This is a genomic window from Sorangium sp. So ce281 (assembly GCF_051527395.1).
Lineage (GTDB): Bacteria > Myxococcota_A > Polyangia > Polyangiales > Polyangiaceae > Sorangium > Sorangium cellulosum_B.
This window is the reverse complement of record NZ_CP150322.1, coordinates 7842201-7899871: the sequence shown is the minus strand read 5'-3', so window position 1 is coordinate 7899871 and position 57671 is coordinate 7842201. Positions and strand designations below refer to the sequence as shown.

Sequence of the window (57671 nt, the reverse complement as noted above, 5' to 3'; positions counted from 1 at the left end):
CTTCTTCGCGCTCATCGGCGTCGAGCTCTGGCTCTGTCGCCGCCGCGGGCGCCGCGGCTACCGCTTCTCCGACGCGCTCGCCAACCTCGCGTGCGGGGTCGGGGAGCAGGTCATCGTCTCCGTCGTGAGCGGCGGAGTCCTCGTCTATCTCTTCCTGTTCGAGCGCGCCGCGCTCGCGCGGCTGCCGGAGGGCGCCTTGTGGAGCTGGGCGGCCTGCTTCGTCGCGGTCGACTTCTGCTACTACTGGGCGCACCGCGCGAGCCATCGGGTGAACTTCATGTGGGCCGCGCACGCGGTCCACCACCAGAGCGAGGACTACAACCTCTCGGTCGCGCTGCGCCAGAGCTGGCTCCAGCGGGCCTTGTCCTGGCCGTTCTTCTGGCCGCTCGCCGTGCTCGGCTTCCCCACGGGGATGGTCGTCACGACGTATACGCTGAACATCCTCTATCAGTTCTGGATTCACACGCAGCTCGTCGGCCGCATGGGGCCGCTGGAGTGGGCGCTGAACACGCCATCTCATCACCGCGTGCACCACGGCGTCGACTCCGCGTATCTCGACAGGAACCACGGCGGCGTGCTCATCGTCTGGGATCGGCTGTTCGGCACCTTCTGCGCCGAGGGGGCGCCCCCGCGGTACGGCGTCGTCCAGCCGCTGGCCAGCTTCAGCGCGCTGCGCGCCAACGTCGACCCGTGGCGGAGGCTCGCGCGGATGGCGGCGGCGGAGCCGCGCCTCTCCGGCAAGCTGCTCGTCTGGTTCCGGCCGCCGGAGTGGCGGTCCACCGCGACTTCGCCCGACGAGGGCCCGCTGCGCACCGACCCGGATTACGTCCTTCACGACGTGGCGCGCCCCCGCCGGGCGCGCGCGCTCGCCGCGGCGCTCTTCCTCGCGGCGCTGCTCGGCGCGATCGCGTACCTCCACGCGTCGCCGGGTATGGCCGCGGGCCCGCTGTGGGCGGGGGCGGTCGTCCTCCTCGCGGCGCTCGCGGCGGTCGGAGCGCTGCTCGACGGGCCGAGCCTGCCGGCGCCGGGCGCGGCGGCGCTAGACGCCTCGTCGTCCCGTTCCCGTGGAGCCCCCCTCGTCGACCCACGCGCGCGCTAGCTCGAGCGTGCGTGCGTTCTCCTCGACGCGCTGGAGGAACTGCTCGCGCCGCGCGGCGTCGTCGAGCTGGGCGGCGACGTCGAGGAGCCTCGTCCGGGCGTGCGCGATGGCGGTCCGGGCCGCCGGGAGGTCGCCCGCCGCGAACAGCGCCTCGGCGTGGACCACGCGGGCGAACGCCGAGCCCTCCTCGACCATGCCCAGCCGGTCGAGCAACGCGACCGCCGCGCGCGCCTCGGCGAGCGACTCGGAGGCCTCGCCGCGCGCGAGCAGGACGGCCGCCAGCGTCGCCCGCGCCAGCACGACGAGCGGACCTATCCTCTCCAGCTGCGCCACGGCGCGCCGGGCCTCGGCCTCGGCGCCGGCGAGATCGCCCGCGCGCATCAGGCAGCCGGCGAGGTAGGTGCGCGACGCGCCCGCGAGCCGGCGATCCCCCTGCGCCTCCAGGAACGCGATGGCCTTCATCAGGGCCTCGCGCGCCTCGTCGAGCGCGCCCAGGCGGCAGAGGGGCGCGCCGAGGGTGCTCCACGCGACCGCCATGCAGCCGTCGAGGCCCATGCGCTCGGCGTCCGCGAGCGCGGCGCGGAGGATGGCCTCCGCCTCGGCGTACGCGCCGAGCTGGTGCTCCTGGAAGCCGAGATCGAGCCGGCCGAAGCAGGCCAGGCGCAGGTTCCCCGCGCGCTCGTGGGAGGCGACCGAGCGCGCGAACAGCGCCCGGCCCGAGCCGTGTCGGCCCGCGTACAGCTCGCGCCAGGCGCGCTCGCGGAGGACGACCCCGCTCACGGCCGGGTCGTCGCAGAAGCGCTCGGCCGCGGCGTCGATGAGCGCCTGGAGCGGCGTGGCGTGCGCGTAGAGGCCGCTGATCGTCAGGTAGAGCGCCGTCCCCGCGGACGCCGCCAGGAGCGGGCCCGTCGCGCCCTCTCCGGTCCAGGCGTCCGCGAGATCGCCGCTGAGGCTGGCGAGGCGGTCGTGCTGCCCCAGCCGGGCCAGCACGACCGCGGCCTCGCGCACGGCGGCGTACCAGGGCGCGCTGCGCCGGGGCAGCTCCTCCACCGCCATCGTCGCCCAGCGCGCGGCCTCGACGAGCTCGCCGCGCCAGTGGTGCGCCTCGGCCCGGTGCAGGAGGACCTCGCCGCGCGCCTCGCCGCTGATGCCGAGCTCGATGGCGCGCCCGGTCCACGAGAGCACCACGACGAGGTCGTTCGCGGCGAGCGCCTGCGCCGCGGCCTGATGATAGAACGCGGCGGCGCGCAGCGGCTCGCCGCCCCGATCGAAGTGCTCCGCGATCACCGCGGCCGAGGGCTCGGCCGCGCGCTGGAGCCACTCGCCGGCGAGCCGGTGGCCGAGCGCGCGATCCTGGTCGGTGAGCATCCCGTAAGCCGCCTCGCGCACGAGCGCGTGGCGGAAGACGAGCTCCCGCTCTCCCTCGAACCTCGCCTCGTCGCGCGCGCCGATCCATTCCAGCCGCTCGAGGCGATCGAGGTGATCCGCGAGCCCGGAGACGCCGCCGGGGCCGCCGAGCAGCGCCTCCACCGCGCCCCGCCAGAACACCCGCCCGAAGATGCTCGCCGCGCGCAGCACCTGCCGCGCCGCGCTGTCGAGGCGCTCCAGCCGGGATTGCACCATCGCCAGCACGGTCTCCGGAAGCGCGCCCTGGCTCCCCTCGGACGTCGCCCGGATGAGCTCCTCCAGATAAAACGCGTTGCCGTCGGCCTGCGCCACGAGCTGCGCCACGGTCTCGGCGCTCACCCCGTCGCCGAGGACGTGCCGCACGAGCCGCGCGCCCGCCCGGGAGCTCAGCTCCTTGAGCCGGAGCTCCTGGAGATCCCTGTGGGCCCAGAGCCCTGGGAACAGCGTGTACACCTCGGGGCGCGCCAGGGCGAGCACCAGGAGGGGCTGGTCCACGAGCCGGCGCAGGGCGTCGTTGATGAACTGGACCGTGGGCAGGTCGCCCCAGTGCAGGTCCTCCAGCACGAGGAGGAGCGGCTGCGCGGCGCACGCGGCGGAGGCGAAATCGAGCCAGGCCCTGCGCATCTGATCGCCCATCAGCGGGGCGTCCTTGCGGGCGGCGCGGAGGGGCGCGCTGTCCTCGTCGGGGAACGGCGTGCCCAGGAGCTCGCCGAGGAACTCCGCCACGCGCTGCGCGTCGGCCGCGCGGACGCGCTCGGTCACCCGCGCGAGCAGCTTCTCCCGGCGCGCCTCGATCGGCTCTCGGTCGCGGATCCCGCACGCGCCCTGGAGGGCTTGCCGCAGCATCCCGAACGGGGTGCCCTTGCGGAGCGGGTCGCCGCGGCCGATCCAGACCGCGACGGGCTCGTCGCGCTGCCGGACGCGGCGGATGATCTCGTAGGCGAGGCGCGACTTGCCCAGCCCCGCCGGCGCGGTGACGAGCACGGCGCGCGCCCGCGACTCCTCGATGCACCCGGCGAGGAGGGCCTCGAGGGTGGCCACCTCCCAGTCGCGCCCGACGCAGGCCGTGGGCTTGCCGAGGAGCATGCGCGCGCCGCGGGCGAGCGGCTCTTCTCCCCGGAGCCACAGGCCCGCCTCGGTCTCGACGACCTCGAAGCGGGCGTCGAGCAGCGCGGCGGTCACCTCGTCGATGGCGATGGGCGTCCCGCGTCCCGCCGCCGGCGCGCCCGGGAGCGCCGCCGTGGGCTGCGCCAGCATCCGGACGGCGCGGTCGATCACGTCGCCGACGGGCCGGCCGCCCGTGACCTCCACGCGGCCGGTCGTGAGGACCACCGGCCGGTCCCCGCCGGCGGCGCGGAGCAGGAGCGCGCAGCGGGCCGCCTGCGCGGCCTGATCCGTCGCCACGCCGGTTCCCAGGAGGATCACCAGGATCGACCCGTCCGCCATGAGCTCCAGGCACGCGCCGAGCGCCTCGATCTCCCGGCGCAGCTCCGGCGACACGACAGCGACCACCGCCTCGGGGTCGGCCCGGCCCGGGGAAGCGGCGGGCCGCGGCCCGGGCCCCATCAGCGCCACCGAGAGCACCCGCCGCTCCTTGTGGGTCAGCGAGGACTGGCGGCGCCGATTCGAAGGCGGCGGCTCCAACGGCGCGCGCGCCAGCGGGGAGACGCCCATGGCCTCGAGCGCCGCGGCGATCTCCGCGCCGTCGCGGGGGCGGTCGTCCGGGTTCTTGGCGAGCATCCGGGCGCAGAGCACGTCGAGGGCGGGGGGGACGCCGGGGCAGAGGGAGCTTATCCGCGGCACCTCGTCGAGGAGGATCTTCGCGAGGACGGCCATCAGGTGAGCCCCGCAGAAGGCCGGCTGGCCGGTGAGGCACTCGAACAGCACGCAGCCGAGCGCGAAGACGTCGGCGCGCGTGTCGACGTCCTGCCCGCTCCGGGCCTGCTCTGGCGCCATGTACGCCGGGGTGCCGACGAAGGCGCCCGTCCGCGTGAGCCGCATGGCCTCGGGGACCCCGGCGATGCCGAAGTCGAGCAGCTTCACGCGCGCGGCGTCGCCGTCCACCAGGAACAGGTTGCTCGGCTTGAGATCGCGGTGAACGATGCCGCGCGCGTGGACCGCCGCGAGCGCGGCGGCGGCGCCCACCGCGAGCGAGATCGCCTCGTCCACGGTGAGCACCCGGCGCTGGAGCCGCTGCTCGAGATCCTCGCCGTCGAGCCACTCCATGGCGAGCCACGGCGCGCCCGAGGCGCCGAGCCCGTGCGCGACGTAGCGCACGATACCTGGGCAGGAGAGCTCTGCGAGCACCCTGGACTCGCGAGAGAGGCGCGATTCATCGCCGGATTTCTGTTCGTCGAGGCACACTTTGACGGCCACGACCTCGCCCGAGCGCCGATCGACCGCCTGGAAGACCGCCCCCATGCCGCCGGCGCACGCCCGGCCCACGATCTCAAAGCGGCCTCCGAGCACTTCCCCTGGTTGCATCCCCTCGAGTATCGGCGTCCTCGGCCGTGAAAGTCCACGGCGAGCGCCGGGGCTGGCCGCCGAGGCCGACATGGGGGCAGGTGCGGAGCGTCGCCCCCGTGTCCGTGGCCAGCTTCACCGCCGTCCGTCCAGCAGGGGCGAGGAGCCATTGGGCGATTTCTTATGACGGATTCTGCGTCCTCTCTCCCCTCAAGGCCTGTCTCGGTTCCCCGAGACCGGTGTTCTGATCCTCCGCAAGCGGCTCAGATCAAGTGACGACTTCTCTGACATGAGGGGACGACGTGTGCCGGCGCGCGCTGGCGTGTCACGCGGCGCTTGGCTCTGCAGCATCGCCCCGCCGGGGGCGAAGCCGGGTCGACGTGGACGAGCGTCCGCAGGCTGTCGAGTATGTACAAGGAGGCCCCCTCGACGGGTGCGTGAGCTGTTGATTGGGTGTCGCTTTCCAAGGAGAGCGGAAGACGTGGTTCTAAAGAATGCTCTCCCACCGTAAGCGGCAGGCCTCCGCTGACCGTCGGCTGCCCGAAGCGCCTTGAACGACGCGGGCCCGCCCCGGGCAGCGGTCACCTCGACGAGCGTGCCCCTCTGCCCCTCGTTGGGCGACGGGCAACGCCCCGTGCCAGATGGACAGGACCGACGCCGCCCCGCCGCCGGCGATACCAGCTCGCGCCCCGAGCGGTTTCCGCCATGACGATGTCAACCGGTCACAAGGCTGCTCCGTCGCTGCCGGCGAGGCGCCGCCCCGTCAGGTGCACGCGGGTGCACGGTGCGTGCCAGCAAGCCGCGCTGCAGCGGCCAGAGGGGCTAGCGGGGCCAGAGCGGCTAGAGCCAGACGTGGAGCACGAGGGAGGCAGCGGGAATCCCAAACTATTCAAAAAAATCGAACATCAACTTGCCACCGAACCCCGACTTGCTATATCTTACATGAAGTATGATGCGCCTAGCTCTCGCATATTCTTCATCTTTGTAGCAGAGCCACTGCATTCGAGGCGCGCTTCTTCTGTCTCTGTGTCACCTGCTTGGCTGGTAAAAAGCCACGAAGAATCTCTGCTCAAGGCCGCTGTACATCCTCGCTGAATTGCTCTCGACGAACCGTCGAGATGGCGCGGGCCAATGGGTTCGCTGAAGTGGTTGGTGTTGTCATCGTCACGGTATGGCGATTCGTCCGGAGCGACGGGCGCCATCACATGGCCTTGAACGAGCGGAGCGCGACGATCCCATGCCTCGTCGCGCTCCGGTCCGCTGTACTCGTGGGATTCGGGATCGAGGCTCCGAATCGGCACCCGACGGCGGAGGTTCATCCGGCATAGGGTTTCTGAAGTGAGAGGGAGCAGTCCATCGTGAACAAGAACATTCTATCTGGCGCTGCCTTGGTAGCAGCCATTTTCGTTGGTGTTGCCGCAGGGGCTCCCAGCACCACCTATGGTGCGACCGCCTCCGTCGGCGTTCCCGCCATCGACGTATCTGAGCTCACGATCGCGAAGGTGCAGTGGGCGTACCTGATGCGCCGTTACACGGCGGAGGCGCTGACGAACGCCTATCTCTCGAGGATCGCGCAGTACGAGTCGTCCTACAACGCGTTCACCTCGTTGAACCCGAACGCCGTCGCGCAGGCGCGCGAGATCGACAGGAAGCGGAGGAACGGCGTGGCCCTCGGCCCCCTGGCCGGGATCCCCGTTGTCATCAAGGAGTCCATGGATCACGTCGGCTTGCCGTCGACGGCGGGCTGGGCTCCGCTCAGCTCGCAGGTCGCCGGCGGTGTCGATCTGCTCCCCATCAAGAACTCCGTCGTCGTCGATCGGTTGATCGCCGCCGGGGCCATCATCCTCGGGAAGACGAACATCCCGGCCTTCAGCGACGACGGCACCCGGGCGAACAGCAGCTGGGCGGGGCCCACCTACAACGCCGTGGACCCGACCCTGGTGCCCGGGGCGAGCAGCAGCGGCACAGCCACGGCGGTGGCCGGCAACTTCGCCGTGCTTGGCCTCGCGGAGGAGACGGGGGGATCCATCCAGAACCCTGCGGCCGCGCAGAGCCTCGTCGGCATCAAGCCGACGTTCGCCCTCGTCCCCACGGCTGGCGTCGTGCCCCTGGCCTCCAGCACGAGGGACGTGGTGGGCCCCATCGCGCGGACTGTCCGCGACGCCGCCATGGTGATGGATATCCTCGCGGGCTACTCCCCGGAGGACCCCAAGACGAGCCTGTCCAATGGACACCTGCCCGTGGGGGGCTACACGAGCCAGCTGAGCAAGACCGCCCTCTGCGGAAAGCGAATCGGCCTGTACGGCTCAGGGTGGCGCAACGGCGGCCTGTCTCCCGAGACGCAAGCGCTGTACGAGCAAGCGATCGAGGAGCTGGAGGATCAAGGCGCGATCGTCGTCGAGGATCCCTTCGTCGGGAGCGGCTTCGCCGATCTGGCCTTGCCCGATGAGCCCTATGACATGCGCGGGACGGAGTCTGTGGCCTACGACTTCCAGCGTTACCTCAAGGGGGTCAAGGTCGGCGGGACCATCGTCGGCTCGATCGACGGATTGGCGGCCTTCACGGGGATATCTCCGTTCGATCCCGTCGGCGGGCCGCTGTCCTGGTACGTCGACAAGCTCCCCGTGCTGGCCGCCTCGCTGCTCGTCCCCGAGGTCGCGCCCGATCTGTCTGGCTTCTGGGCCCTGCGGGACCAGTACGTGAACGTCTTCGATTCCGTGATGGCGACGCACGATCTGGACGGCCTCGCGTTTCCGCAGACCTATGACACGCTGCCGGAGCTCTGTGGCTCGGACACCTATCCCGCGACGACGGAGTCCGCGATCAACATCGCGGGCTTGCCCGGGGTGGTCGTGCCCGCTGGTCAATACAGCGACGGGGCTCCCTTCAGCCTGATCTTCGTCGGCCCTCACTGGAGCGAGGCTGAGCTGCTGGGGTTCGCCTACGATTACGAGCAGGCGACTCAACACAGGATCGAAGCTCAGCTGACCACGTGGTGAGCTCGCGCCTCGCACCTCCGGCGCTGCCCGAGGTGCGAGGGACGAGCGTGTGCGGCGCGGCCCTCACGGGCCGCAGCCGGCGCGCTCGTACCCGAGAGCGAGAGCGTTGAGCCCGCAGGCCGTGGGGTGAACGGGGCCCGGCGGGCGGCAGAGGTCGGCCGGGCTTCGACGCCGCCAGGCGCGAGGCGCGCGCGGGCGCTCAGCCCTCATCGTGGTGACGATGCCCTCCGGAGACGCCCGGAAGCTGGCGGCACAACCGGAGGACGGTGCCAGCGCGTCAAGGCGCACGCTGGCACACCCGCGGCACAGATCGCGTGTTGCACCGTCGTTTTGCCGTGGTTTTGGTCTGCCATCAGGTTGGCGCTGGTCGTGCAGTGGTGGACGCCATGACGACGAAGAACGCTTCCATGCTGTTGGTCCTGGCGCCCCTCCTGCTGGCCGCCTGCGACGTGAGCTTCATCGAGGGCGCGATGAACGACGGCGGCGCGAACGACCCCGCCGATCCGCCGCGCGAGAGCGGCGCGAACGACCCCGCCGATCCGCCGCGCGAGAGCGGCTCGAACGACCCCGCCGATCCGTCGGTCGGGAGCGGCTCGATCGACACTGCGGGCAGCGGCAGCTCCGGGGGCGCCGCTGCGCCAGGTGATGCGTTGCCGGCTGTCGCCTTGACGCGCGCTCAGATGGAGGTGCTCTGGGACCGGTACTGGGAGAGCCAGGGTGACGTCGGCGGCAGCAGCGGGTCGGGCGGCGGCGGCGGCCCGGCGCTCGATCCCAACGACCTCTTTCTTCGTGCATCGGATCTCGGTGTCTCGTGCGGCTCCCCGACCACGCATCTCACCTGCGGCGGGCACTGGGCGCTGAGCATCGTGCTGCCCAGCGCCTACCAGCAGGTCGGCGTCTACGATCTCGAGGATCCCGCGCTCGTCAGCTATAGCCACATGAGCGAGACGGGCGAGCCCTACTCGCCGCGGCCGGACGACTGCCCGTGGGGCGGTGGGTCGTTTGGACCGGGCACGCTCGAGATCCTCTCCATCGACGAGGCCGAAGTGCGCTTCCGTCTCGGCGTGGGCTCGCTCTGGGAAACGGATCCGAGCGGCGAGTACACCGCTCCGCGCTGCCCCTGAGGCGCAGGCGTCCTGGGGGGCGGGCTCGGCGATGGTCGCTTCGCTGAGCTCGCCGTCGGTGCTCGGAGCACATTGGAGCTGGCAGGATCGAGCGCTTGGCGCCGGCGGGCGTAGCCAGGCACGCGCGCGGAGCGCCGAAGGTGTCGAGAAGGGCCTGGTTCCGGAGCGGGTTACCACGGCTCTCGCGACACGGTGTCGATCCGCCTGTCGACGGGCTGCCATCCTGGCAAGCCGCCCTCCTGGCCAGGGTGGGTGAAAGCGCGGCTCTCCGCCGCGCTCTCCGGGCACGGAACGTGAAGCGCGTGCTCGCATGGCCATCGAGACGATACCCATCGATCGCGAGGACCGCCTCGCCGGCGTCCTCCTTGGGACGGCGGTCGGCGACGCGCTCGGCTTGCCCAGAGAGGGCCTGTCGCGCCGCCGCGCCGCCCGCCTCTTCGGCGCGTCGCCGCTCGAGCACCGCTTCGTGCTCGGCCGCGGGATGATCAGCGACGACGCCGAGCACGCGTGCATGACGGCCCAGGCGCTCCTGGCCGCGCCGGGGGACGCGGCGCGGTTCGCGCGCGCGCTCGCGTGGCAGCTCCGCGGCTGGCTCGCCGCGCTGCCGGCGGGCGTCGGGTACGCCACCTTGCGGGCGATCCTCAAGCTGTGGCTCGGGTTCTCTCCGGAGCGGAGCGGCGTCTTCTCCGCGGGCAACGGCGCCGCGATGCGCGCGCCGATCCTGGGCGCGGCCCTCGCGCTCACGCCTTCGCGCATCGATTCCATGGTGCGCGCGTCCACGCGCCTCACGCACACCGATCCACGCGCCGAGGAGGGGGCGCGGATCATCGCGCTCGCGGCCGCATATGCCGCGGTGCGCACGCCGGAGCAGGTGAATCCGGCCGAGCTGCTCGCGCTGCTCCGCGGGCGCGTCGCGGACGAGGAGCTCCGCCGCAGGCTCGACCGCGCGGCGGAGCTCCTCGGCCGGCGTGCCTCGGCGGAGGACTTCGCCGCGGCGATCGGGCTCCAGGAGGGGGTAAGCGGGTTCATCGTCGACACGGCTCCAGCGGCCCTGTTCTGCTGGCTCGCGCACCCGGGCGATTTCCGGCGCGCGGTGGAGGACGTCATCCTGCTCGGCGGCGACGCCGACAGCACCGGCGCGATCGTCGGTGGCCTCGCGGGCGCGGCGCTGGGGGCGCGCGGGATCCCCGGAGCCTGGCTGGATGGGATTGCCGACTTCCCGCGATCGATCCCGTGGATGCGGCGGCTCGGCGCGCGGCTCGCGCGGGTGTTCCGCGGCGAAGACGGGGGCGCCGCGGCGGGCGAGCGCGCTTCGGGCGGGGAAGGGCCTCTCGGCCTCTTCTGGCCGGCATTGCCGGTGCGGAACCTGCTCTTCCTGGCGCTGGCGCTGGGGCACGGGTTCCGGAGGATGCTGCCGCCTTATTGACGTGGCCCGCGGCCATGATCGGATTGCGCGCTCGATCAGTATCCGATCAGGGATGCGCTCGGGCGGATTGAAGCTCTGCCAGCAGGCGCCCTCTTTGGGATGCTTCGGGGTATAGTCGGCGCGTGACGACGCGCCGCAAACGCAGCAAGCCGCCGCCCGTGTCCCCGCCGGGGGCAGGCTCCTCCGGTGAAACCCGGCTCGTCCTCGAGAACGTGCGCTGCTTCGTGCGTGGCGAGGTGCCGCTCGGGGCGCAGGTCACCGTCATCATCGGGCAGAACGGCTCCGGCAAGACGAGCATCGTCGAGGCGCTCGCATCGCTCGCGCCCGGCGACGGCGAGGGGCTCGACCGCTTTCCGCTCCGACGTGGAGCGGACCGCGGCTCGATCGTGCTGCACGGAGCCGGCGCCGAGCCGCTCGCGCGCTGGGCCGACGGTGCAAGCCGTTCCGGGCGCGAGCGGCTCCCGCGAGGGAATCACGTCTTCGCGTACGGCCAGTACCGCGCCCTGCGTCCGCCCGCGAGGCCGCGCCAGGCGACCGGCCCCGCGCTCCTCGGTCCGGAGTGGGAGCAGGCGCTCCTCCGGCCGCTCCCGTCTCACCTCGAGGACGCGCTGCGCCGGCCGGCCACGCGCACGCTGATCGATTTCGACGAGTACCTCTTCCGCGACCTCTCGGCGTACGTCGCGCTCCTGGAGGAGCGGGGCGAGTACGACCCCGCCGCGCGGGCGGTCTGGGAGCGGCTCCGCGCATGGCTTGTGGGGCTCGACAGGCGCATCGAGGGCGTGGAGATCGTCGAGCAGGAAGGGCGCCGCGTGGCGGCATTCCGTCGCTCGGGTGTCACGCTCTCGATCACCGAGCTCTCGGATGGCTACCGCGCGATGCTCTCGGTCGTCCTCGACCTCGCGATCCGCTACGCGCAAATCTTCGCCGCGCTCGACGATCCCCTCGGCGGCGAGGCCATGGTGGCCATCGACGAGGTCGATCTCAACCTCCACCCGCGCTGGCAGCGACGGATCATCGAGCAGCTCACCAGCCTGTTCCCGGGCACGCGCTTCGTGCTGACCACGCACTCGCCCGCGGTGGTGCAGGCCGCCATCGACGACAGGGAGCGCAAGATGGCCATCCTGGTGCTGGACGAGAAGCCGGGGGAGGGGACGACGGTGCGACCCTTGACGGAGGGGGATCTCCAGCGGCTCGACGGCGCCGAGGTCGACTCCGTGATGGTCGATGACGCCGTCTTCGATGTGCCCTCGCGCCTCTCGCCGACGTACGAGGCCCTGGAAGTGGAGGCCGCCGTGCTCCGGCAGAAGATCGAGGGCGGCACGGCGACGGCGCGCGACCGGCAGGCGTTGCTGAAGAAGCTCGACGAGCTCCAGGGTGTGCTCGCGCGGGAGGAGGAGCGGGAGGGCAAGGGGCCGCTGCTCTCCGAGATCGCGCGGACGCAGATCGCGCTGCTCAGGCGGCTGGATGCACAGCTTTCCGCGAAAGGAGGGGGACGGCGTGATCCGGCTCCGGCGAAGAGGCGTAAAGCCGCCCGCTGACTGGCAAGGCACGGTGGACGCGGCGCTCCCGGACGCGGCGGCGTTCTGGAAGAAGGCGAGGGCCTTCGAGAAGCTCGCCGGGCAAGGGGCGAAGCGGAAGAAGGGGTTCACCAGCTACGCGCCGGAGGTGCTGCCGGCGGACGAGAAGGGGAAGCCGGATTTCCCGCCCGTCTGGCGCACCGATGCGCGGGTCCGGCGGGCGAACGCCGGGATGTCGCAGGGCTTCTGCGCCTACTGCCAGTCTCCTGTCAGCTCGAACCACCCCGGGACCAGCGGGGAGGACAGGCCGCCGGGGCAGGTCGAGCACTTCCGGCCCAAGGCGCGTTTTCCCGCGCAGGCTTACGAGTGGAAAAACTACTTCATGGCGTGCATGGCGTGCAACGGCGCGAAGCACGACAAGTGGCCGGCTTGTGGGTATGTCCGGCCTGACGAGGGCAGGCCGGGAAGCCGCTTCGTGTTCGCGGAGAACGGCGAGATCGCGGCCCGTGAAGGCGATGAGCAGGCGAGGTGCACGGTCGAGGACTTCGGCCTGACGCGTCACTGGCTCACGCAGCATCGGGGGACGGCGATCCAGTGCCATCTCGACTTCGTGAGGAGGCTAATGGGGCGTCCTGGCATCGAGCTCCAGGACATGCTGATCACGCGGCCGGTGGCGTTCTCCGAGGCGATCAACCAGAACGTGCGGCGCGTCTGGGCCAGCGGGCGGCGAAGGCGGAAGAATTTTTCGCGTGTGCGGCCTCGGCGCGCGCGATGAGCATGCTGAGTGTGTCGCGCTCCTGGGTCGTCTTCGCGATATCCATGAATCCTCGCAGATACCGAATGGCGCTCGGATCGGCCGAGGGAATGGCGTCGAAGAATACGGAAAGCGCTGTCTCCGAGACTTCGATGATGTTGATCATGAAGAAGACGGCGCACTCGGCAAGAGTGCGAGATCTGTTGAACATCTTGGCGAAGCTGGCGAACGGGCGCTCGGTTCGGCTGGGGTCTTTCAGAAACGCCAGGATTGCCCTGGTTGCTGGCTCATATTGAATGTGGGCCAGCAACATAATGATGGACGCCTTCCCCTCCGTCGTCGCCTTGTCAAGCGAGCGAAGGAGCACCGGTCCAGCCACTTCGCCGAGGTGGTAAAGCGTCTGAAACTCTATCGGGCTCGCTGGCGGAACCAGCCGTGCCACGCGTTTCTCGATCTCCCGCCGCAGCCCCTGCCTGACCTCAATGGCGGTCTCGGCACATTGCGCTGCGAGCATCGTCCCTTCAGCCACGTCGTCGCGATCCTTATCGAGCAGGCCGCGGATGATCCGACCCGCGTGCTCCCCTGGAAAACCGGCCGAAAGGACGATGACCTCGTGCCACCACTTGTCCTTGTATTTGCGTAGTAGCTCATCATAAGCTTGGGCGTTCACCAGCTCCATCGCGGCGAGGTACTCCTGGAACGTCAGGTGCGAGAACGCGAACGACCCCGGCGCCCGCTCCACGAGCACGCCGTTGCGGTCGCGGATCTCGGCCACGATCGCGGTGGCCTCTTCTTCCGGGCGGCCGAGATCCGGCAGGTGCGCCGCGAGCCGCTTCACGACCTCCTCCGCGGGCAGCTCCGCCACGCGCGCCCTGTGCATGGAGAGCGCGAGCCGGGCGAGCAGCGCGCGCTTCGCGTGGGCGTCCAGCTTGCCGATGGCAGCTCCCTCCGCGAACTTGGCCCGATCCCACTCGTAGAGAAGGACGTTGGTGATCGCCTCGTAGAGGGCGACCCGGCGCTCCGGGATCCGCTGCCCGAGGAAGCGGTGAACGACACAGATGACGGAGCAGAGGAGGGGAGTCTGCGCGAGCTTCTCGATCGCCCGGCTCGCCCGCACCCTCTCCTTGAGATCCTCCGCGGCGGCGCGCGCGTCCATCTCGGCCTGTCCGCGCGGCTTGTTAAGGCTCAGCTCGGCGGCCAGACACCACCGGTCGATGAAGACGCCGACCTCGTCACGCGTCATCGGCAAGAGGCGTGCTCGCGCGAAGCCCCTGGGCGCACTCTCGTCCTTACCAGGCGCGGCGGCTGGCCTCGTCGTGACGACCACCGAGTTCCCCGGATACGCGTCGAGCGTTGTCGTGAGGGCCGGGAGCACCTTCCCCGCCACCTGCGCGCGGGCTTCATCCAGGCCATCGACGAGGAGCAGCGCTCGACCGCGCTCGAGCGCTGCTTTCACGAACCATGGCTCCGTGCCAGCGGCGCCAGCGATCCCCTCCGGGCCCGCCTCGGCCTCCTGAAGCGCTCGAACCGGAACGAGGAAGGGAATCGGCGCCGGACCGGGGCTCGGGGTGGAAATGGCCAGCTCGCCCCGGGCGGCGCGCGTGGCCATGTACGCGAGGAGCGTCGATTTGCCGCTGCCAGGCTCCCCGACGATCAGGAGCTGCGGGTGGTTCGCGAGTGCGTCCGTCGCGAGCACCCGCGGCCGCTCCAGCACGCGCAGCATGGCGCCGGCCGCCTTGGCTGTCACCGTGATCGCTTCGCCCTTTGCTCCCTTGCCACCCGTTTTTTTCGGCTGCGCCGAGCGCAGCGCCTCAGGCGGCTCCTCGACGTGTAGCGGCACATAGGCGATCTCGAGATCCTGCGTGACGCGCGCGCTGAGCTGTAGCCCGCGGATCTCGATCTGCCCGCATCTCGCCTCGACTTCCCGCCGGTAGGCCCGCTCCGCCGCCGCGAAGCGCGCCTCCTCGTCGCCCCGGGCCGCCGCGTCGAGCACGGCGCGTTCCTCGGCGCACCGGATCTCGAACGCATCCGCCTCCGGAAACGCATCCTCGAAGCCCTTCTGCCCCCACCGCTCCACGAGCGCGCGCAGCTCGCCGCGCAGCCCCTCCGGGACCGGATATGGCCCGCGCGCAGCGAGCGCATCGAGCAGCCGCCGCCTTGCCCGCCCTCGCCGGTTCTTGAGGACCACCTCGGGCAGCCCGTCGCTCGCCGGATCGCTCTCCGGCAGCTCGCCGAAGATCCTGTCGAGCAACGCCTCCGGCGATTCCGCTGCCGCAGCTTTCACCTTGGCCTGGCGCTTCGCCCCGGCGGCGGCCTTACCTCGCCCCGTCCCAGTCTTCGCCTGTCGCACGGCCGCCGTCACGAGCCGGCATCCTAGAGATCGCCCTCCCCACCGTCCAGCCGCCGAGCACCGCGCCCCTTCCGGGCCGCGCCTCCCCGGCTACGCCACGCGCCCGGAACGGCTTCCTCACGCCACCCGGTCCTCCGCCCATGGCATGCTGCCTCCCACGGGCCACCCCATGCAGTTCGTCACGTACGCCCCGCCTCCCCCCCTCGGCCGCTTCGTCAGCCTGCTCTGGCACTACGCCGCCCCCGAGCTCCCCGACCTGCTCGAGCGCGTGCTCCCCAGCGGCGCCATGAGCCTCCTCATCAACCTCGCCGAGGACGAGCTGCGCTGGTACGACGGCGCTGCCGAGCACGGCGCTGCCGAGGGCGGCGCCGCTCTCTGCCACCGCCTCTCCGGCATCGCCGTCTGCGGCGCGCACGCCGAGCACTTCGCGATCGACACGGCGGAGCAGCGCGCGATCGTGGGCGCGGAGCTCTCCCCGGGCGGCGCGGCGCCGTTCTTCGGCCTGGACGCCGCGGCGCTCGGCGGCGCCCACGTCTCGCTCGACGCGCTGTGGGGCCGCGAGGCCGCCCTCGTCCGCGAGCGCGTGCTCGAGGCGAAGACCCCCGAGGAGAGGCTCCGCGCGCTCGAGTCCGCCCTCGCGTCGCGGCTCCTCCGGCCCCGCGCGCCGCTCGAGCGCGATCCCTCGGTCGATTTCGCGCTCGCCGCGTTCGCGGACCCGTCCCGCGCGTGGACCGTGGCCGACGTGACAGGGCGGCTCGGGATGAGCTCGAAGCGGTTCATCCGGAGCTTCACCGAGCGGGTCGGCCTCACCCCGAAGCGTTATTGCCGTGTGCGGCGCTTCCAGCAGGCGGTCTCCGCGATCGAGCGCGGCGAGCGCGTCTCCTGGGCGGGCGTCGCGGCCGCGTGTGGCTATTACGACCAGGCGCACTTCATCCACGACTTCCGCGCGTTCGCCGGCCTCACGCCCACCGAGTACGTGACCAGGCGCCGCGAGCGGAACCATGTCCCGCTCGACGGCTGACCACCGGCGATGGCTGCGATGGCTGAGCCGGCGCTGGCCGAGCCGGCTCGGCAGGCCGGCATGTTTTTACAATACCCGCTCCGGTCGCGTGGGCATCCTTCGCGCATGACCCTGCGACCGCACCCCATCGCCCCGCCCCCGTACCACGCCGTCGTGCCGCACATCGTCGTCGCCGGCGCGCCCGACGCCATCGCGTTCTACAAGAAGGCGTTCGGCGCCACCGAGAAGCTGCGCCTCGCCGACCCGAAGCTCGGCGGCGCCATCGTCTGCGCCGAGCTCGTGATCGGCGACTCCGTCATCAGCATCGCCGACGAGGCCCCCCAGTGGAACGCGCGCGGCCCGAAGGCGCTCGGCGGCTCACCGATCGTCCTCACGCTGAACGTCGAGGACCCCGACGCGGTCGCCGCGCGCGCCGTCGAGGCGGGGGCCAAGATCATCTACCCGATCGCAGACCAGTTCTACGGCCGGCGAGAGGGCAGGGTCGAGGACCCGTTCGGGCACCAGTGGATCCTGTCGGCCGTCATCGAGGACGTCTCGGTCGAGGAGATGCAGGTGCGCATGGCGAGGTGGTGGGAGGAGCAGGGCCCGAGCGGCGCCTGACCCGCTCCGCGTCGGCCGCGCCGCCGCCCGCGGGCGCCGGCGCGGCCGCAAGCTCACCGAACCCATCGCTTCCTGGCGCGGAGCGCGGACACGGCGGCCCTCGCCGGCTCCGGCTCGTGCGGCAGATCGTGCGGCGTGGCGCCGCACGTGACGCAGGCCTCCAGCCTCGTGGATCTCGGCGCGTGCGACGACTCCGGCGCCATCCCGGCGTCGGGCCAGCCGCACGACACGAGCTCGCTCCCGGCGTCCGTCGGCGTGAGCGAGTCCGCCATCGAGTGGACCGAGCGCTTCATCTCGGTGAGGCGCGCCAGCTGAAGGACGAGCGCCGTGAGCCGGGCCGGATTGAACGGCTTGAGCAGGACGTGGTGATACACGGCCTCCTTCGAGCGCGTGTACTCCTCGGCGCCGGTGATGAGGAGACAGCTCGTGAACACGGGCATGTTCGCCACCCTCCGGAGCAGCTCGTCCCCTTTCATCCCGGGCATCACGACGTCGGAGCAGACCAGGTGAAACTCCCTGGTCTCGAGCAATACGAGCGCCTGCTCCGCCGACGTACATTCCACGACGTCGACGTCCCCGGAGAGGACTGCGGAAATGGACCTCAGCGCCCTCTCGTCGTCGTCGACGACGAGGACGCAATACTTTCGTCGGGAAGACGAGATCGTGGCGTCCCTGTGCTGACCCTGCGAAGAGGTGCGATGGGCTCTTGCGATCGATGACACGGTGCTGCCTCCCTGCGACGATCGCGGGCCCGCATCTCCTGCCGCTGTGCCGCGGAAGTGCGCGAGCGCGCTTGCGTGGTGTCGATGGCCTGCACGGCGGCACCCCCCGGCGCCGACGGCCTCTTCCATCGAGGTGTACACGACGATGTTTGTTCGAGTCAACCGCGCAACATGCCCTCTCGACAGGCCAACACGAAGATCTCGAGTTCCGTTCGACCTGCTTGGATGGTGCCGCGGAGGCACTCGGGACGTCGAAGATGCAACGCGAACGGCCCAGCTCAGCGCGGCTGCGGGCGCGCGCCTCGGCTCACGGTCGCGATACACGGCGGAAACAACTGCGACTTGTTCGAATCTTCACATGGTTAGTGTGTGAGGTGCGGTGCTCGCGGTGCCCTTCTTCTCTTCTTCGCACGGCCGGCACTTACGGGCTGATCGGGGCTTCCCTGTTTCTGTCGGGACTTCCCCTGTCCCAGCTGCCCTGTCCGTGTGGAGCTGGTGTTTTCGTGCTCTGCAGCTTGCGTCGGCCGGTGCGAGCGCCCGCGTCGGACCGCGGGGCGAACTGCGGCAGCGACGGGCAGGTGCCTCCAACACGACGGTTGAGCCCGCCGAGCGCTGGCTCGTGAAACGGCTCCTGCTCGAGGCGGGCGAGGTCTGCGGCGATTCCCGCTGTGCTGGCGCCCTCTCCCCTTCTTGGCCCAGGGGAGCGCCGACTACGACCCTTTCTTCCGCGTCCTCCACGCGCGGCCGCGAACACGGCGGCCGCGCGCGGCTCCGGGACGCGCGGGTCTTCGCGTTTTGCGCGGCCATCGCCGGCGAGATCGTCCCCGCGAGGGCGACGCGCGCCTCGCGGTCGAGCGTGCCCCCGCAGACAGCGCCCTGGCGCCGGCGCCGATCGCCCGCGTCGCTGGCGGCGGGGCGCTCGGAGGGCCCTGCCTCCACGGGAGCTCGCGCCGACGGCCGGCGCTCTCCGCCGCGCCGCCGCGGCCGGGCCGCGTTCCCGCCACGCAGCCCGATCCCGTGCGCGCTCTCGCGCACCTCTGGCCCGCGTGAGGGTAGACTCGGCGCAATGTTCTGGTTCGATGCCGTCCTGCTCGGGGTCCTCGAGGGGCTGACCGAGTTCCTTCCCGTCTCGTCCACCGGTCATCTCATCCTGCTCGGCGCGTGGCTCGGCCACCAGAGCGAGGCGGCGAAGACGCTCGATATCGTGATCCAGCTCGGCGCGGTGCTCGCCGTCGTCGTCTATTTCCGCGAGCGCCTCTCGACCACCGTGCGCGGCATGGTCCGGCGGGATCCGGACAGCCTCCGCCTCGCGCTCGCCCTCGCGTTCGCGTTTCTCCCCGCCGCCGTGATCGGCCTGCTCTTCCACAAGGCCATCAAGGCGCACCTGTTCGGGCCGGGGCCCGTCGCGGTCGCGCTCATCGTCGGCGGCTTCCTGATGATCGGCGTCGAGTCGGTCCGCCGCCGCCGGCCGGATCAGGGCGCCCCGCGCGTCGAGGACGTCACGCTCCAGCGCGCGCTCGCGATCGGCTTCGCGCAGTGCTTCTCGCTCTGGCCCGGCGCGTCGCGCTCGATGACCACCATCGTCGGCGGGCAGCTCTCCGGCCTCAGCACCGCCGCGGCCGCCGAGTTCTCGTTCCTCCTCGCCATCCCCACGCTCGGCGCCGCGACCGTCTTCGATCTCGTCAAGAACGGTCGCGCCTTGCTCGACGCCCCCGGCGGGATCGTGGCGCTCGTGGTCGGGCTCGCCGTCTCGTTCGCCGTCGCCCTGCTCGTGATCGCGGTCTTCCTGCGTTACCTGAAGCGTTATGGCCTCGCGCCGTTCGGTTGGTACCGCGTCGCGCTCGGCGCCCTCGTCCTCTGGCTCTGGATCGCCAGCCGCTCCGCCCCCGCCGAGGCCGGCGCCGCCGCGGCCTCACCCGCGCCGCGGGGGGACGTCGCGGCCGCAGCGGACGCCCTCGCCCGCACCGGCGATCACCCGAGCCGCCCGTAAGCATGCAGCCAGCTGGCGCGGCGCGGCGAGCAGGAGGCCGCGTGGAGCTGGCGCGCGCGAGGCGCGAGGCGCGAGGCGCGCGGTGACCCCGACCGCGGTGGCCGCGGTGACCTCGACCGCGGTGGCCGCGGTGACCTCGACCGCGGTGGCCGCGGTGACCTCGACCGCGGTGGCCGCGGTGGCCCCGACCACGGACGGCCCGCTTGCGAAAGACGGCGGATCGGGCTAGGATGCTTCTTCTCACGAACGTCCCTGGCCCTCGATACGACGCTTTCCTGTTTCCCTCTCGTGAGGGAGCCTGCAGCTCGCTCGGACGACTGGACGACGCACCGTGTGACCGCGCGGGAGTTCCGCGCGGCACGTCTCCGTTCGATCCGTTACGGCTTCGTCGGATGGCAGGCCGAGAGCGCCGCAGCGGCGCACCAGAAAGCCGTAAAAAAAGCAGGATGGCATGGGAAATCGTCTCTACGTAGGAAACCTTTCGTTCAGCACCACCCGCGAGACCCTCGAGTCCGCGTTCGCCGCGGCCGGCGAGGTCCGTGAGATCGCGATGCCGACCGACCGCGAGACGGGGCAGCCGCGCGGCTTCGCGTTCGTGACCATGGGCTCGGCCCAGGCCGCGAACAGCGCGATCTCGCAGCTGAACGGCGCGGTCCTCGATGGCCGTGCGCTCAAGGTCAACGAAGCGCAGGAGCGCCCGGCGCGCGGCTTCGGCGGCGGCGGTGGCGGCTTCGGCGGCGGCGGCGGTGGTGGTGGCTTCGGCGGCGGCGGTGGCGGCTTCGGCGGCGGCGGTGGTGGTGGCCGCGGCGGTCGCGGCGGCTCCGGCGGCCGCGGCGGTCGCGGCGACCGTTACTGACTGATCGCGGGCGCGGCGCGGCGCGGCGCGGCTCGTGCGCCGCGCCTGCGCCTTCAGGACGCACCACGAGGTGCCGAAAGACGCGCCGTCCGGAGGCGCGCTGAAAGGCCTGGCTCCCTATGCAGCAGAAACAGGCAGCAATGAAGCGGCAAAAAGAGCGCGCCCGGCAGGAAAAGCAGCGCGAGAAAGACGCGAACCGCCTCGCGCGCCGCAAGGAAAAGGGCCCTGGTGATGGCGGGGCACCGGGCGAGGATCCGGACATCGCAGGGATCGTCCCGGGGCCACAGCCTCCCATCACCGAGTGAAGCGTTGAGAGTGAAGCGCTGAGCGCGAGCCGAGGTGCGGACTGCGCCTGGGACGCCGCTCGCGACGTACGCCGTCCCGGACGATAAGCGCCCGCCCTACGCCTCGGGGCTACGGTACGTGGCCGTGGCGACGTAGCGGAGGATCCGCGAGCAGCACTCGCCCCCGCAGCTCCCTCGACAGGCGCATTCCCCCTCGAACCGCGCCGTGCGCGAAGCGAGGCCGCTCAGGATCTCCTGCGTCACGTCGTAGCCGCCGTTGTCACAGGAAGAGTACGAGCACGGCATTTCGAACAGCGCATGCGCATGCTCGACAACGACGCGGCGGATGTACTGCGTGTCATTCGTGGACGCATTGGGCCGGCTCTCTCGAATTTCCAGGTTCAGGCTCGTGAGCTCCGGCACCTTCTGAAGGAGCTTGCCGGCCGCCTGCTCCCGCCTCTCGCGGAGGAGCATGCGCTCTTCCCGCTCGATATTCCGGCGACGATTCGCTGAGTACATCGATCACCTCTGTCCTGCCGCGGAGGAATATAACAATCCCTCTGACCCCTGGTTCAGTATAGCGCAGGCGACCGTGCGGCGCATGCACAATCTGGGCTCTCCACGCTGTCGACGCTCTGCATTCGCGGCCTCAACCACGGAGAAAGAGCATGACGGAAGACCGCCTGGATCAGGATCTGGCAATCCGGGAGCTCGTCGAGCGAGCGGGAGCGTACGCGCACGACCAGCGTAGGCGCACGACCGGAGAGAGGACCTTCGTGAGAGGCAATGAGCACCCGCCGCCGGTTCTCCGGGCGAGCGGTTCCATCGCCGGAAAGAAGCCTTAGATTGCTCCCGATATGCACGAAGAAGCCCTGCGCGACCGGCCGCGGTCGCCTTCAGAGGAGGCTCCACACCAGCAGGAGCAGCGGCGTGCGCGCGCCGCGGCGCTCGCGGCGTGCGCGCCTGTGCCCGCCCGCGTCGGCAACGCCCTCGCCGGGACCGCCGGGTGGACGGACCCGACCCTGGTGAAGAGCCATCGATTCTACCCGAAGGGCGTGTCGAGCCCGGCGCAACGGCTGAAGTTCTACGCGTCCCAGTTCCCCGTGGTCGAGGTCAACTCGAGCTATTACGCCCTCCCGAGGCCGGGGACGGTGGCGCAGTGGGTCGAGCGGACTCCGCCTGATTTCGTGTTCAACATGAAGGCGTTCGCGCCGCTCACCCAGCACCCCGTGGAGCCCGTCCGCCTCCCCCGGGACGTCCAGGGCGCGCTGCCTGCCTCGCTCTTCGACCGGCGGCGCCTCTACCCGGCAGACCTGCCGGCCGAGGTCAGAGACGCGCTCTGGGAACGCTTCCGGATAGCGCTCGATCCGCTGCGCCAGGTGGGCAAGCTGGGGTATGTGCTCTTCCAGTTCCCTCCGTGGTTCACGGCGACGCGCGGCAACGTGCGTGTCATCGAGGAGTGCCGGAGGCGCATGGACGGGCTCCCGTTCGCCGTCGAGCTCCGGCACGGGTCATGGGGCATGCCCGGACGCATCGAGCGCGTCGCGGATCTCCTCCGAGACCTCGGCGCATTCTACGTCATCGTCGATGAGCCGCAGGGCAAGGACAACAGCATGCCTCCCACCGCCCTCGTCGCCGATCCTCGCCTCGCCGTGGTGCGCTTTCACGGCCGGCGCGAGGAGACCTGGGACGCGCCCGTCGGCGTGAACGAGAAGTTCAGGTACGTCTATGATCCCGTGGAGCTCGCTCCCTGGGCGGAGACCGTCGCGCGGCTCTCCCAGGAGGCAGAGCAGGTCCACGCGATCTTCAACAACTGCGTGTCCGATCATGCCGTGGTCGGCGCCAGGGGGCTCATGGCCCTCCTCGCCCGCAGGGCGGCCGCGCCGGCGGACGAGACTGCCCCGGTCCCGGCGGGCGCGGCCGTCCACTGAGCCTCACGGCGGCGCGGCGGCCAGCGAATCACGGTAGTCTCAGCCCCGATGATGCAGTCCAGAGCGGCGGGCGCTCCCCGCCTCGCAGCGCCACCGCGCAGGTCGCGGCGCGCGGCCGCGCTCCTCGCTGCGCTCGCGCTCGCCCGCTGCGGCGGCGCGCCGGCCCGACCCGCGCCGCAAGAGCGCGGCGCGCCCGCGGCGGCGCGCCCCCCGCCGCCCGCGCCCGTGCCCGCCCGCTGGGTCGACGCGAGCGGCGCGACCGCGATCGGGCCCCAGGTCGCCGGCGGCACGCTCGCGCTCGTCGGCGGCCAGCGCGTCCTCGTCGGGGCCGACGGTGTGGCACGGCCGGAGACCGCGGCGTGCCCCGAGCCCCTGATCGAGCTCGTGCTGGTTCCGTCCGCCGCCGGCCCGCGGCTCGTCGGGCGCGGAGTCCGCGGCGTCTACCGGTTCGATGACCCGCTCGGCGCGCCCGCGGTCCTCGCCCGGTCCGAGACGGACCTCCAGCGCATCGGCGGCGGGCCCGCCGCCGTCGCCGTCTGGGACGCCATCGCAGACTCCCCGATCTTCCTCGACATCGAGACGGGACAGCCGCGCGCGCTGCCGGGCTTGCCCGCCCTGCCGCTGCGCGCCCTCGCGTTCCGCGACGCGCGGCACGGCGCCGGGCTCTTCGAGGCGGCAGGGCTCGCGGTCACGGCCGACGGCGGCGCGTCGTGGCGCCCCGTCGCGCCGCCGCCGGGCGGGGACGGAGAGGGCGCCGCCGCGCTGCTCCGCGTCGCAGGCGTCCGTCTGCGCGACGGCGAGCTGATCGCCGTGACGCAGGGCAGGGCCTCGTCGTCCGGGCAGCGCGAGGCGCGGATCCTGGTCGCCGAGGCGCGGCTCGGGCCCGCGCCCGTCGACGACGCCCCCGAGCCCGGCCCAGGCGCGCCGCTGCTCCGCTGGATCCGCGCGACGGGGCGCCACCCGCTCGAGGCGGCGATCTCGAGCGGCGCGGCGTGGTCGTCCGCCGCGATCACGGCGAGCCACGGCGTCCTCGCCCGCGTGGATCTCGCCACCGGCGCGCTCCACGAGGTCGCCCCCTTCGGCCGCGGCGACTGGCTGAACGTCTGCGGCGTCGGCCGCGCGGGGCGAGCGGCGTGGGTGGCCTGCGCGCTCGGCGAGGGCGGGCCGGACGGCCGCCACGATCCGTTCGGCGTGCTCCAGGTCAAGCCCGACCGCCCTCTCGGCGGCGAGCCCCCCGTCCTCGTGCGGAGCGGCGAGGCCGAGCTCCGCGTGTCCCCGAGCGGCGGCGCCCTGCTGCTCGCGCCGTGCGACGCGGAGGACGAGGGCGGCGTGTGCGTGCGACAGCCGAGCGGCCGGTGGAGCACGGTCCGCCCGGGCGCGGACGTCCGCTGGCGCGGCGCCGGCGCGCTCGCCGACGGCCGGATCGCGATCCTGCGCGGGCTCTGGGACAGCGACGTCGCGCCCCGCGACGAGCCCGCGCCGCGCGGCGACGGCCGCGAGGGCGCCTCGCCCGGCGCCCATGTCGCGGTGATCGACGCCGGCGGCAGGGAGGCTCCGCTGCTCCCGCTCCGCTGGCTGCGCGGCGGGGGCGACGACGTCAACGTGGTCAGCCCGATCGAGGAGGGGCAGGACGGCGCGCTGTCGTTCGTGGTGGCCGACGAGGCCGGAGAGCTCACCGCCGTCGTCCTTTCCCCCGGCGGCGAGGCCTCGCGGGCTCGCCTCGCCGGGGCCGCGCACGCCGTGGTCCACGCCGGCCGCGGGATCGCCGTCGGGGAAAGGACGGTGCTCGCGTCGGATGACGCCGGCCGCACGTGGTCGCCCGTCGAGATCCCACCCCAGGCCGCGGCGGAGGTCGCCCGGACAGGCGACCTGCTCGCCGAGCCCGGGATGCTGGCCGTGAACGAGGCCGGCCTGAGGATCTCGACCCACCTCCGCGTCGGCTGGGGGCCGCCGCTGCCCGCGCAGGGAGCGCCGTCCGGCGGCCCTGCGCTCGGGGCCGCGCCGCTCCTGCCGCTCCGCCCGCCGCCGGCCCCTGCGCTGCCGGAGCGCGCGCTCGCCTGCACGACTCAGCCGGGGCCGCCGCTCTCGCCGGCGGGCGTGCCGCCGCCGCGCAGCACCCAGGAGGCGCTCGCGCTGCTCGTCCGCGACGCGAAGCCCGGACCGGACGGCCAGCGGCGCGTCTCGTCGGTGAGCGCCAGACGCTGGGGCCAGCTCTCCACCGTCGCCGCGCTCGAGGTGCGCTCGCCCGACGGCGCCGCTGCCAGAGGCGCCAGCGCCGATCTCCAGGCGCGCGGCGCCTCCGCCGCGCCGCGGGCGACGTGGACGCTGCGCTGGCTCGACCCGACCGAGCTCCAGGCCAGGGTCCGCTCGTGGACGGGCCCGGCGCCCGAGGGCGTCGGCCGGGACGCGATCCTCGCCCGGTTCGCGGCGTCCGGCGGCCGGATCCTGTTCGGGGTGCGCGCCTCGGGCCGCGACGTGCTGATCCAGGTGAGGCCGGGCCGCGGCGCCGAGGTCGCCGAGGTGCCGCTGGAGCTGATGCCCGAGGCGGAGGTCGCCTTCAGCGAGGCGCCGGATGGCCCCGTCGCGTGGCTCCGCGGGGCGTCGCTCGTCGCGTGGTCCTCCGGCGAGGCCCCGCGGGCGATCGCCTCGCTCGCGAACCTCGGCGAGCCCGCGCTGGGGCAGCCGACGAGCGCCGGCGTGCCGCTCTTGCTCAGCTTCCGCGGCCTGACGCTCGGCCGGACGGTGCCGATCCCGCCCGCCGCGACGACAGCGCAAGGTGCGACCGCGAAGGCGCCGCCGCTGCTGCCGCTCGACGGCTGGGAGATCGTCCCGAATGTCCGCACCGAGCTCACCCGCATGCCGGCGTGCGCCGCGCGCCCGCCCGGCGCGCGCTTCCTGCTCGATCGCTCGAGCGCGTTCGCGACGGTCGATGGCCGCCGCGCGCCCGCGAGCACGGCTGTCTATGACGTCCGTGTGTCGGGTCGTGACGCTTGCGTGGCGAAGATCGCCGCGCTGATGGAGCCGGAGCGGCGGACCGACGGCCAGCCCAGCGCGGGCCCGCTCGCGTTCGTTCGCGCCGATCTCGCGGCCCGGCGCGCCGAAGGCGGCGATCGCGGGCTCGGCCAGGGCGCCGGGAAGCTCGGCGGAACGGAGGGCACGGCAGCGGGCAGACCAGCGGTGAGATCCGCGCGCCGCCTCGCGTGCTCGCTGCCCGTCCGGCCCTGAGTTTGCCCCTCTCGCGGGGAGCTTCGCGCTCGACGGCCCACCCTCCGCGCGGGTATATGTTCGCGCCCTATGTCCTCTCCGAAGCCTCCTCGTCCCTCGCACCGCCAGCTCGGCGACGGCGTCGAAGACCAGCTCGTCCCGCTCGCCGCGCTCGACCCGCTGAAGATTGACTCGTTCGACGATCTGCTCCGCGCGATGAGCAGGACCGCGTTCAGCGGCCGCGCGCTCGGCGAGGCGTGCGACGTGCTCGAGGCGATGGTGCGCGACGAGGACTGCCTCGTCGTGGCGACGTTCTCCGGCGCGATGACGGTCGCCAAGATGGGCGTCGTCATCGTCCGGATGATCGAGGCCGGCATGATCGACTGCATCATCAGCACGGGGGCGCTCATGGCGCACGGGCTGAGCGAGGCGGTCGGCCTGACCCATTACAAGGCGAACCCGGGCATCTCCGACGAGACGTACTTCGAGAAGGGGTACAACCGCGTCTACGACACGCTCGAGATGGAGAAGAACCTCAACGCGATCGAGGTCTTCGTCCGGAAGGAGCTCGACAAGCTGGACCCCGGCTCTCCCTGGTCGAGCGAGATCATCTGCCGCCAGCTCGGCAAGGCGCTGGCGGAGATGGGCGACTCGCCGGGCGTGCTCCGGAGCGCGTACCTCCGCGACGTGCCCGTCTACGTGCCGGCCTTCACCGACAGCGAGATGGGCCTCGACGTGGCGACGTGGATGCTGCGCAAGGTGAAGGCGCAGCACGGCGACAAGCCGGGCTTCGACCTGTGGCGCGAGGCCGTGCCGCCGCCGTACAATCCGTTCCTCGATCTGCTGAGCTACGCCCGCCTGGTCCGCAAGAAGAAGCGCCTCGGCATCTTCACCATCGGCGGCGGCGTGCCGCGCAACTGGGCCCAGCAGGTCGCGCCGTTCTACGACATCGTCGGCGATCGCCTGGACATCGAGGTCGATCACCCGCGGTTCCAGTACGGCGTCCGCATCTGCCCCGAGCCCGTCCACTGGGGCGGCCTGTCCGGCTGCACGTACTCCGAGGGCGTGAGCTGGGGGAAGTTCACCCCGCCGCAGGAGGGCGGGCGCTTCTCCGAGGTGTACGCGGACGCCACGGTCGCGTGGCCGCTCCTCGTGCGCGCGCTGCTCGAGCGGCTCGGCAAGATGCCGAAATGAAATAAAGTAGGGCGAGGAGGTCACCGTGCTCGCCCCCAAGCGCCGCTCGCCGCGCACCCACTGGGTGCTCCTCTCCCTGGCCGCCGTCGGCGGCGCGCTCGTGTCCGCTGGCTGCCCCTCGCCCGAGGAGCGCGCCTGCGACCGCATCTGCGACTGCTCCGGCTGCAGCGAGGCGAGGTACCTCGAGTGCGTCGACAAGGCGGAGACCGCGCGGGCGGCCGCGGCGGAGGCGAGCTGCACCGCTTCCTTCGACGAGTACGTGACGTGCGTCGAGGAGGAGCTCGAATGCAAGGACGAGAATTACCTGTTCGACGGCTGCGACGGCCAGCGAGATCGCCTCCGTGGCTGCGGCATCTCCCTCTTCCGCACCGTCTGCGAGGACGCCAACGACGTCTTCATGGCGTGCGGGCTGGGGTTCCCGTTCTCGACCAACCCCGACGACTGCGTCGGGGCGATCGTGTGCAACGCCCGCTGCATCATCGGCATGTCCTGCAATGGGCTGAACGGGATCGATTTCGAGGAGTCGCAGCGCTTCAACGAGTGCACGAGCGACTGCTTCAACAAGCCTCCGCCCCCGCGATGAAGCTGTCCTGGTAGCCCGGGTCCTCCACGGCGAGCGCGGCCGCGGTGGCCGAGAGCGGGCGGGTCGTGTCGAGCATGACCGCGAGCTCGCTCGTCTCGCGGGCCCCGAGGCTCGCCTCGTACGCGCCGGGGTGCGGCCCGTGCGGGACGCCGGCCGGATGGTGCGAGATGCTGCCGGGGCCGACGCCGCGGCGCGAGGTGAAGTTGCCGCGGCAATAGAACAGAAATTCGTCGCAATCGACCGACGCGTGGGGGTACGGGCACGGGATCGCCTCCGGGTGGAAGTCGGTCGGGCGCGGCACGAAGCTGCAGACGAGGGCGCCGCGCGCGGCGAACGTCCCGTGCCAGTCGGGAGGCAGGTGCACGAGCCCGACGCGCGCCTGGAAGCGCTGGATCGGAAACGCGAACGGGTACACCGTCCCGTCCCAGCCGACGACGTCGAGCGGCGAGCGCCCTGTGGCGAAGCCGTGGAAGGCGCCGCCGCGCTTCACGACGAGCGCGCGGAGGCCCTCGTCGAGGGGGCCGACGAACGTGGGCCGCCGGAAATCACGGTGCGAGTACGGCGCGTCCATCCGCAGCTGGCCGACCTCGTTGCGCCACCTGCGCGGGAGGTGGATGTCCGCGGCCTCGATCGAGAGCCACCGCTGGGGCGCGGCGTCCGGCAGGAAGCGGTAGAAGAGCCCCTTCGGGATGACCACGTAGTCGTCCTGCTCGAAGCGGAGATCGCCGAGCATCGTGCGCAGGACGCCGCCCCCGTGGAAGATGAAGAACAGCTCGTCGGCGTCCGCGTTCGCGAAGTACACCGGGTCGGCCGCGTCCGGCTGGACGAGCCCGATCACCACGTCGTCGTTGAAGAGCAGCGGCACGCGGCAGTCGACGGCGGGCCCGCCCCGCCGCGGCAGATCCTGCGACCGGTAGTGCCGCTTCGCCAGCGGGCGCGCCGGCGCGGCGACCGGCAGCGTGAAGCCGTGCGCCGCCTGCGCGCTCCGGTGCTCGTGCGGCCGGCGCTCGTGGTAAGCGATCGTGTAGGGGCCGTCGAAGCCCGCCCGCGTCAGGCACTCCTCGTAGCGGAGCTCCCCCGCCTCGCTCCGCAGGGCGATGTGGTGCTTGGGCGGGACGATCCCGGCGACGACGCGATCGAGCATCAGCCGTGCCCCCCCGCCTTCTGCTGCCGCTCGATGCTCTCGAACAGCGCCCGGAAATTGCCGGCGCCGAAGCCGCGGTCGCCCTTGCGCTGGATGAGCTCGAAGAAGAACGGCCCGGCGTCGGGATCGCGGTGCGTGCCCGACGATTCCTTGAGGAAGATCTGGAGGAGGTAGGACCTCGCGCCGTCGCCGTCGACGAGCACCTCGAGCTCCCGCAGCGCCGCCACGTCCTCGTCGATCTGCCCGATGCCGAGCCGCTGCAGGCGCTCGGGCAGCATGTCGTAATAGGCGGCCGGGGTCGGCATGAACTCCACGCCCCGGCCGCGCATCGCGCGCACGGCGGCGAGGATGTCCTCCACGGCGAGCGCCGCGTGCTGCACCCCGTCGCCGCGGTGCTCCTCGTTGAAGACGTTGATCTGCGAGCTCTTGAAGTGCGGCCGGTAGGGCTCGTTGTTCGCGAACTTCACGCCCGAGGCCGGGTCCCACATCACCGCCGAGCGCAGGCCCGAGCCGTGGTCCGTGTCCTTCGCCACGTCGTTCGTGTGGAACGCGATCTGCCAGAACGGCTCGAGCCCGAGCACGTGCTCCATCCAGAGAAGGGCGGGCGCCATCGTCTGGAAGTTCGAGGTGATGTGATCGAACCGGGCGATCCCGAAGCGGTTCTCGCCGCCGCGCGACGCGTCGTAGGCCACGCAGCCGGGGAACAGCGCCCGGTACCCGCGCCGCTCCACGAAGCGGAAGGTGGTGTCGCCGAACGGCGTCGTGATCGAGAACGAGGCGAAGGTGCCGCCCTCGTCCGTCGCACGCTGGATCTCGTCGATCGGCGTGCCCCCGCGGCCGTCGAGCAGCCGGAAGGCGCGGTCGATGTCCTCCACCTCGAAGATGACCGTGCCCACGCCGTCGGGGTGCTTGCGCAGGTAGCGCCACGCTCGCCCGCCCTCGCCGATCGGCTGCGAGCAGACGATGACGCACTCGCCGGCCTGGAAGAGGACCGACTGCTGCGCCGCCGCCGCCGTGAGATCCGGCGAGCTCGCGGCGATCTCCTGGAAATCGAGCTTCTCCGTGTAGAACCTGCGGCTCCGCTCCAGGTCGCGCACGTAGTAGTGCAGCGCCTCCACCCGCTTGATGCCGATCGACTCCACCTTGGCCATCCGAATCCTCCGTCGTGAGGGGGTAACGCAGGGGCGAGCTAGGCGACCGCGTCGGCCTGGCGGTCGGCGTGGGCGGCCTGGAAGGCGGGCAGCGCCATGCACTCCGCCTCGATCCGCACAAGGGTCGAGAGCGGCGCGAGGTCGACCTCGTAGCGCCGCGCGTTGTAGAGCTGGGGCACGAGGAACACGTCCGCCACGGTGACCTGGTCGCCGACGCAGAACCGCCCGGAGAGCTCGCTCGCCGCCGCCTGGAACGCGGCGAGGCCCGAGGCGATGAAGCGCCGGCCGAAGGCCTTCTCGTCGCCGCCGAGCTCGTCCCTCACGTACTTCAGCGTGGCGGTGTTCTGCATCGGCTGCGTGCCGGAGTTGATCATCTCCACGAGCTGCCGCGCCCTGGCGCGCAGGTACGGATCCGCGGGCAGGAGCGGCGGCGCGGGGAAGAGGTCTTCGAGCAGCTCGATGATGGCCACCGACTGGGACACACGCCGGACGGCGCCGCCCTGCTCGAACTCGAGCAGGGGCACCTGCGCCATCGGGTTCTTGGCCCGGTACTCGTCGCGGAGCTGCTCGCCGCCGTCCCGGACGAGGTTCACCGGCCGGTACGCGTGCTCGATGCCCTTGTGGGCCAGCGCGATGCGCACGCGCCAGCTGCACGAGCTGCGCCAGTAGCCGTAGAGCGCGAGCCCCTTCACGGCGGCGCTCATCTGGCCACCACCCGCTGCGCGATGCGCCCGAACAGGCTCTCTCCCGCGCGATTCAGCATCTCGATCATGATCGTGTCTCCTGGCTTCATGAACGGCGTCCTGGCCGCCCCGTCCGAGAGGATCTCGAGCATGCGCCGCTCGGCGAGGCAAGACACGCCGCGCGCCGGATCCCGGTTCGAGACGGTGCCGCTGCCGAGGAGGGTCCCCGCGGTGAAGCCGCGCGTCCTGGCGATGTGCTCGACGAGCTCGAAGAACGAGAAATGCATCTCCGGGCCGGCCTCGGGATCACCGATGAGCGCGCCGTTGTAGGTCGAGCGGAGCCGCAGGTGGACGCGCCCGTCGCGGAGCGCGTCCCCGAGCTCGTCGGGCGTGATCGCGAACGGCGAGAACGCGGTGGCGGGCTTGGAGCAGAAGAACCCGAACCCCTTCGCGAGCTCGGCGGGCACGAGGTTGCGCAGCGTCACGTCGTTGGCCAGCAGGAAGAGGCGGATGTGCCGGTGGGCCTCTTCGCGGCGCGTGCCCTGCGGGGTGTCGCCGAGGACGACGCAGACCTCGGCCTCGAAGTCGAGGCCCCAGACCTCGTCGCGCAGGACGATGTCGTCGGTCGGGCCGAGCAGGACGCCGGAGCCGCCCTGGTACACCAGCGGATCGGTCGTCAGCGTCGCGGGGGGCTCGGCGCCGCGCGCCCTGCGCACCAGCTCGATGTGGTGGATGTACGCCGAGCCGTCGACCCACTCGTAGGCGCGCGGAAGCGGCGCGGCGAGCTCTTCCATGACGAGCGGGGTCACCGCCGCGTCCCCCCGCTCGATATCGTCGGCGATGCGGCGGAGCGCGGGCTCGGCGCGCTCCCAGTCGTCGAGCGCGGCCTGGAGCGTGGGGAGGGCGGCGCCGGCGGGCGCGTAGGCGAGGCCGTCGCGGCGGACGACGACGAGCGTGCCGTCGCGGCCGGGGCCGCGGAGAGAGGCGAGCTTCATGCGGGTGCGAGCTCCTCGTGGTCCTACGGTGGTCTCATCGTCTCTGCTTGACAAGCACGAGCCCGCTCACGCCTGCTACGGGATGCGCCCGCCCGCACGCGCGCTGCGCAGCGAGCGAGCGGCTGAACGGATCTGCATGACTACCGGACTGGACGTTTTCTCGACCCTCCACGACCTTGTGCGGCGAGCCATGGAGGGCCTCCCGGGCGCGCGGCGCGGGAGCCTGCTGATGCGCACCGGCCGGCGCCTCTCGTACAGGGCGATCGTGGGGCTCGACGGCCTCCTGCCGGGCCGGGTGAACGTGCCGTCCGACGGCGGGGCGCTCAGCGCGTCGGCCCCGTTCGGCCCCGCCGCGGCGCCCGAGGCGGCGCACGGCCCGTGCGTCGTCCCCGCGACCGCGTGGTACCGGGAGCACCTGCCCGAGCTCGCGGAAGCGCCCGGCTGGCTGCCCGACGGTGTCTACGTCCACGTCATCGCGGTGCCCATGTTCGGCGCGCCGGGCGCCTACCTCGCCCTGGAGCAGCAGGACGCGGCGCCGCTCTCGGGCCTGCGCCGCGCGCTCGTGGAGTCGGTCGCGGCGAGCGTGGGCGCCGCGCTCGAGCGGCGCGGCCTCTTCGAGGAGAAGGCGCAGAGCGCCCAGGAGCTGCGCCTGCTCGAGGAGGTGCTGAGCTCCGTCGCCGAGTCGGTCGATCCCCTCGAGCTCATCGAGACGCTCGCGGACGGGATCCGGAGCGTTCAGACCGGCCCGCGCTGGAGCGCGATCGACCTCGCCGTCCTGGAGGATGCTGGGGGCGAGGGGCGCGTCGCCGATGGGTGGCGCGGATCGTACGACGCGAGCGGCGCGCCAGGCCGTCCGATGATCCGCGTCTACAAGGCTCCCCGCCGGCCGCTGACGGCGTACTGGAACAACCTGCGGGACGGCGCGCTGGCGGCGGGGCGCGATCTCCGGGCCGGGGTCGAGTTCAGGAGCGTCTTGTCCGCCGGCGCCGCGGCTCAGGAGGCGCTCCTCGAGGAAGGGATCCGCCGGCGGGTGGACGGGATCGCGATCGCGCCCATCGACCCCGTGGCGCTCGAGCCGGCCATCGGCCGCGCGATGGCGGCGGGCATCCCGGTCATCACGATCGACACGCCGGCCGCCCCGGGCAGCCGGTCGTTGCTCTACGTCGGGACCGACAACCGGGCCGCCGGGAGGATCGCGGGCCAGGCGATGCTGCGGTGCTTGCCGCAGGGAGGCGGGATCACCATCCAGGCGGAGTCCTTCGCCGTGCCGAACGCCCAGGGGCGCATCGAGGGCTTCCGCGAGGCGATCGCCGGCTCGGCGGTCCGCGTGAGCTCGCTCTCGGAGAACCATTTCGACGTGGAGCGCGCGATCGCGCTCGCCGTCGACGCGGTGCGTTCGAACCCCGGCCTCGCCGGCGCCTTCGGGGTGTGCAGCGAGAACGGCCCCAGCCTGGGGCAGGCGTCGATGAAGCTCGGGCGGTCCGGCGATCTCAAGGTGGTCGCCTTCGATCTCGTCACCGCCACGGTCGCGATGCTCCAGGACGGCGTGATCCACGCGGCGGTGGTGCAGCGCGAGTACGACATGGGGTACCGCGGCGTGCAGGCGCTCTACGAGATGGCCACGCGGGGCGTCGCGGAGGCCCTCGCGGACCTGCCGGCGTCGCGCTGCATCGACACGGGGGTCGACCTCGTGACCCTCGAGCGCACGCCCTTCTCGAGCGCCCTCTCGGATCACCTCGCCTCGAGCTCCGCCCGCAGGATCGCGAACCGCAGGCTGGGCGCCGGGGGGCACGAGCGCGCGCTCGATTTCCTGGTGATCGGCATGGCCCAGCGCGAGAGCCTCGCCGACGACGAGCGCGCGCCCGTCGCGGACGATTCGCTGGTGGGCCAGGTGATGCGCTCGTGCAGCTCGCTCGTCATCGACACCGCGTCGAGCGAGTACCAGCGCTTCGGCGACGTCGCCGAGGCGCGCGGGCGCGGCGCGCGCACGCTGGTCGGCGTGCCGTTGCTCTCGCGGGAGGCGGTCCTCGGGGTCCTCGTCCTGGCCAGCCCCCAGCCCGACGCGGTCTCGGCGACCGACCTGGCGCTCATCGAGCGCGTGGCCGCGGTGGCCGCCGTCGTGATCGAGAACGCGCGGCTCCTGTCGCGGATCAAGGAGCGGACGAGGGCGCTCGAGTCGCTGAGCAGCCGCCAGGAGGCGCTCCTCGAGACGATCGCCGCGATGTCGAGCCCGGTGGTGCCGATCGCGCGCGGCGTCCTCGTCATGCCGATCGTGGGCGCGCTGGACACGCACCGCTCCGGCCGCTTCATCGAGGCGATGCTGAAGGAGATCTCCGAGCACCAGGCGCGCGTCGTGATCATCGACGTCACCGGCATGGCGGTGGTCGACGCGAGCGCGGCGAACCACCTCGCGCAGGCGGCGCGCGCCGCCGGGCTGCTCGGGGCCGAGGTGGTGCTCGTCGGGATCGCGCCCGAGGCCGCGCGGCTCATGGTGGAGCAGGGGCTCGATCTCGGGGGGATCGTCACCCGCTCCACGCTGGAGCTCGGGTTCTCGTACGCGCTCGGCAAGACGGGCGGGCGGGTCGTCCACGGGCGCCGCTGAGCCGCGGGCGCGGCCCTCGCGCCGCGGCGCTCCGCGCGATCCTCACCGGTCCCGGTGGAGCGCGACGGCGGCCGCGACCAGCGCGGCGATCGCGGCGACGTCCACGTCCTTGGCAGAGCGGATGTGGAGGTTCCTGGCCTGCTTGGCTTCGCCGGTGAGCAGGCCGTTCGGATCCGGCAGCTCGGCGCCGCGCTCGAAGCCGAGGGTCACGCCGAAGCGCTGCGGGGCGAGCCAGCAGATCTTGTGTTGGTCGCCGCTGCCCATCCGGAAGCTGACGAGCCGCCAGCCTGGATAGACGTGCTCGTGGAGGTCGGGAATGATGCGGAGGAGCAGCTTGCGCACGTGCAAGGTCAGCTGTTGCGCAGCAGGGGGGTACTCGCTCAGCAGAGCGGCCACGGCCGGATCGTCCGACACAATCAATGACGGTATGCCGACGTTCACGGAGACGCAACCGGCCGTGCATCGTCGCGTGACGTTGCGTGGCGGCGCTTGGCGTCGCGTGGCATCGCGTGACGTTCCGGCCTGGGGCGTGGCTTCCGCTGCGGGCGGTCAGGGGTGGAGGCGCTCGCGGAAGAAGGCGAGGACGCGCGAGAGCGCCTCGCGCGTCGGGTGGCCTTCGCGGTCGACCAGATCGCGCGTCAGGACCGAATGGGCGGTGCGCGGGATCCCATGGGGGTTGCCTGGGGACGAGTCGATCTCGATCCTCTCGAAGCCGTCGCCGAGCTCGGCCCGGAGGCGGTCGAACCGCTCCTTCGGGCACATCGGATCGTGGGTGAAGCGGAGCCCGAGCACCGGGGTACCGGCGGCGACGCGCTCCTTGACGGCGCGGAGGCCGTCGTCGGAGAGGTGCAGCCCGGCGCGGCGCTCGCGCGAGAGCGGGAAGGGCAGCGACGGCTGGCTCAGCACGGGCGCCGCGATGGCGGGGTCGACCATCAGCGCCAGCGCGAAGTTGCCCGTCAGGCACATGCCGATCGCGCCCACGCCCTTGCCCCCGAGCTCCGCGTGGACGTCGCGGCAGAGCGCGCGCAGCCAGTCGGTGATCGGGCTCGCCTGCCTGGACGCGAGCACGTGGAACTCGCGGCTGACGCAGGCGCGGCCCAGCTGCTCGACGATGTAGAGGGGCGTGTCCGGCTTGCCGGGCGTCCCGAAGAGGTGCGGCACGAAGACGGTGAAGCCGGCGTCCGCCACGCGCTCGGCGAACGCCGCGACCGACGGGGTGATGCCCGGGATCTCGTGCATGACGACGACGCCCGGGCCCGCGCCGCGGCGGTAGACCACCCGCGCCACGCCGCCGTGCGAGAACTGCGTCTCGGTGAAGCCGGGGAGCGACATGGCCGCCATCATCGCCCGTCGCAGGACGCCGGGGAAGCGGCGGCCGGACGGCTGGCCGGATCACTCGGATGCTGGCAGGCCCCTCGGCCGTTCGTCCTTGGCGATCCAGACGGTCTTGACGTTCACGAACTCGCGCAGGCCGTACGAGGAGAGCTCGCGGCCGTGGCCGGACATCTTGATGCCGCCGAACGGCAGCCGGGGATCGGACACGACCATGCCGTTGATGAACACCTGGCCGGCATCGAGCTCGTTGATGAGCCGCTCGCGCTCGTCGGCGTCGCGGGTCCAGGCGCTCGCCCCGAGGCCGAACCGGGTGGAGTTCGCCATGTGGATGGCCTCGTCGAGGTCGGTGACGCGGAAGACCGCCGCGACCGGGCCGAAGAGCTCGTCGTCGGCGGCGGGGGAGGGGCGCTGGACGTCGGTGAGCACGGTCGGCGGGAAGTAATTGCCCGGCCCCCTCAGCCGCTTGCCTCCGGTGAGGAGGAGCGCGCCCGCGGCCACCGACGCCCGCACCTGCTCCTCGAGCTCCGCGGCGATCTGCGGCGTGGCGAGCGGCCCGACGTCGACCGACGGATCCATCGGATCACCGACCCGCAGGCGCCGCATGGTCGCGACGAAGCGCTGCTCGAACTCGGGCGCGACCGACTCGTGGACGATGAAGCGCTTCGCCGCGATGCAGGACTGGCCGTTGTTGATGATGCGCGCGCGGATCGCGGTCCCCACGGCGGCGTTGAGGTCGGCGCTCGGCAGGACGATGAACGGATCGCTTCCGCCGAGCTCGAGCACCACCTTCTTGAGGTGCTTGCCGGCGTGGGCGCCGACGCTGCGCCCCGCGTTCTCGCTGCCGGTGAGCGTCGCGGCCGCGATGCGCGGGTCGGCGAGGAGGCGCGGCACGACGTCGGTCCCGGTGAGCAGCGCCTGGAAGACCCCTTCCGGAAAGCCGGCCCGGCGGAGGATGTCCTCGATCGCGAGCGCGCAGCGGGGGACGTTCGAGGCGTGCTTGAGGAGGCCGACGTTGCCGGCGACGAGCGCCGGCGCGGCGAAGCGGAAGACCTGCCAGAACGGGAAGTTCCACGGCATGATGGCGAGCACCACGCCGAGCGGGTGGAAGGCCACGTAGCTCCTGCCCGCGTCGGTGGCGACCTCTTCGGGGGCGAGCAGGCGCTCGGCGTTGTCGGCGTAGTAGCGGCACGCGGTCGCGCACTTCTGGGCCTCGGCGACGGCGGAGCCGATGGTCTTTCCCATCTCGAGCGTCATGAGCTGCCCGAGCTGCTCCTTCTCGCCGTCCAGGATGTCGGCTGCCCGGCGCAGCTTCTGGGCCCGCTCGGCGACGGGGGTCTGCCGGAAGCCGCGGAACGCGGCGTGCGCGCGCGCCACCTTCTGCTCCAGCGCCGCTGACGAGAGGGGTTCGAACGTCTCGAGCGTCTCTCCGGTCGCTGGATTGATCGTCGCGATGGCGGTGTTCACGGATGTGCCTCCTCTTCGAGCGTCGGGCCGCGGCTCGTCGCCAGCCAGCTCGGGGCGCGCCGAGCGGCCCCGGCAGGCGAGCTTGAGCCAGACCCGCCACGTCGTGCAATGGTCAGCGAGGACGAGCCCGCTTCTCTTCCTTCGTTCGCGTCGTTCCGGCGCCTTCCGACGTGGTCCACGCGGTCGACGCGGTCCACGCATATTCCACGCATATTCCGCGCATGTTCCGGGCGCGTGAGGGGGGAGGGGGGTCGCCATCGCACGTCCTGTTCATTACGCAGAGGGGGATGGTGCGCAGCGGATCCCCTGTCGCAGGCGACGCGGAGCACGCGCTTTCAGCCCGGGCGACGCGCGCAGGCGAGCGCGCGGCGCTCGCTCCTCCGGCCTTCGACGACCCCGCCGGCCAGCTCTCCCGCGCGGGCGAGCTGGAGGTGAGGGTGAGGGCGATGGAGGCCCTCCTCTGCGCCGGCGTGCCGTTCATGGTGGCGGGGGCGTATGCCTTCTTCGCATACACGGGCATTTTCCGGGACACGAAGGATCTCGACGTGATGCTGGACGAGCGGGAGGTGCCGGCGGCGTTCAGGGCGCTGGAGCGGGCCGGCTTCGAGACGGAGCTCATCGATCCGCGGTGGATCGGGAAGGCCTATACGGGCGATCGCTTCATCGATCTCATCTTCTCGTCGAGCAACGGCCTGGCCGTGGTGGATGGCGGCTGGTTCGAGCATGCGCGTCCGGCCACGATCCTGGGGCACTCTTGTCTGATCGCGCCGGTCGAGGAGATCATCTTCACGAAGGCGTTCGTGGACGAACGGGAGCGGTACGACGGCGCCGACGTGAACCACCTCATCTACGCGTGTGGGGACGAGATGGACTGGGAGAGGCTCCTCGCCCGGTTCGGTCCCTACTGGGAGGTCCTGTTCGCGCACCTGACGCTGTACCGCTTCGTCTATCCGGGCGCGCGGAGCCGGGTGCCCGGGTGGCTCATCGACGAGCTCTGCCGGCGTACGCTGGCGCAGACGCGGGCCGGCGACGCGCCGCTCCGGGTATGCCGGGGCAACCTGATCAGCAGGCAGCAGTACGTGCACGATTACGAGAAGCTCGGGCTCGTCGTGGGACCCGCAGCGCCCGCGCCCGAGGCGGCGCGGGGGGCGCTGTGCCGGAAGCGCCGGCGGTCTGCGGCGGGGCGGCCTCGCCCCGGCAAGGGGAGGCCGGGCCGTGACGGGGCTCCAGGCGGCGCGGAGGGGCCGGGGGTGGAGGCCGAGGCGGCGCGGGTCCGCAAGCCGGGATCATGAGCGCCGCCGTCGCCGGAGGGAACGGGGAGCCGGGCAAGCGCCGCATCGCGGCGTCCTCGGATCTGCACTGCCGGCCGGAGCACGGCGCCAGGATGCGCGAGCTCGTGAAGGCGGTGAACGCGGAGGCGGAGCTGCTCGTGCTGTGCGGCGATCTCACCGATCGCGGCCATCCCGAGGAGGCGAAGGTGCTGGCCGACGCGCTCGCCGGGCTCTCGATGCCGTGCGCCGCCGTGCTCGGCAACCACGACCTCGACCGGGGGGCGGGCGCCGAGATCGCGAAGCTCCTGGGCGACGCGGGCGTCGAGGTGCTCGACGGGGATCACCTGATCTTGTGCGACGACATCGGGGTCGCCGGCGTGAAGGGCTTCATGGGCGGGTTTGGGAGCGCGACGCTTCAGGCGTTCGGCGAGGGCCCGCTCAAGGCTTTCGTGCAGGAGGCCGTGACCGAGGCGCTGAAGCTCGAGGCGGCGCTGTCCCAGCTCGACAGCGAGAAGAAGATCGTGATCATGCACTACACGCCGATCCTCGAGACGACCGTCGGCGAGAACGTGGAGATAAGGCCCTTTCTTGGGACGAGCCGCCTTGCAGCGCCGATCGATCTGTACGGCGCCGACGTGGTCTTCCACGGACACGCGCACCACGGGGCGCTCGAGGGGCGCATGTTGAACGGGACTCCCGTCTACAACGTGGCGATGCCGCTGCTCAGGAAGCTCACCGGCAAGCCCTTTCTGCTGTTCGAGGTGTAGCGGGCGAGCGCCGCTCGGCGCCTTCGCTCAGTGCTTCTGCAGGAAGGCCCGTATCGCTCCGAAATAGGCGGACGCGAAGAGGAGGATATCGTTGTGCCCGGCGCCGTCGATGAGGTGCAGGGCCTTCTTCTCGTGGGGGACGGCCGCGTGGTTCTCGCGGGCGTGGTCCGGCGGGAGCAGCGTGTCGCGCGCGCCGTGCAGGACGAGGACCGGGATCTCGACGTGCCTCAGGAGCTCCGGGTTCGAGAAGCTGCGGTGCGCCTCGTCGCGCAGATCGCCGAGGTCGATCTCGAAGAGGGCGAGCAGGTGCCGCACGTCGCTGAACCCGCTCTCGAGGAGGAGCGCGCGGTACGCGTCGCCGCGGTGCGCGGCGATCCGCGACGCCGGGGAGCTGCCGAGCGAGCGGCCGAAGAGCACCGGCTTCGGCGGCTGTTCGAGGCCTGCGGCGCGGCTCTTCTCGGCGAGCTCGCGCTCGAAGAAATCGGAGACCTTCAAGGGATCTTCATGGAGCGAGCGCAGCGTCGGCTGCCCGCTGCTCCAGCCATAGCCGCGGTAATCGACGATGAAGAGGTTGAGCCCGATGTCGTGCCAGCCCTCGGCGATGTCGTCGTAGTCGGGGACGGTCTCGCCATTGCCGTGGAACGCGAGCACGGTGGGATTGCCCGGGTCGGACAGGTGCCAGCGCGCGCCGAGCGTCACCCCGGGGGCAACGGGGATATCGTAGTCCGTCGCGCCAGCGGGCGGGCTCGCGTTCACCTGCCTTGGATAGAAGACGTCGGTCGCGCGGGGGTTTGCGTCGAGCGCGCGAAGGAGCTCGTCGAGCTGGCTGTCGGGGTCGTTCGTCGGCATGGCGCACCGTTCTGCCGCGGTCGGCGGAGGTCGTGGCGCGCAGGATACATCGTGTCGGGGCCGGATGGTCCGTGGGATGGACGCCCGCGAGCGCGGTGGGGCGGCGGGGAGCCGGGGCGCGCGGCGCGATGGTGGCCTACGCGGTCGCGATGACGCCTTGCACCGCGGGCTCGCCGTACTCGGCGCCGCCGGTGCGCACGACGAGGTTCGGGAGGATCTCCGCCACGCCGGCGCCGTGGGTGTGGCCGCACAGCACCTCGATCTGCCGCTCCGGGTACCGCACGGCGGCCTCGCGGATCGCCTCGCCTGTGGCCTTGCAGGTGAAATGGGGGAGCCAATCGTCGTTGGAGATCTGGCCTTCGTGCCAGCAGGCCTCCTTGAACGGGGGGACGTGCGTGGCGACGATGACGCGCCGGTACCGCTCGAGGGCCTGTGGCAGGACGCGGCGCAGGTACGCCGCGGCCTCGTCGCCGAGGCGGTGCAGGGCCTCTCTCCGGCGGCGCCGGCCGAGGGAGGCGAGCTCCTGGATCAGCACGTAATCGTTGAGCATGACGGGCGATCTCTCGTAATCGCCGAGGCGGGCGTCGGCCCAGCCGTCGTGGCCGACGAGGGCCGTGTCCGGGCCGAGCTCGACGTGGGGGATCGACGGGAGCCACCTGAGCCAGGGGGAGGTGGCCGAGAGCTCGGCGGCCATCGTGCGCACGGCGGCGATGCTCCCTCGGTAGAAATCGTGGTTGCCGAGGACGAAGTAGAGCGGGCGCTCGATGGCCCGGGCGACGGTCTCGAGGAGGGGGCGGAGGCTCGTGGCTTCGGCGATGTCGCCGGTGAAGAGGACGGCATCGGCGGCGGTGGCGGCGAGGGTGGAGCAGAAGGCCGCGAGGTCCTCGCGGGAGAGGAAGTTGAGGTGGACGTCGGTCGCCCAGGCGAGGCGGAGCGGGGTCGGCGCGGCCATGAGATCAGGATAGGCGGGGAGGGGAGGGGGAGCCAGCGAGGGGGGCGCGCGAGCGGAAGGCGCTCGCCACGCGGCGGGGTGAGGGCGCTTCTTGTCGGCGAGATCTTCCGTGAGCACCCGGAGCTCGCGCCCCGCTTGCTCGCGACGCCAGCGGCGGAGAGGACGCGGCGTGGGCGTGGGTCAGGGAAGCGGCAGACTCGGCTTCAATGGGGCCGCCGCCTTTCAGCGGCGGAGAGGATCTCGGTGGGTCACAAGGTGCGGCTCGCAAAGGCGGCTTCAATGGGGCCGCCGCCTTTCAGCGGCGGAGAGGCCACGTTGGCGCCTTGCGCTGTACCGACGTCCGATCGGCTTCAATGGGGCCGCCGCCTTTCAGCGGCGGAGAGCGTCGCGCTCGCCCACTACATCGCGCGCCGGCATCCGCTTCAATGGGGCCGCCGCCTTTCAGCGGCGGAGAGTCCTGGCGATGCTGGGGGGGGAGCTTGTCCGTGTTCTGCCGCTTCAATGGGGCCGCCGCCTTTCAGCGGCGGAGAGCCCCCTGGGCGACGCTCTCCGCAAGCTCGCGGACGAAGCTTCAATGGGGCCGCCGCCTTTCAGCGGCGGAGAGACCGATCGGCGTCCGCCGTGGCGCGCGCGTTGCGGGAGCTTCAATGGGGCCGCCGCCTTTCAGCGGCGGAGAGCTCCAGCCCTGACCGTGCCACACTGGTGACGCAAGGTGCTTCAATGGGGCCGCCGCCTTTCAGCGGCGGAGAGGTCACGCAGCCACAGCTTTGCGTCGACTCGCTCGTCGAGCTTCAATGGGGCCGCCGCCTTTCAGCGGCGGAGAGGTCGACCATGCGGGAGGCCCGGGCGGCGTTCTCCTGGCTTCAATGGGGCCGCCACCTTTCAGCGGCGGAGAGCCATCGACGGCGTGACGCGCACCATCCCGGAGTGGGGCTTCAATGGGGCCGCCGCCTTTCAGCGGCGGAGAGCCCCGGAGTACTGGAACGGGAACGGCTACCTGGCGCTCGCGCTTCAATGGGGCCGCCGCCTTTCAGCGGCGGAGAGGTCGTCACCAGTGCAACCGCCACCATCCTCACCGACGGCTTCAATGGGGCCGCCGCCTTTCAGCGGCGGAGAGTACTTCGAGCGGCGCGGGCAGAAGCTCGTGAGCTGCTTCAATGGGGCCGCCGCCTTTCAGCGGCGGAGAGAGATAGGCGCCCCCTCCCCCCCGGTTGCTGTGGTTGAGGCTTCAATGGGGCCGCCGCCTTTCAGCGGCGGAGAGTGATCGAGGGGTACGACTATGTGATCCACACGACGCAGCTTCAATGGGGCCACGCCTTTCAGCGGCGGAGAGGCCGCAAGGCGCGCGGCCTCGGCGAGGCGTTGCTCGAGCTTCAATGGGGCCGCCGCCTTTCAGCGGCGGAGAGGTGGATCCTGTGGTCCGGTCCACACCCCTCCAGCGCACGCTTCAATGGGGCCGCCGCCTTTCAGCGGCGGAGAGTCCGCGAACGACAGCAACTTCTCCCACTGCTCCACGTGCTTCAATGGGGCCGCCGCCTTTCAGCGGCGGAGAGACGGCGCTCGAGGCGCGCGTGGCCAAGCGGGACGAGGCTTCAATGGGGCCGCCGCCTTTCAGCGGCGGAGAGCAGGCGCGAGGGGAACGGCACCGGCATCGCCGGGGTGCTTCAATGGGGCCGCCGCCTTTCAGCGGCGGAGAGACGGCCAGTCCCAGGGCAGCGGACAGAATGAGAGCAGCGCTTCAATGGGGCCGCCGCCTTTCAGCGGCGGAGAGGCATGAGGAGCGAGCCCCATGAGTGACCAGTCACCCTTGCTTCAATGGGGCCGCCGCCTTTCAGCGGCGGAGAGGAGGCAGGCGATCTACTCGGGCAGGCTGCGCGCGACGAAGCTTCAATGGGGCCGCCGCCTTTCAGCGGCGGAGAGGGGCACCGTCGACCTCACCACGATCACGCTGTCGAGCCTGCTTCAATGGGGCCGCCGCCTTTCAGCGGCGGAGAGTGACCGTCGAGGGGGTCGTGCGCCGAATCCTGTTCTCGCTTCAATGGGGCCGCCGCCTTTCAGCGGCGGAGAGCCAGACGAAAAGAGCGGGTCGACCTGTACATTCCGGCTTCAATGGGGCCGCCGCCTTTCAGCGGCGGAGAGCGTCTAGCGAGTCTCGGCCGAAGCGCAATTTTTCGGGGGCTTCAATGGGGCCGCCGCCTTTCAGCGGCGGAGAGTCGAGATCGCTGTCCGTCCCCGCCTCGTCCGCCTCGCTTCAATGGGGCCGCCGCCTTTCAGCGGCGGAGAGTCGTCGCCGGCCTCGACGGCGGGCAGCGCGACAAACAGCTTCAATGGGGCCGCCGCCTTTCAGCGGCGGAGAGGGGTTGACGTTCATGGTCACAGCCAGGCGAGAGCCCGGCGGCTTCAATGGGGCCGCCGCCTTTCAGCGGCGGAGAGGCGCGGACAGCTACGTCGAGTGGATCGGCGAGGCGTTGCTTCAATGGGGCCGCCGCCTTTCAGCGGCGGAGAGCAGGTAGTCCTGGAACAGGGCCCACCGGAGATCGCTGTCGCTTCAATGGGGCCGCCGCCTTTCAGCGGCGGAGAGTCGCCGAGTGGCGGGAAGAGCATCCGGGGTGCGAGGGGCTTCAATGGGGCCGCCGCCTTTCAGCGGCGGAGAGTGAGTGGCGTCCTGTCACGGCCCCGGCCACGGAGGTGGCGCTTCAATGGGGCCGTCGCCTTTCAGCGGCGGAGAGAAGCACTATGGGGGCACGGCGCAGGAAGTGCTCCGGCTGCTTCAATGGGGCCGCCGCCTTTCAGCGGCGGAGAGTGCCCGGGATCAGGCCCGTCACGGGCGCGTAGACGGTCAAGCTTCAATGGGGCCGCCGCCTTTCAGCGGCGGAGAGCATCCTCAACCTCAAGGCGATGCAGAGCGAGGGGATCCGGCTTCAATGGGGCCGCCGCCTTTCAGCGGCGGAGAGGCAGGTGTCGCAGCTCAGGGTGAACGCGCGCGCGGTGCTGCTTCAATGGGGCCGCCGCCTTTCAGCGGCGGAGAGTGCCCACCAGCGAGACGCTGGCGCGGCTTCGGTCGGCTTCAATGGGGCCGCCGCCTTTCAGCGGCGGAGAGCGGGCTTCAAGACGTTCGACTCGTGGTCCGCCTGAAAGCTTCAATGGGGCCGCCGCCTTTCAGCGGCGGAGAGGTCTCCGCAGGGTCCAGGACGGCGCACAGGACGGTGCTTCAATGGGGCCGCCGCCTTTCAGCGGCGGAGAGCTCGCCAGTCGCGCCCGCAGTTCTCTCGGCGGCCTGTCGCTTCAATGGGGCCGCCGCCTTTCAGCGGCGGAGAGAACGATACGATGAGCGTTTTTGCAACCGACATCATGCTTCAATGGGGCCGCCGCCTTTCAGCGGCGGAGAGTCCTCTGTACGGCTTGTGCATGCCGCTCGTCGACAAGCTTCAATGGGGCCGCCGCCTTTCAGCGGCGGAGAGAACCGAGAGAACGGGACGTGGGCCTTGAGGTCCGTCCAGCTTCAATGGGGCCGCCGCCTTTCAGCGGCGGAGAGGTGAAGGCGTGCGCTGTCGGCACGCGCCCTGGGTACGTTCTGCTTCAATGGGGCCGCCGCCTTTCAGCGGCGGAGAGATGGAGATCCTGCGCCTGAACGCGATCCGCGACCCGTTGCTTCAATGGGGCCGCCGCCTTTCAGCGGCGGAGAGGGTGCATCAAGGCGTATCCGGAGCTGGACCGCGCGATCGCTTCAATGGGGCCGTCGCCTTTCAGCGGCGGAGAGCCCGCGCTCGGGCGCGCCGTGTGGAACTGCTGGAACTGGCTTCAATGGGGCCGCCGCCTTTCAGTGGCGGAGAGCTGCATACCCTTTCCCTTGACGCGAGCGGGCAGCACGCGGCTTCAATGGGGCCGCCGCCTTTCAGCGGCGGAGAGGACGGCCCGGGGTCCTGCGCGATCCTGGCCACCAAGATGCTTCAATGGGGCCGCCGCCTTTCAGCGGCGGAGAGTACGAGATCGCCGCCCTGTGCGGCGACGCGATCGGGGCGCTTCAATGGGGCCGCCGCCTTTCAGCGGCGGAGAGCGACGGGACGATCCTGTGGTGGCTGTACCAGATCGAGCTTCAATGGGGCCGCCGCCTTTCAGCGGCGGAGAGGGTTTCCTCCGCTGTCCCCGTGGTGGCGATTCACCCTGGCTTCAATGGGGCCGCCGCCTTTCAGCGGCGGAGAGTCGGTACCTATCCAGGTGCGTGCCCGATCGACGCCACGCTTCAATGGGGCCGCCGCCTTTCAGCGGCGGAGAGATCCTTCTCGAAAAGAAGGATGCCGGTCACATGTTCATCGTGCTTCAATGGGGCCGCCGCCTTTCAGCGGCGGAGAGCTCTTCGGTCAGGTACTCGACGCGGAGCACCTCGTGGCTTCAATGGGGCCGCCGCCTTTCAGCGGCGGAGAGGATAACGATGGCAAGCACTGCTCTGGCGCGCGAGCGCCTCGCTTCAATGGGGCCGCCGCCTTTCAGCGGCGGAGAGCGACCGATGAGACTGGTCGCGAACGCGTACGGTCGACGGCTTCAATGGGGCCGCCGCCTTTCAGCGGCGGAGAGGGGGCCTGGGGCCGTCTACTCCCCACCCTACTCAGAGCTTCAATGGGGCCGCCGCCTTTCAGCGGCGGAGAGTCGAGGACGGGAGCGCCGTCATGTGCGTCCGCGTGGAGCGCTTCAATGGGGCCGCCGCCTTTCAGCGGCGGAGAGTCTCAGGTCGGCCTCGCGCACGCCATCCGGCCGATACGGCTTCAATGGGGCCGCCGCCTTTCAGCGGCGGAGAGCATAAAGGAAAATAACATGAGACGATCGTCTATTAATGCTTCAATGGGGCCGCCGCCTTTCAGCGGCGGAGAGTTGTGGAGTCGCTCGAGCATCGCCTCGCGCACTGGCTTGCTTCAATGGGGCCGCCGCCTTTCAGCGGCGGAGAGGGCGCAGGCGACGACGGGGCGCGGCGGCCGGCGAAAGAGCTTCAATGGGGCCGCCGCCTTTCAGCGGCGGAGAGCCGTTTCGGTGTCGCCCCACATCTCGTGCCTGAGGTGCTTCAATGGGGCCGCCGCCTTTCAGCGGCGGAGAGCGGCCCCTGTGGATCGCGCACTACGGCCGGCTGCTGGCTTCAATGGGGCCGCCGCCTTTCAGCGGCGGAGAGTCCCAAAGTCCCGGCAGCGCGCCGAGCACGGTATGCATGGCTTCAATGGGGCCGCCGCCTTTCAGCGGCGGAGAGTTCCAACATGTGAGACATGTGATGAAATCTATATCAAGCTTCAATGGGGCCGCCGCCTTTCAGCGGCGGAGAGGGCGACGCGGTGGATGCTCGGTCAGCTGGATACGGCGCTGCTTCAATGGGGCCGCCGCCTTTCAGCGGCGGAGAGGGAGCATGACCGTCCGCTGAAGTGGTTCATGAACCTGCTTCAATGGGGCCGCCGCCTTTCAGCGGCGGAGAGCTGGGCCGGGGCAAGGATGAAGAGCAGATCGCCAGCATCCTGCTTCAATGGGGCCGCCGCCTTTCAGCGGCGGAGAGGCCAGCTGCGCGGGCGGGAGGGGGTACTCCTTGCGGCTTCAATGGGGCCGCCGCCTTTCAGCGGCGGAGAGCGGGAGACCGGGCTCGTGCTGCGGCGTGGGTGGACGCTTCAATGGGGCCGCCGCCTTTCAGCGGCGGAGAGTGCTGCACGAGGTGCACGCGCGGCACCTGCGGCGCGCTTCAATGGGGCCGCCGCCTTTCAGCGGCGGAGAGCCGAGACGTTCCAGTCTGGTGTTCGTGCTCATTCGTCGGCTTCAATGGGGCCGCCGCCTTTCAGCGGCGGAGAGGGGCCTCGCAGGCGTACCTAACATTTCGCGTACTTGCAAGCCGGTTTGCGAGAGGTTCCCTTTCCACCCTCCCTCGCCGGCTGCCGGGGGCCTTCCGGGCGCCCCCCACGTCGTCAAAAACTTTCGTTATTTCAAACACCTACCCGCGTTGCGAGCGCCTGCCGGGATTTTCGCGTCACTCCACCGCTCGCAGCGGGACGACCTCGCCCTTCTACCACATCCCCGTCGCCCCCGGCGTTCCCGCTTCCGTCCTCGCGGCGACCTCCCCGGCGGCTCACCGTCCCGTCTGCGTCGTCTCGCGCTCGCCGTCCTGCCCGCCCCCTGGGCTCCCGCTCCCCTCCTTCTCTCTTCCGCTCTCTCCTCCGCTTCAGTCATCGCCCCCACCTCTCCCACCCTCCCGTCCCACGTCCCGGCCAGCTGCGCCCCGCCGTCGATGGCCGGGCGTCGCTCCCGATCCCGTGCGTTCACGGCGTCACGGCGATAGCCCGCCCGTCCCGTCCGCCTCCAGCGAATCCGCGAGCGCGCAGCGCGCGAGTCCGGCCTTCCTGGCCTCTTCGCGCAGCATCGCGCCCTGTTCTGCGGCCCCTTTCACGCTGAGCACCGTGCGGAGCTCGATTCCATCGGGGCTCTCCACGTGCTCGGCGATCCATGCCGACCGCATCTGCCCGACGCTGATCGGATCGGCCTCCGCGTCGAGCCCGGCTCTCCTGTCGACGTCGCACATCATCGCGATCGACTCGGGGAACGTCTGCCCGCCGGGGGCCGGGGCCTTCGCCTCGGGAGCCTGGCTGCAGCCGGAGAGAGGGGTGAGGAGGAGCAGGGAAAAGAGCAGCTGGCAACGCATGCTGCCTTCGACAGGAGAGGATGACTGGGCTTGGCGACGATCGCCTCGCCGCGGCGAACCGCCGAGGGGGCGCGGTGCACGGGGCGGGCGGTTCGTCAGGCAGGTGGCCGCGGCGCATCGGAGGGCGCCGCGTGCCCTTCGAAGGCGTGCGCGCCCGTGATCCCCTGTCGGGTGAGCGCCTTGCGGAGCCGCTCGAGCACGGCCGCGCAGCGCCTCCCCGCGGTCGACTTCGCGATGCCGACGACGTCGGCGACCTCCTGCAGCCCGAGACAGCGCTCGTAGCGCAGCTCGAGGAGCCGCCGGTCCCGCTCGGGCAGCAGCGCGAGCTCGCGCCTCAGCGCGGCGGTCGCGCGCCGGTGCTCCTCGCGCTGGACGAGCCCCTCCTCGCCGAGCTGCACGAGGGCACCTCCGGCCAGCCCCAGCACGACCGCGGCGGCGACCTCGTCGCCCGCCTGGCCGAGGCGCTCCTCCAGGTCGCTCGAAGCGTCGCTGAACGGATCGCTCTCGTCGCGCAGGTGCCGGGCGAGATCGATCCCGTGCCGCCGGGCCGCGGCCGCGGCCGAGCCCCGCCAGGAGGCCGTCGCGCGGAGCTCGTCGGCCATCGCGCCGTAGACGTGCGCCCAGCTGTAACAGGCGAAGCTGTCGTTCTTCGACGGATCGTAGGTCCGCGCCGCCTCGGCCAGCGCCTCGAGCCCCGCGGAGCGGAGCTCGCCCTCGTCCGCGTCGGGGCACCTGCGCCGGAGGCCGCGGGCCACGCGTGCCGCGAGCCACATCGTCGCCTCCACGAGCGCCCGCTGCGCTTCCGTGAGCGGGGGGCGCTCCGGCGGGCGGCCGCTCCGGCTCACCGGCGTCCTCCGGGGCGGGCGCGAGCCGCCGGCGCGGAAGCCTCGCCCGCCGGGGGCGCGTCCTCGCGCGGCCGCGTCCCGCTCCGCTGGACCGCCGCGGCGCGGCGGAGCCGGTTGACCATCGGCGCGACCTCGGGGTGCGTGGTCAGCACCATGACCAGCACCTCTTCGCACGCCTCCCGCGCCTCCTCGGGAAGGAGGTCCCGGTACGGCGCGAGCGCCCGTTCGACGTGGGCGAGCACGATCGGATCGTCCGGGGGGATGTCGTCGTCCTCCTCGACGAACGGGGGCGCGCTCGGGAGAGGGCTCCTCGTCGAGGGCATGCGGCCATCCTATTCGGATTCGTTCTGGAGCATTCCCTTTTTGTGGGACGACTTGCCACGACACCCGGATTTCTTTTGTAGGGGCCGGGTTCTCGGCCCTGTATGGGGAGCGACCGGTGTCGGGCAGCCTGGAACAGAGCTCGGGTGCGGGCGGGGTGCGAAGGGCGCACCGCACCTACGCGACCGGTGACCGCTGCACCAAGTACCGGATCGTCGGCCTGATCGACGAGGGCGGGATGGGGGAGGTGTACGACGCGCGGGACGAGTACCTGAACCGCCGCGTCGCGCTGAAGGTCGTGCGCGTCCAGCACCGGGGGGAGCGGTCGTTCGCCGCGGGCCACCAGAGGGAGGCGCAGGTGCTCGCGGAGCTGGATCACCCGAACATCGTCCGCCTGCACGACGCGGGCGTGACCGACGACGGCGTGGTGTTCCTCGCGATGGAGCACATCGACGGCCGGTCGCTGCGCTTCCTGCTCCACTGGATGCGCGTCTTCGACGTGCGCAGCGCGCTGTCGATCGCCGCGCAGATCGCGGACGCGCTGCGGGTCGCCCACAAGAGCGGCATCGTCCACCGGGACCTCAAGCCGGAGAACGTGCTCGTGCGGCCGAGCGGCCAGGTGAAGGTCGTCGATTTCGGCATCGCGAAGCGGCTCGCCGCGGTGGATCGCGCGGCGTCGACGGACCCGTTCGCGGACATCCTGACCGCGCACTACGCGTCGCCCGAGCAGGCGCTGGGCCACGGGGCGGGCAAGGCGTCCGACGTGTACGCGCTGGGGATCATCGTCCACGAGATGCTCACGGGGAGGCATCCATTCGCGCCGGACAAGGGCGAGATGCCGACGCGGCAGGAGGTCTTGTTGAACCACGTCCTGGCCACGCCGAAGCGCCTGTCCGATTTCGCGGTGTCGCGCGACGCGCCCGGACTGAGCGACCTCTTGGTCGCGATGCTCGCCAAGGCGCCGGGGGAGCGGCCGTCGGCCCAGGGGGTGTACGAGGCGCTGACGGCGGAGCTCGCGCGGTACGAGGCGGCGAACCCGCACGCGCCGGGGCGGCTCGTCGCGGGGGCCGAGCGGCGGCGGGAAGGCCGAGAGGGCGGAGAGCGCGGAGAGGAAGAGGAAGGGGAGGAGGCACCGGTGGTCGAGGGGCGACGAGCGACCGCGGAGGGCGGGGGACGAGAGAGCGGCGGGCGATCGGGGAGCGGGCCGGACGCGGCGCTCGCGCCTGTGCCGACCGCGGTGAGCGCCGAGGTCTTGCGCTACGTGACGGCGCCGCTGCCGGAGGGCTTCCGGGGAGCGGCGGCGCCGCTGCCGTTCGTTTCGGCGCGCGACGCGCGGGAGGGGACGGGCCTTGCGCAGGGCGCGACGGAGCCTGCGCCGCGATGGCTCAGCACGGAGCGGATGGCGCCGGTGCAGCCGGCGGGCGCGGCGCCTCCGGAGCGGCCCGTGACGATGGCCGTGCACGGGACGGCGCCGTGGCCGATGCCCGCGCCTGCCGCGACGGCGGCGCCGGTGGCGACTCCGGCTGCCGAGGAGAGTGCGGCGGGAGCGGTGCGCCTGCCCGGCGCTCCGGCGGCGCCCGGGGCGGCGGGCACCGTGGAGCCCGACGGAGCCGGCGCGCGGGGTTCGATGCCGGGCGCACCGGTCGCGGGGCGGTCGGTCGCGGCCCGCGAGGAGGTGCTGGTGGATCGCGCGAGCCGCGGCACGCTCGCGCTCCGCGTCGTCGCGCTCACGTCCACGCTGGTCGCCGTGTCTGCCGTGTCCTTCGCCATCGGCCGCTCTCCGGCGTCATTGCGCCGCGGTGCCGAGGCGCCCGTGGCGGCGCCCACCGCACCTGCAGCGGCGACCGGCGCCTCCGGCGCAGCGGCGGCGACGGCATCGCCCGACGCACCGGCGCCGCCGGATCCACGGCCGGCGCCGGTGCTCTCGTCTTCCGTGCCGTCGCCGAGCGTGCCCCCCTCACCGCAGGCGATGGCTGAGCACGGCGCGCCCGAGATGGACGCGGGGCTGCCGCGCTCGGCGCCGGACTTCGCCTCGTCGCCGGCCGCGGTGGGGCCCGTGGTGCCTGCCCCGTCCGAGCGACGCGTTCCACGCCGCGCCGGGCGCGCGGTGGACGATCCGGGGTTCTACGAGCGGGTCGTCGAAGAGGAGGTCTACGAGTCGACGCGCATGAAGGGGCCTTCTCCGGCGGCGAGGCCTGTCCCCGCGCCGGTGCCGGCGGGCGAGTCGCCTGCCCGGACGGCGCCGCGCCGCGTGCCCTCTTCCGCGCCGCTTCGGCCCTTGCACTGAGGATTTCGGCATGAGCGACGACGACTTCAAGAAGTACCTGCCGAGCGACGAGACGGTCCGCCGCGTCATGGATCGGGCCACGTCGGACGAGAACATGCGCCGGGCCCTCGAGAACCCGCGGCTCGCGGAGGCGCTGGTCGAGCCGGCGGTCCAGGGGCAGCGCGCCGAGGGGGACGGCGCCGGGCGCGGCGCGGCGGCGCGGGCGGGGCCCGCGAAAGGCGCTGTTCAGGGAGCCGCTCAGGCTTCGCGCACCGGGGTGGGCTCCTGGGCGTCGTGGCGGACGGTGCTCGCCTGCGTCGCCTCGGTGTCGGCGCCGGCAGTCCTGATCTACGTGCTCTTCGCTCGGCCGGCGCTGGAGGAGCTCCGCCTTCGCGCGCGGAGCGCGGATGCGGGGACGAGCGCGGCGGCGCCTGCACCTCCGCGTGCGGTGGAGGAGGCCGGCGCGCCGGCGGCGCTCGGGCCGGTGGAGGTGGACGCCGGCGCGGAAGATGGCGCGCCGGTCGCGCCTGCGGAGATGGCGGCCGGCGGAACGGCCGCGCCCGCAGGTGCGGATGCGGACGCTGGTGCGCCGCCGCCGGTCGCCTCGGGAGCTCCGCGCCTCGGCGCGGTGCCGCGGCGATCGCCGCTGCCGGCGGCGGCCTCGCGGGTGCCGCCGTCGCCGCCGCGGGGCGAGGGGCCGGCGGCGCCCCCGAAGCCGGCGCCGGCGAGGCCGGCCGTGCCGGCGCCCGACGACGAGGAAGGCGAGGCGCCCGTGGGAGGACCGCCGCGCTTCTGAACGTGCCGCCGAGCCGCTCGGCCGCGCGCCGCCCGCATCCGGGGTGAAGAAGACGAGTGAGAAGGAGAGAGGCGATCGAGATGAGAGGGAGCGACCTCTTCACGCAATGCGATTCGTGCCTGTGGATCCGAGCTGCTCGCGCGGCGCGCCGGCGTCGCGCGCCCGGGGCTGCTCGTGTATACGTGCCCGCGACGAGCCCGGCGGAGCCGCGGTGCGCGGACGCGAAGGAGAGGGACGCATGATCTCACGAGGACGGTGGCGCGCGCTGCTCATCGCGGCGTCGCTGGCGACGGCGCCCGCGGGCGCGGCGCTCGGCGCGCCGGACGCCGGCGGCGAGGCCCTGACGGACAAGGCGCGCGAGCTGCACCGCGAGGGCGAGGCGCTGTTCAAGAAGAAGGAGTACGCGCGAGCGCGGGCGTCGTTCCTCGCGGCGTGGTCGCTGAAGCCGCACTGGTCGACGGCGGGCAACCTCGCGGACTGCGAGGTGAAGCTGGGGCTGTACCGTGACGCGGCGGAGCACTTCGCGTTCTTCGTGCGGGGGTCGGAGCGCGAGAAGGTGCCTGTGCCGGAGAAGGCGTTGGCGCGCTACCGCGAGGCGGTGAGCAAGGTGGGGGTGCTCGACGTGCGGGTGACGCCGGCCGGCGCGGAGGTGCTGGTGGACGGCAAGCTGGCGGGGACGGTCCCGCTGGAGGGGCCGGTGTTCGTGGAGCCGGGGGAGCACACGCTCGAGGCGCGGCTCGGGAGCAAGGTGGCGAGTCTGCCGCTGGCGTTGAAGGCCGGCGAGACGAGGGAAGTGGTGCTCGACGTGACGCCGGGCCCGGCAGGGGTGCCGGGGGAGGTCGCAGGGGCGGGCGGCAGTGGACCGGCGGGCGTGAAGGCGGCGGCGAGCGACAAGGGCGGGGTGCCGGCCTGGTACGAGGCGTCGGAATCGCCGGGGCGGGGGCCGGCGGCGCCGGCCGCGCCGGAGGCGGCCGCGCCGGCGGGCGGCGGGGGGCATCCGAAGGCGGTGTTCGTCGTGGGGGGCGCGATCGCGGGGGCGGCGGCGGTGGGAACCGGGGTGGCGCTGGCGTTCCTGTCGGGGGGGAAGGCGAGCGACGCGGATGCGCTGCTGGGGGAGCTGAGGCGCACCCGGGGGCCGTGCTCCGCGCCGCCGCCATCGAGCGGCTGCGCGGAGCTGATGTCGCTGCGAGAGGAGCGGGATCTCTTCGCGAACGCCGCCATGGTGACGCTCATCGGTGGGGGCGTCATCTGGGCGGCGACCGCCGCGTACACCTTCTGGCCTCGGTCGGACGCCAGGCCTGTCGCCACGACGGCGTGGGTGGTGCCCGTGGTTGCGCCGCAAGGCGGTGGGCTGTGGATCGGGAGCACATTTTGAGGCGGCTCGGCGAGCGACGGAGGATCTCATGAAGAGCTGGGTGACGAGAGGGCTCGCGTCGGCCGCGCTCACAGCGCTTGCCGGTGGAACGTCCGTCGCGTGCTTCAATTCGGCAAGCGATTGCGTGCTGACGTACATGTGTCTGCCGCCCGACGTGTCGAGCGGATCCGCTGGAGGCGGTGGCAGCGCGCCGGACGAGTGCACCCCGAGCGAGCGCGACGAGCCTGTGGAGAATGGCTGCGGCGTGTTCGTGTCGAGCAGCCTGGGCGACGACAGCGGCGAGGGCGTGAAGGAGGCGCCCGCGAAGACGCTCGCCGCCGCGATCGAGCGGATCCGCAAGGAGAACGCGCCGGGCCGGATCTACGCGTGCGCGGAGGAGTTCGCGGAGGCGGTGGAGCTGCCGGCGGGGGTGAGCCTGTACGGTGGGCTCGATTGCAAGCGTGGCTGGGCGTGGTCCGAGGAAGCGAAGACCGCGATCGCGGGCGGGCCGGATCAGGTGGCGCTCGCCGTGAGGGGCGCGGAAGGGACGACGCACATCGAGGACGTGCTGGTCAAGGCGGCTGACGCGCAGACGGCGGGGGTGTCGTCGATCGCGGTGCTGGTGGAGGGGGCGACGGTGGAGCTCGCGCGGAGCGAGCTCGTTGCTGGCAACGGAGCCGATGGCGCGCCGGGGGTGCCGGGCGCGGAGCCCGCTGCGCCGGACGATCCGGTGCCGGCGGCCCAGGCGGGGGCGACCGGGAGCGATGGGGCGAACGCGTGCAGCGATCTGGACGGGTCGCCGGGGCCGGACGCGATGCTGCTCGGCGGTGCCGCGGTGGAGAACGCGTGCGACGGGGAGAGCTCCGTGGGCGGCAAGGGAGGCGATGGGACGATCGCGAGCGGTCTGGATGGCGAGACCGGCATGATTGGGACTGCCGGGCAGCCGGGGATGGGCCAGCCAGACGCCGGAGACGGCTGGGAGTGTCTGCCCGGCGCTGGCCTGGGAGGCCCAGGTTCGCGTGGAGCTGATGGTGTGCCAGGCACCGGCGCGACCGGGCTGGGCACGCTCTCGTCTGCGGGTTATGTCGGCGTCAGCGGCGGTGAAGGCACAGCCGGCAAGCCCGGTCAAGGTGGCGGTGGCGGCGGCGGCGCGAAGGGGCTCGCCAACTGCAGCGGCGGTCAGCCTGGCGCGGGAGCGAGCGGCGGCAGTGGCGGCGCCGGCGGATGCGGAGGCAAGCCCGGGCAAGGTGCTGGAGCCGGAGGTGCGAGCATCGCGCTTGTCAGCGTGGATGCGACGGTGACGTTGGCGGATTGCCGGCTACAAGCCGGACACGGAGGCAACGGCGGACGGGGCGGAGACCTGCAGCCGGGTGGTTCGGGCGGCGATGGCGGAATCGGCGGCACCGGAGTGAGCGGTGGCTCGCAGGATGCTTGCGACGGCGGTAAGGGCGGCAAGGGCGGCAACGGCGGACCCGGCGGCGGCGGCCTCGGCGGCCCTTCCTTCGCCATCGCCTTTCGCGGCACCCCGGTCGCCCAGGTCGGCACCGTCGAGCTGACGCAGGGCACGCCCGGCGAAGGCGGCCGTGGTGGTAATGACAACGTGGCGCAGAACGCCGGCGCGACCGGTGCCGCGGCGCCGGAGCAGGAGCTCCCGTAGCCTCGTCCTGATCGCATCCAGCGCCACGTCAAGATCCGTGGGACACGCTGCGTGAGCGTCAAGGGCACCGCTCGATGGCGCATCGGCGGACGATTCCAGTAGACGGATTCCCCGCCTCGGATCTCTGTCAGCTCTTCGACTCCGGGATCGCGCCCCTGTCAACAGCAGTCCGCGTTCCGTAGGCGGCTACCGCTCGTGCGCCACGCACGGCGCGTGCGACGTCCTGTCGACGCCGTCCGCTGACCTGCGCGGTGCGTCTTCTTCATCCCCGGGCCGGCCATCGTCCCCGGGCCGGCCATCGCCCCGCCGCTTGGAGCTTGGCGCGACGGCCTCTCCAGAAATCGACTGCCCGCGATCACTTTTTCCGGGACGCCCGTCGGTGGGACCGGGATTTCCTTTGTAGAGGCCGGAGATCGACCCGAAGCCAGGCTGCGCGTCTTCGCGCGGTGAGGACTCGGTCCGTCTTCGCTCCGGTCCAGGGCACAAGGGTATCCATCACTCAGACGGCCGACTCGGCTTCTTGCTGGAGGACTCCAGCGATGTCCATGATCCATCTATCGCTCGCCTGCGGCGAGCGCCTGTCCGTCCTTCGCTTCTCGGTCCGGGAGTCGCTCTCCGCGCTCTTCACGGTGCAGGTCGTGGCCTCCTCGCCCGATCCTTGCATCGACTTCGCGGCGGTCCTCGGCGAGCCAGCGTCGCTCCGGGTAGCACCGGAGCCGGGCGAAGGACTGCACGGTGAACGCCTGTGGTCCGGCGTCTGCAGCCACATCCGCCAGCTGCACGCGCTGGATCTGCAGCTCGGCGAGCTGGGTCTGTCGACTTACGAGCTCACGATCGTGCCGCGCCTGTGGCTGCTCGCGCAGCGTACGAGCTACCGCGTCTATCAGCATCTCTCGTGCCCCGAGCTCGTGGGCAGCCTGCTGGACGAGTGGGGGCTCGTCGCGACGTGGCGTGTGGACGAGCGCGCGCATCCCCGCTTCGCCTACCGGGTCCAGTACGGCGAGACCGATTTCGACTTCATGAGCCGTGTCCTGGAAGAGTCGGGCATCGCCTATGCCTTTCTGGACGATGGCGGCGGCGACGTGCCCCGGCTCGTCTTCTCCGACGCGCCTCACCTGTCTGCACCGCGCCGGCCCGCGTTGATCGCCTATGTGGACAGGCCCATGGCGACCGCGGAGCGGGAGATCGTCACCCGCGTGGCCGTCGAGCGGCGCGTCCGTCCGGGCGCGGTGACCGTGCGCGATCACGACTTCCTGCGGCCCGGCTGGGCGCTGCTCGGTCGGTGCCGGGACGCCGCCGCGAGCGATGTCCGGATCGAGCGGTACGTCTACGAGCCGGGAGCGTTCCTGGTGGAGGCGAACGGCCCCGGCGTGTCCCGTCACGATGACCAGTACGCGGCGCTGTGCGCGGCGCGCGCGCTGGAGGCGGAGCAGTGCGGTGCCTGCGCGATCTCGTTCCACACGAACACGCTCGAACTCCTGCCTGGTTCGATCTTCAGCGTCGAGGGCCATCCGCGCCCGGAGCTCGACCCGCGGGTCGGCCTGCTCGTGACCTCGCTGTCCATCGACGGTGCCCCGCGCGGCGACTGGACGATTCGCGGCGAGGCGATGCAGGCTTCCGCGCCGTATCGTCCGCCGCGGAGGACGCCGAAGCCCAGGGCCCATGGCGTGCAGAGCGCGACGGTCGTAGGGCCCCCCGGTCAGGAGATCCACACCGACGAGCACGGGCGCGTGCGGGTGCAGTTCCCCTGGGACCGTCTCGGCTCGATGGATGAGCGCAGCTCGTGCTGGGTGCGCGTGGCGCAGGGCTGGGCCGGTGCGAGCCACGGCATCTTCGCCCTGCCCCGGGTCGGCCAGGAGGTCCTCGTGTCGTTCCTCGCGGGCGATCCGGACCAGCCCGTGATCGTCGGGCGCCTGTCGAACGCCTTGAATCCTCTCCCCCTGAAGCTACCCGCCGACGGGACCCAGAGCGTCTGGAAGAACTCCTCCTCGCCGGGCGGGAGCGGATACAACGAGATCCGTTTCGAGGACAGGAAGGGGCACGAGGTCGTCTCCGTGCGCGCCGAGCGCCACCTCCGCACCGCCGTCGGTTCGGACGAGGAACTCGCGGTCGCGCGAAACCGCGCGAAGACCGTCGGCGGCGACGAGAGCGCCCGCACCGAGGGCCGGGAGATCGCGTATGTCGGGCGCGATGCCCACCGAACCATCGAGCAGGATCTCCGGGAGCGCATCGGCGGAACCCGGTCGCTCACCATAGACGGCGACCAGCACCAGCGCATCAGCGGCGCAGCCGCGCTGGAAGTGGGCGGGACCATCCACATCCAAGCCGGGACCGCCGTGGTGATCGAGGCGGGTGACGTGACGCTGCGCGGGCCAGGCGGTTTCGTCCGCATCGACGCGAGCGGCGTGACGATCGACGGCGGCGCCGTCAAAATCCAGCGAGGCGGCGCTCCGGGCGGCGCGCCGCCGGCCCGCCCGGCACCGCCCTTGCTGCCGGCAGGTCTCGCGTTGCGGGCCGAGCCTCGGCGCCTGCCGCTGCTCGGCTTCACGAGCGGCCTGCCGCCCATGCAGGCGGGCGGCGCCGGGGGCGGCGGGCCGCTTACGCCCGAAGAGGGCGCCGTCTGCGGCTTCATCTGCCGTTGCAGAGATGAACGCCTCCCGCAGCAGTGCGTGACCCAGCATCTCAGGATGCTTGAGGACGCCTCGGCGCACACCAGCCCGCTCAAGGCCGAGGTGCCGTATGACATGAGCACGGACCCGCCCGAGCCCATCATGAGCAAGAACGACCCGCGCCGGGCCACGCGTGGTAGGCCAAAGGGCAGCAAGATCCCGGATGTCGTCGTCGTCAAGGATGGTACGAAGCCGCCGACCCAGGACAACATCAAGGAGGTGATCGAGATCAAGTTCCCGCCGGACAAGCTCGACAGAGAACAACGTGAAAGCTATGAGACAATCGCCGGCCGAGCACGCTTCGAGGTGCTTGGCCCTGACAAGTGCGGCTGCCCCAAACCAAAGACGAGCGAGCAAGAGAT

41 protein-coding genes and 2 CRISPR repeat arrays (2 of these 43 cut by a window edge) are annotated in these 57671 nt (G+C 71.9%); of the genes, 25 read left to right on the top strand and 16 right to left on the bottom strand.

Annotated features, from left to right (window positions below; genetic code table 11):
- Positions 1-1099: the 3' portion of a sterol desaturase family protein gene (locus tag WMF27_RS29900; RefSeq protein ID WP_437765467.1), read on the top strand. The gene continues 35 nt to the left of window position 1, outside the view; the window shows 1099 of its 1134 coding nt (coding positions 36-1134); its start codon lies off the left edge, out of view; its stop codon occupies positions 1097-1099.
- Here WMF27_RS29900 and WMF27_RS29895 read toward each other — a convergent pair.
- A complete protein-coding gene (locus WMF27_RS29895) occupies positions 1040-4990 on the bottom strand; it encodes a protein kinase domain-containing protein (RefSeq protein WP_437765468.1) in 3951 nt (1316 codons plus the stop codon). The genes WMF27_RS29900 and WMF27_RS29895 overlap by 60 nt on opposite strands.
- Positions 4991-6489: 1499 nt before the next feature.
- On the opposite strand from WMF27_RS29895, the gene WMF27_RS29890 reads away from it, so the two are divergent.
- From WMF27_RS29890 to WMF27_RS29870, 5 genes are all read left to right on the top strand, one after another.
- Positions 6490-7968: an amidase gene (locus WMF27_RS29890; RefSeq protein WP_437769987.1), complete on the top strand. Its 1479-nt coding sequence runs from the start codon at positions 6490-6492 to the stop codon at positions 7966-7968.
- Positions 7969-8354: 386 nt separating this feature from the next.
- Positions 8355-9092, top strand: coding sequence for a hypothetical protein (locus WMF27_RS29885; protein ID WP_437765469.1), 738 nt, complete (start codon positions 8355-8357; stop codon positions 9090-9092).
- A 310-nt stretch (positions 9093-9402) separates the two neighbouring features.
- Positions 9403-10518, top strand: a complete 1116-nt coding sequence (locus tag WMF27_RS29880) for an ADP-ribosylglycohydrolase family protein (protein WP_437765470.1) — start codon at positions 9403-9405, stop codon at positions 10516-10518.
- Positions 10519-10640: 122 nt separating this feature from the next.
- Entirely contained in the window at positions 10641-12056 is a 1416-nt protein-coding gene (locus WMF27_RS29875; protein WP_437765471.1) for an AAA family ATPase, read from the top strand.
- Positions 12016-12810: an HNH endonuclease gene (locus WMF27_RS29870; RefSeq protein WP_437944566.1), complete on the top strand. Its 795-nt coding sequence runs from the start codon at positions 12016-12018 to the stop codon at positions 12808-12810. Before WMF27_RS29875 ends, WMF27_RS29870 begins: the two co-directional genes overlap by 41 nt.
- Here WMF27_RS29870 and WMF27_RS29865 read toward each other — a convergent pair.
- Positions 12725-15151: an NACHT domain-containing protein gene (locus WMF27_RS29865; protein ID WP_437765473.1), complete on the bottom strand. Its 2427-nt coding sequence runs from the start codon at positions 15149-15151 to the stop codon at positions 12725-12727. The genes WMF27_RS29870 and WMF27_RS29865 overlap by 86 nt on opposite strands.
- A gap of 133 nt (positions 15152-15284) precedes the next feature.
- Here WMF27_RS29865 and WMF27_RS29860 point away from each other — a divergent pair, with 133 nt between their 5' ends.
- The gene (locus WMF27_RS29860; protein WP_437765474.1) at positions 15285-16160 is read left to right on the top strand and encodes a helix-turn-helix domain-containing protein; all 876 of its coding nucleotides are present in this window, start codon (positions 15285-15287) and stop codon (positions 16158-16160) included.
- Between the two features lie 105 nt (positions 16161-16265).
- The gene (locus WMF27_RS29855) at positions 16266-16760 is read left to right on the top strand and encodes a VOC family protein (RefSeq protein ID WP_437765475.1); all 495 of its coding nucleotides are present in this window, start codon (positions 16266-16268) and stop codon (positions 16758-16760) included.
- A 53-nt stretch (positions 16761-16813) separates the two neighbouring features.
- Here the strand turns inward: WMF27_RS29855 and WMF27_RS29850 are convergent, their stop codons facing one another.
- Positions 16814-17356, bottom strand: a complete 543-nt coding sequence (locus tag WMF27_RS29850; protein WP_437944544.1) for a response regulator — start codon at positions 17354-17356, stop codon at positions 16814-16816.
- A gap of 1192 nt (positions 17357-18548) precedes the next feature.
- Here WMF27_RS29850 and WMF27_RS29845 point away from each other — a divergent pair.
- The 4 genes from WMF27_RS29845 (at position 18549) to WMF27_RS29830 (ending at position 20633) form a co-directional block, all read left to right on the top strand.
- Positions 18549-19472 carry an undecaprenyl-diphosphate phosphatase gene (locus WMF27_RS29845; RefSeq protein ID WP_437765476.1) on the top strand — a complete coding sequence of 308 codons (924 nt, stop codon included), beginning with the start codon at positions 18549-18551 and terminating at the stop codon, positions 19470-19472.
- Between the two features lie 82 nt (positions 19473-19554).
- Positions 19555-19701, top strand: a complete 147-nt coding sequence (locus WMF27_RS29840) for a hypothetical protein (protein WP_437765477.1) — start codon at positions 19555-19557, stop codon at positions 19699-19701.
- Between the two features lie 222 nt (positions 19702-19923).
- The gene (locus WMF27_RS29835) at positions 19924-20328 is read left to right on the top strand and encodes an RNA recognition motif domain-containing protein (RefSeq protein WP_437765478.1); all 405 of its coding nucleotides are present in this window, start codon (positions 19924-19926) and stop codon (positions 20326-20328) included.
- 119 nt (positions 20329-20447) lie between these two features.
- Entirely contained in the window at positions 20448-20633 is a 186-nt protein-coding gene (locus WMF27_RS29830; RefSeq protein ID WP_437293905.1) for a hypothetical protein, read from the top strand.
- A gap of 96 nt (positions 20634-20729) precedes the next feature.
- Here WMF27_RS29830 and WMF27_RS29825 read toward each other — a convergent pair whose 3' ends face one another.
- Entirely contained in the window at positions 20730-21131 is a 402-nt protein-coding gene (locus tag WMF27_RS29825; protein WP_437765479.1) for a hypothetical protein, read from the bottom strand.
- A gap of 149 nt (positions 21132-21280) precedes the next feature.
- Between WMF27_RS29825 and WMF27_RS29820 the strand changes: the two genes are divergently transcribed.
- The 5 genes from WMF27_RS29820 (at position 21281) to WMF27_RS29800 (ending at position 27524) form a co-directional block, all read left to right on the top strand.
- On the top strand, positions 21281-21457 hold the full coding sequence (locus WMF27_RS29820; RefSeq protein ID WP_437765480.1) for a hypothetical protein: 177 nt from the start codon (positions 21281-21283) through the stop codon (positions 21455-21457).
- Positions 21458-21469: 12 nt separating this feature from the next.
- Entirely contained in the window at positions 21470-22543 is a 1074-nt protein-coding gene (locus tag WMF27_RS29815) for a DUF72 domain-containing protein (protein WP_437765481.1), read from the top strand.
- Between the two features lie 48 nt (positions 22544-22591).
- Complete coding sequence (locus tag WMF27_RS29810) at positions 22592-25768, top strand: hypothetical protein (protein ID WP_437765482.1); 3177 nt, start codon at positions 22592-22594, stop codon at positions 25766-25768.
- A gap of 69 nt (positions 25769-25837) precedes the next feature.
- Entirely contained in the window at positions 25838-26941 is a 1104-nt protein-coding gene (locus WMF27_RS29805; protein ID WP_437765483.1) for a deoxyhypusine synthase family protein, read from the top strand.
- A 25-nt stretch (positions 26942-26966) separates the two neighbouring features.
- Positions 26967-27524, top strand: a complete 558-nt coding sequence (locus WMF27_RS29800) for a hypothetical protein (RefSeq protein ID WP_437765484.1) — start codon at positions 26967-26969, stop codon at positions 27522-27524.
- Here WMF27_RS29800 and WMF27_RS29795 read toward each other — a convergent pair.
- From WMF27_RS29795 to WMF27_RS29780, 4 genes are read right to left on the bottom strand one after another with little or no spacing between them, the layout of a single operon-like run.
- Positions 27499-28668: a homogentisate 1,2-dioxygenase gene (locus WMF27_RS29795; protein WP_437765485.1), complete on the bottom strand. Its 1170-nt coding sequence runs from the start codon at positions 28666-28668 to the stop codon at positions 27499-27501. The genes WMF27_RS29800 and WMF27_RS29795 overlap by 26 nt on opposite strands.
- A complete protein-coding gene (locus WMF27_RS29790; protein ID WP_437765486.1) occupies positions 28668-29819 on the bottom strand; it encodes a 4-hydroxyphenylpyruvate dioxygenase family protein in 1152 nt (383 codons plus the stop codon). Before WMF27_RS29790 ends, WMF27_RS29795 begins: the two co-directional genes overlap by 1 nt.
- Before the next feature lie 38 nt (positions 29820-29857).
- A complete protein-coding gene (gene maiA, locus WMF27_RS29785; RefSeq protein WP_437765487.1) occupies positions 29858-30523 on the bottom strand; it encodes a maleylacetoacetate isomerase in 666 nt (221 codons plus the stop codon).
- Positions 30520-31497, bottom strand: coding sequence for a fumarylacetoacetate hydrolase family protein (locus WMF27_RS29780; RefSeq protein WP_437765488.1), 978 nt, complete (start codon positions 31495-31497; stop codon positions 30520-30522). The genes maiA and WMF27_RS29780 overlap by 4 nt, the downstream gene beginning before the upstream one ends.
- 136 nt (positions 31498-31633) lie before the next feature.
- Between WMF27_RS29780 and WMF27_RS29775 the strand changes: the two genes are divergently transcribed.
- Complete coding sequence (locus WMF27_RS29775) at positions 31634-34099, top strand: substrate-binding domain-containing protein (protein WP_437765489.1); 2466 nt, start codon at positions 31634-31636, stop codon at positions 34097-34099.
- A gap of 42 nt (positions 34100-34141) precedes the next feature.
- Here the strand turns inward: WMF27_RS29775 and WMF27_RS29770 are convergent, their stop codons facing one another.
- The 3 genes from WMF27_RS29770 to WMF27_RS29760 form a co-directional block, all read right to left on the bottom strand.
- Positions 34142-34495, bottom strand: a complete 354-nt coding sequence (locus tag WMF27_RS29770; RefSeq protein ID WP_437765490.1) for a DUF1801 domain-containing protein — start codon at positions 34493-34495, stop codon at positions 34142-34144.
- A gap of 153 nt (positions 34496-34648) precedes the next feature.
- On the bottom strand, positions 34649-35431 hold the full coding sequence (locus tag WMF27_RS29765) for a dienelactone hydrolase family protein (RefSeq protein ID WP_437765491.1): 783 nt from the start codon (positions 35429-35431) through the stop codon (positions 34649-34651).
- A gap of 60 nt (positions 35432-35491) precedes the next feature.
- Positions 35492-36898: an NAD-dependent succinate-semialdehyde dehydrogenase gene (locus WMF27_RS29760; protein WP_437765492.1), complete on the bottom strand. Its 1407-nt coding sequence runs from the start codon at positions 36896-36898 to the stop codon at positions 35492-35494.
- A gap of 287 nt (positions 36899-37185) precedes the next feature.
- Here WMF27_RS29760 and WMF27_RS29755 point away from each other — a divergent pair, with 287 nt between their 5' ends.
- Together WMF27_RS29755 and WMF27_RS29750 are read left to right on the top strand one after the other, a co-directional pair.
- On the top strand, positions 37186-38190 hold the full coding sequence (locus tag WMF27_RS29755) for a hypothetical protein (RefSeq protein ID WP_437765493.1): 1005 nt from the start codon (positions 37186-37188) through the stop codon (positions 38188-38190).
- On the top strand, positions 38187-38936 hold the full coding sequence (locus tag WMF27_RS29750; protein ID WP_437765494.1) for a metallophosphoesterase family protein: 750 nt from the start codon (positions 38187-38189) through the stop codon (positions 38934-38936). The genes WMF27_RS29755 and WMF27_RS29750 overlap by 4 nt, the downstream gene beginning before the upstream one ends.
- 27 nt (positions 38937-38963) lie before the next feature.
- Here the strand turns inward: WMF27_RS29750 and WMF27_RS29745 are convergent, their stop codons facing one another.
- The 5 genes from WMF27_RS29745 to WMF27_RS29725 form a co-directional block, all read right to left on the bottom strand.
- Positions 38964-39785: an alpha/beta hydrolase gene (locus WMF27_RS29745; protein WP_437765495.1), complete on the bottom strand. Its 822-nt coding sequence runs from the start codon at positions 39783-39785 to the stop codon at positions 38964-38966.
- Between the two features lie 136 nt (positions 39786-39921).
- The gene (locus WMF27_RS29740; RefSeq protein WP_437765496.1) at positions 39922-40737 is read right to left on the bottom strand and encodes a metallophosphoesterase family protein; all 816 of its coding nucleotides are present in this window, start codon (positions 40735-40737) and stop codon (positions 39922-39924) included.
- Positions 40738-40937: 200 nt separating this feature from the next.
- Positions 40938-41998: direct repeats of the CRISPR family, unit length 36 nt; unit sequence GCTTCAATGGGGCCGCCGCCTTTCAGCGGCGGAGAG.
- Positions 41999-42106: 108 nt separating this feature from the next.
- Positions 42107-46557: direct repeats of the CRISPR family, unit length 36 nt; unit sequence GCTTCAATGGGGCCGCCGCCTTTCAGCGGCGGAGAG.
- 472 nt (positions 46558-47029) lie between these two features.
- The gene (locus tag WMF27_RS29735; RefSeq protein WP_437765497.1) at positions 47030-47401 is read right to left on the bottom strand and encodes a hypothetical protein; all 372 of its coding nucleotides are present in this window, start codon (positions 47399-47401) and stop codon (positions 47030-47032) included.
- A 95-nt stretch (positions 47402-47496) separates the two neighbouring features.
- Entirely contained in the window at positions 47497-48246 is a 750-nt protein-coding gene (locus WMF27_RS29730) for a sigma-70 family RNA polymerase sigma factor (RefSeq protein WP_437765498.1), read from the bottom strand.
- The gene (locus tag WMF27_RS29725; RefSeq protein ID WP_437765499.1) at positions 48243-48569 is read right to left on the bottom strand and encodes a hypothetical protein; all 327 of its coding nucleotides are present in this window, start codon (positions 48567-48569) and stop codon (positions 48243-48245) included. Before WMF27_RS29725 ends, WMF27_RS29730 begins: the two co-directional genes overlap by 4 nt.
- 116 nt (positions 48570-48685) lie before the next feature.
- Between WMF27_RS29725 and WMF27_RS29720 the strand changes: the two genes are divergently transcribed.
- From WMF27_RS29720 to tssI, 5 genes are all read left to right on the top strand, one after another.
- Positions 48686-50854 carry a protein kinase domain-containing protein gene (locus WMF27_RS29720; RefSeq protein ID WP_437943185.1) on the top strand — a complete coding sequence of 723 codons (2169 nt, stop codon included), beginning with the start codon at positions 48686-48688 and terminating at the stop codon, positions 50852-50854.
- A 10-nt stretch (positions 50855-50864) separates the two neighbouring features.
- Positions 50865-51629 (top strand): hypothetical protein, encoded by a 765-nt coding sequence (locus tag WMF27_RS29715; RefSeq protein WP_437943184.1) that lies wholly within the window; start codon positions 50865-50867, stop codon positions 51627-51629.
- 238 nt (positions 51630-51867) lie between these two features.
- Complete coding sequence (locus tag WMF27_RS29710) at positions 51868-53004, top strand: hypothetical protein (RefSeq protein ID WP_437765501.1); 1137 nt, start codon at positions 51868-51870, stop codon at positions 53002-53004.
- A gap of 28 nt (positions 53005-53032) precedes the next feature.
- On the top strand, positions 53033-54640 hold the full coding sequence (locus WMF27_RS29705) for a PGRS family protein (protein ID WP_437765502.1): 1608 nt from the start codon (positions 53033-53035) through the stop codon (positions 54638-54640).
- Between the two features lie 539 nt (positions 54641-55179).
- Positions 55180-57671, top strand: partial view of a type VI secretion system tip protein TssI/VgrG gene (tssI, locus tag WMF27_RS29700; protein ID WP_437943183.1) — the 5' portion only. The gene runs 175 nt beyond the window's last position; 2492 of the gene's 2667 nt are visible here — the first part of the coding sequence; the start codon lies at positions 55180-55182; the stop codon falls past the right edge of the window.

Excerpts from the sequence above, each read along its gene's own strand:
- WMF27_RS29895 (WP_437765468.1), bottom strand. The coding sequence starts at position 4,990 with ATGCAACCAGGGGAAGTGCTCGGAGGCCGCTTTGAGATCGTGGGCCGG.
- WMF27_RS29890 (WP_437769987.1), top strand. The coding sequence starts at position 6,490 with ATGCGCCGTTACACGGCGGAGGCGCTGACGAACGCCTATCTCTCGAGG.
- WMF27_RS29885 (WP_437765469.1), top strand. The coding sequence starts at position 8,355 with ATGACGACGAAGAACGCTTCCATGCTGTTGGTCCTGGCGCCCCTCCTG.
- WMF27_RS29880 (WP_437765470.1), top strand. The coding sequence starts at position 9,403 with ATGGCCATCGAGACGATACCCATCGATCGCGAGGACCGCCTCGCCGGC.
- WMF27_RS29860 (WP_437765474.1), top strand. The coding sequence starts at position 15,285 with ATGCTGCCTCCCACGGGCCACCCCATGCAGTTCGTCACGTACGCCCCG.
- WMF27_RS29855 (WP_437765475.1), top strand. The coding sequence starts at position 16,266 with ATGACCCTGCGACCGCACCCCATCGCCCCGCCCCCGTACCACGCCGTC.
- WMF27_RS29845 (WP_437765476.1), top strand. The coding sequence starts at position 18,549 with ATGTTCTGGTTCGATGCCGTCCTGCTCGGGGTCCTCGAGGGGCTGACC.
- WMF27_RS29835 (WP_437765478.1), top strand. The coding sequence starts at position 19,924 with ATGGGAAATCGTCTCTACGTAGGAAACCTTTCGTTCAGCACCACCCGC.
- WMF27_RS29830 (WP_437293905.1), top strand. The coding sequence starts at position 20,448 with ATGCAGCAGAAACAGGCAGCAATGAAGCGGCAAAAAGAGCGCGCCCGG.
- WMF27_RS29825 (WP_437765479.1), bottom strand. The coding sequence starts at position 21,131 with ATGTACTCAGCGAATCGTCGCCGGAATATCGAGCGGGAAGAGCGCATG.
- WMF27_RS29820 (WP_437765480.1), top strand. The coding sequence starts at position 21,281 with ATGACGGAAGACCGCCTGGATCAGGATCTGGCAATCCGGGAGCTCGTC.
- WMF27_RS29815 (WP_437765481.1), top strand. The coding sequence starts at position 21,470 with ATGCACGAAGAAGCCCTGCGCGACCGGCCGCGGTCGCCTTCAGAGGAG.
- WMF27_RS29810 (WP_437765482.1), top strand. The coding sequence starts at position 22,592 with ATGATGCAGTCCAGAGCGGCGGGCGCTCCCCGCCTCGCAGCGCCACCG.
- WMF27_RS29805 (WP_437765483.1), top strand. The coding sequence starts at position 25,838 with ATGTCCTCTCCGAAGCCTCCTCGTCCCTCGCACCGCCAGCTCGGCGAC.
- WMF27_RS29795 (WP_437765485.1), bottom strand. The coding sequence starts at position 28,668 with ATGCTCGATCGCGTCGTCGCCGGGATCGTCCCGCCCAAGCACCACATC.
- WMF27_RS29790 (WP_437765486.1), bottom strand. The coding sequence starts at position 29,819 with ATGGCCAAGGTGGAGTCGATCGGCATCAAGCGGGTGGAGGCGCTGCAC.
- maiA (WP_437765487.1), bottom strand. The coding sequence starts at position 30,523 with ATGAGCGCCGCCGTGAAGGGGCTCGCGCTCTACGGCTACTGGCGCAGC.
- WMF27_RS29780 (WP_437765488.1), bottom strand. The coding sequence starts at position 31,497 with ATGAAGCTCGCCTCTCTCCGCGGCCCCGGCCGCGACGGCACGCTCGTC.
- WMF27_RS29775 (WP_437765489.1), top strand. The coding sequence starts at position 31,634 with ATGACTACCGGACTGGACGTTTTCTCGACCCTCCACGACCTTGTGCGG.
- WMF27_RS29765 (WP_437765491.1), bottom strand. The coding sequence starts at position 35,431 with ATGTCGCTCCCCGGCTTCACCGAGACGCAGTTCTCGCACGGCGGCGTG.
- WMF27_RS29755 (WP_437765493.1), top strand. The coding sequence starts at position 37,186 with ATGGTGCGCAGCGGATCCCCTGTCGCAGGCGACGCGGAGCACGCGCTT.
- WMF27_RS29750 (WP_437765494.1), top strand. The coding sequence starts at position 38,187 with ATGAGCGCCGCCGTCGCCGGAGGGAACGGGGAGCCGGGCAAGCGCCGC.
- WMF27_RS29745 (WP_437765495.1), bottom strand. The coding sequence starts at position 39,785 with ATGCCGACGAACGACCCCGACAGCCAGCTCGACGAGCTCCTTCGCGCG.
- WMF27_RS29740 (WP_437765496.1), bottom strand. The coding sequence starts at position 40,737 with ATGGCCGCGCCGACCCCGCTCCGCCTCGCCTGGGCGACCGACGTCCAC.
- WMF27_RS29735 (WP_437765497.1), bottom strand. The coding sequence starts at position 47,401 with ATGCGTTGCCAGCTGCTCTTTTCCCTGCTCCTCCTCACCCCTCTCTCC.
- WMF27_RS29725 (WP_437765499.1), bottom strand. The coding sequence starts at position 48,569 with ATGCCCTCGACGAGGAGCCCTCTCCCGAGCGCGCCCCCGTTCGTCGAG.
- WMF27_RS29715 (WP_437943184.1), top strand. The coding sequence starts at position 50,865 with ATGAGCGACGACGACTTCAAGAAGTACCTGCCGAGCGACGAGACGGTC.
- WMF27_RS29710 (WP_437765501.1), top strand. The coding sequence starts at position 51,868 with ATGATCTCACGAGGACGGTGGCGCGCGCTGCTCATCGCGGCGTCGCTG.
- WMF27_RS29705 (WP_437765502.1), top strand. The coding sequence starts at position 53,033 with ATGAAGAGCTGGGTGACGAGAGGGCTCGCGTCGGCCGCGCTCACAGCG.